We start from the raw sequence: 57,671 nt of genomic DNA on the forward strand, positions 1-57,671 counted from the left end.
GCGCGGCGACGACGTGCCGGGGGACTTGAGCCTGGATGACTTCTGCGATCGGCCCCACGCGCTGGTGTCGTTCGCCGGAGGCACGGTAGGGTTTGTCGATGAGGCGCTGCGTCGGATCGGGCGCGAGCGCAGGGTGGTGCTGGCAGTGCCGCAATTCAACAGCCTTGGCGCGCTGCTCGAAGACACCGACCTGGTGGCTGCGGTGCCGGAGTATGCCGCTGACGTCCTGACCGCCAACGGTCGGTTGCGCAGCCAGCCGCTGCCGATTCATCTGGACCCGTTCCCTGTGCACATGGTCTGGACCACCGCCAAAGACCATGACTCGGGTGAGTGCTGGTTGCGCGCGCGGATCGGCGTCTTGCTCAGTGACGGATCGTCCCCCAGCGCTCGCAGCCCGTGTTCATGAAACGTCGCTGACGCCCGCGGCAGCGAGGTTTTGCCTGCCGTGGGGCGTTAGTATTACAAATATCATTTGAATTGATATCAGCATTGAACCCATTCAATTCGTGGACCGGTGTGGGCTCCCACACACTCCGCGGCAATGTTTATCACCCTCGGCGGATTTTTCCATGCAACCACCTCTGACACGTTTACGTTATCCACTCGGCGCACTGACTCTGGCGCTCAACCTGGCAGTGCTCAGCGCATGCGACAAAGGCCCCTCGGCCACCGCTCAAGCACCTGCTGCGCCCAAGGTCGATGTCGCCAGCGTGCTGCAACAGCCCGTCATCGAATGGGATGAAGTGACGGCCCGTCTCGAAGCCCCCGAAACGGTCGAAGTGCGGCCGCGTGTCTCAGGCCAGATCGATGCTGTGGCGTTCGTCGATGGCGCGTTAGTGAAGAAGGGTGATCTGCTGTTCCAGATCGACCCGCGTCCGTTCGAGGCGGAGGTCCACCGCCTCGAGGCGCAGTTGCAACAAGTCAAAGCCACGGTCGTGCGCACTGATGCCGAAGCCCAGCGTGGCGAGCGGTTGCGCACCAACAACGCGATTTCCGCCGAGATCGCCGAGTCGCGCAACACCACCGCGCAAGAAGCCCGGGCAGCCGTGGCGGCGACCCAGGCGCAGTTGGACCTGGCGCGCCTGAACCTGAGTTTTACCCACGTCGCTGCGCCCATCACCGGCCGCGTCAGCCGTGCCGAAATCACCGCTGGCAACCTGGTGACCGCCGATCAAAGCATCCTCACCCGTGTTGTCTCGACCGATAAGGTCTACGCCTATTTCGACGCCGACGAGCGGGTGTTCCTGAAGTACAACCAGCTGTCACGTGATGGCAAGCGGGGCGCAGCGACGCCGGTGTACATGGGCCTGTCCAACGAAGCGGACGACAAACACCTGGGCCAGATGAACTTCGTCGACAACCAGGTCAATCCGCGCACCGGCACCATCCGCGGGCGCGCCGTGTTCGACAACGCCGATGGGCGCTACACCCCCGGTCTGTATGCACGCCTGAAACTGGTGGGCAGCGGCACCTATGCCGCGATGCTGATCAAGGACGACGCCGTGGGGACCGACTTGGGCAAGAAATTCGTGCTGGTCGTCGATAAGGACAACAAGGCCGTTTATCGAAGCGTGGAGCTGGGGCCGAAGCTGGAAGGCTTGCGCATCGTGCGCAGCGGCCTGGACAAAGACGACCGCATCGTCATCAACGGCCTGCAACGGGTTCGCCCCGGTTCGCCGATCGATCCGCAAGTCCGTCCGATGGCCAGCGACGACACGCTGGCGGCCCTCGCGCAGCAACGGCAGGCCCTCGAAGCCAGCCTTCAGACGCCAGTCAAATCCGCAGCGCCGGCGAAAGTCGCCAGCGCGGCCGGTCCACGCGGATAAAGGCAGACAACGATGAAATTCTCACAATTCTTCATCCAGCGTCCGATCTTCGCCGCAGTGCTTTCGCTGCTGATCCTGATCGCCGGTGCGATTTCGCTGTTCCAACTGCCGATCAGCGAATACCCCGAAGTCGTGCCACCGACCGTGGTAGTGAAAGCCAACTTTCCTGGCGCCAACCCCAAGGTCATCGGCGAAACCGTGGCCGCGCCGCTGGAACAAGCCATCACGGGCGTCGAGAACATGCTCTACATGTCCTCGCAATCCACGGCGGACGGCAAGCTGACCCTGACCATCACCTTCGCGTTGGGCACCGATCTGGACAACGCGCAGGTTCAGGTGCAAAACCGTGTGACCCGCACCGAGCCAAAGCTGCCGGAAGAAGTGACGCGCATCGGCATCACGGTGGACAAGGCCTCGCCTGAACTCACACTGCTGGTGCACCTGACCTCGCCGGACAAACGCTACGACATGCTCTACCTCTCCAACTACGCGACGCTGAACGTCAAGGACGAGCTGGCACGTTTGAACGGGGTAGGGGACGCGCAGGTCTGGGGCTTGGGCGAGTATTCCCTGCGGGTCTGGCTGGACCCGAACAAGACCGCTTCGCGCAACCTGACTGCCACCGACGTGGTCAACGCCATTCGCGAGCAAAACCGCCAGGTCGCGGCTGGCCAGTTGGGCGCGCCGCCGTCGCCGAGCGCGACCAGCTTCCAGATGTCGATCAACACCCAAGGACGGCTGATCACCGAGGAAGAGTTTGAAAACGTGGTGATTCGCGCCGGTGCCAACGGCGAAATCACCCGCCTGAAAGACATCGCTCGGGTCGAGTTGGGCTCCAGCGCTTACGCCCTGCGTGCACGTCTGAACAATGAGCCCGCCGTGGCAATGCCGATCTTCCAGCGCCCCGGCTCCAATGCCATCGACGTATCGAACCAAGTGCGGGCGAAGATGGCGGAGTTGAAGAAGAACTTCCCCGAAGGCATGGACTACAGCATCGTCTATGACCCGACGATCTTCGTGCGCAGCTCTATCGAAGCGGTGGTGCACACGCTGTTCGAAGCGCTGATTCTGGTCGTGCTGGTGGTGATTCTGTTTCTGCAAACCTGGCGTGCTTCGATCATTCCGCTGGTGGCTGTGCCGGTGTCTCTGATCGGCACGTTTGCGGTGATGCACACCTTCGGATTTTCCCTCAACGCGTTGTCGCTGTTCGGCCTTGTGCTGGCGATCGGCATCGTGGTGGATGACGCCATCGTGGTGGTGGAAAACGTCGAGCGGAACATCGAACTGGGTCTGGACCCGGTGTCCGCGACCAAAAAAGCCATGGGCGAAGTCACCGGGCCGATCATCGCCACGGCACTGGTGTTGTGTGCGGTATTCGTGCCGGCGGCGTTCATTTCAGGCCTTACCGGACAGTTCTATAAACAGTTCGCGTTGACCATCGCCATTTCGACGGTGATCTCGGCCTTCAACTCCCTGACCTTGTCGCCTGCACTGGCGGCGGTGTTGCTCAAGGGGCACGACGCGCCGAAAGACCGTTTCTCGCGGGTGCTGGATTCGCTGTTCGGTTGGCTGTTCCGACCGTTCAACCGAGCCTTCGACAAAGCCAGCCACGGCTACGTCGGCACTGTGAAACGAGTGGTGCGTTTGAGCGGCGTGGCGCTGGTGGTGTACGCGGGCCTGATCGCGCTGACCTACTTCGGTTTCTCCACCACCCCTACCGGCTTCGTGCCGACCCAGGACAAAAAATACCTGGTCACCTTCGCCCAGCTGCCGGACGCCGCGAGCCTTGATCGCACCGAAGACGTGATCAAGCGCATGGGCGACATCGCCATGAAGGAGCCAGGCTTCGACAGCGCGGTGGCGTTCCCTGGCCTGTCGATCAACGGCTTCACCAACAGCCCGAACAACGGCGTGGTGTTCATCGGCCTGAGTTCGTTTGACGAGCGCACAGACGCGAGCCTGTCTGCCGGCGCCATTGCCGGTTCGCTCAACCACAAGTTCGCCGGGATTCAGGAAGCCTACACCGCCGTGTTCCCACCGCCGCCGGTCATGGGGCTGGGCACCATTGGCGGGTTCCGCTTGCAAATCGAAGACCGGGGCAACCTCGGCTACGACGAACTGTACAAGGAGACGATGAACATCATCGGCAAGAGCCGCAGCATCCCCGAACTGGCCAATTTGTTCACCAGCTACACGGTAAACGTGCCGCAAGTGGACGCTGCCATCGACCGGGAAAAGGCCAAGACCCACGGGGTCGCGATCAGCGACATCTTCGACACCCTGCAGGTCTATCTCGGCTCGCTCTACGCCAACGACTTCAACCGGTTCGGGCGCACTTACCAGGTCAACGTTCAGGGCGAACAGCAGTTCCGTCAGGACCCCGAGCAGATCGGTCAGTTGAAAGTACGCAACGACAAGGGCGAGATGATTCCGCTGGCGACCTTCGTCAAGGTCAGCGACGTGTCGGGGCCGGACCGCGTCATGCACTACAACGGCTTCATCACTGCGGAAATCAACGGCGGCCCGGCACCGGGCTACAGCTCAGGGCAAGCCCAGGCCGCGATGGAAAAACTGCTCGCCGAAGAACTGCCTCGCGGCATGACCTATGAATGGACCGACCTGACGTACCAGCAGATCCTGTCGGGCAACACCGCGCTGTTTGTCTTCCCGCTATGCGTACTGCTGGCGTTCCTGGTGCTGGCGGCCCAGTACGAAAGCTGGAGCTTGCCGCTGGCGGTGATCCTGATCGTGCCGATGACCCTGCTGTCGGCCATTGCCGGGGTGATCATCGCGGGCAGCGACAACAACATCTTCACCCAGATCGGCTTGATCGTCCTGGTCGGCCTGGCGTGTAAAAACGCCATCCTCATCGTCGAATTCGCCAAGGACAAACAGGAAGAAGGCCTGTCGCCGCTGGACGCCGTCCTCGAAGCCTGTCGCATGCGCCTGCGCCCGATCCTGATGACGTCCTTCGCCTTCATCATGGGCGTGATTCCGTTGGTGACTTCCACCGGTGCCGGCTCCGAAATGCGCCACGCCATGGGGGTGGCGGTGTTCTCCGGGATGCTCGGCGTGACCTTTTTCGGTCTGCTGCTGACCCCGGTGTTCTTCGTCCTGATTCGTAACTTCGTCGAGCGCGGCAAAGCGCGCAAGGCGGCCCGGTCTCATGCCGTGCGCTCGCTGAAACCGGAGGCCCATTGATGAAAACCCTAAAACTGTTCATGCCAAGCCTGTTGGTCCTGGCGCTGGCGGCCTGCGCCGTCGGCCCGGATTACAAGACGCCGGAGACGGCGGCCGCCAACGTGACGTCGGCGCAAGTCGGCCAGTACGACCGCAGCCATTTTGAAAGGGTCTGGTGGCAGCAATTCGACGACCCGACCCTCAATCAGTTGGTCAGCCGTTCTCTGCAAGGCAACCGGGATCTGCGTGTGGCCTTTGCCCGCTGGAAAGCTGCCCGGGCGATTCGCGACGACATCAGCAACGACGCGTTGCCGGTGGTGACCAGCCATGCCAGCAGTGACCTTGGGCGGGCGCAGGTGCCTGGCCAGACCGAGCACCGGGTCAACATCGAACGCTACGACCTGGGCCTGGACATGGCCTGGGAGATCGACCTGTTCGGTCGTATCCAACGCGAACTGGAAGCCAGCACGGCGCAACAGGACGCAGCCCTGGCTGACCTTGAACAGCTGAAAGTCAGCCTGATCGCCGAACTGGCGGATGCCTACGGGCAACTCCGAGGGGCGCAATTGCGGGAGCGGATCGCGCGGGACAATCTGAAGAATCAACAGGATTCCCGCGGGGTCACCACGCAGCTGCGGGACGAAGGCCTTGGCAACGAAATTGACGTGGTCCGCGCCGATGCACGACTGGCGGCGGTGGAAGCAACGATTCCCGCATTGCAGGCCGAGCAGGTGCATCAGCGCAACCGCATCGCCACGTTGCTCGGCGAGCGTCCTGACCAGTTGAGCGTGGACTTGCGAGCGAAAGACCTGCCGGCCATTTCGAAAAACCTGCCGATCGGTGACCCCGCTCAATTGCTGCAACGGCGCAGCGACGTGCGCAGCGCCGAGCGGCAACTGGCAGCGGCCACGGCCAATGTCGGTGTCGCCACCGCCGACCTGTTTCCACGGGTCAGCCTGAGCGGCTTCCTCGGTTTCACCGCCGCGCGCGGTTCGCAAATCGGCGCTTCTGCGGCGCAAGCCTGGGGGCTTGGGCCGCAGATCAGCTGGGCAGCGTTCGACCTGGGCAGTGTCCGGGCCCGATTGCGCGGGGCCAAGGCCAACGCTGAAGGGGCGATGGCCACTTACGAACAGACCGTTTTGCTCGCGCTCGAAGAGTCGGACAACGCGTTCAGTGACTACAGCAAACGCCAGCAACGGCTGCTGTCGCTCGTCCGCCAAAGCGACTCCAGCCGCAAGGCCGCCGACCTTGCCGCGATCCAGTACCGCGAGGGCACCGCCGACTACCTGGTGCTGCTCGACGCCCAACGCGAACGCCTGGCGGCCGAAGACGCGCAGGCGCAAGGCGAGACCGAGCAATACCGGGGGATCGTCGCCATCTACAAAGCGCTCGGCGGCGGATGGGATGCCACGGCAGAAAACCCAGTGGCGCAGCAATAGCGCTTCGGCAACGAGCGACAGGCCTGCCCATCACCTCGCGCAAGAGGAGGGCGGCGACGGCGGTGGTTCAGTCATGGATGAGTGACCGGGCAGGCCGCCGTCGCCAGCCATGCGGTTCCCACCCTTATGTTGCGGGCCTTTGTGACTGCACCCCGATTATCGCTTCTGCAGCCACCCCAAAAAGTGGCTTTTCTTGATCGCCACCGGTTTGCGCAACAACACATGCTGACTGTTCTGCTGACGCACCGCCTGCAGCTTGTTCAGCGCCGTCGTGATTTCCGCCCGCTGCGCCATCGCCTGGCGCGTCGCGGCTTTTTCAATGCGATAAATCACACACGATGTCAACGCCACGAACAACGCTTCGGACGGGGAATCGTCCAGCACGTTCTGCACGCCCATCACTTCCCCCGGCCCCATGCGCCCGGCCTCAACCATTTCATTGCCATCGGCGATCCGCACCGACACCACTCCGGTGGCAATCACCCAAAGGCCGTCCGCTTCGTCGCCTGTGTCCATGATCGTCTGCCCGGCCGCGTATTCTCGCGCGACCATGGTCCGCGCCAAGGCATCCTTTTCGTCCGAGGTGCTGGCCCTGAACACCTTCACCTCATCGAGCAACGCCCGGGGCCGTGACATCGCCTCGGCGGTGATTTCCGATTGCCAGGCAATGCCCGCTGCCTCCAGGTGCCGGTAGGCCAGATCGAACAGCAGATTGCGCACCTCGTTTTTGTGATTGAGGTCGCTGATGAATCCTGTCATCGAGTATTCGATGGTGGTCGGGCTCGTTTCCTTGACCACTGCCCGCGCCTTCGGCGTATGCAGCAACGCGCTGCACCCCTGCAACGCCCGCTCCAATGCATCCAGCACGCGGCGAGGGCGAATATGCGGCGACATCATCACCGTGATCGACACCCCGTGGATATTCACCGGGCGGCTCAAGTTGACGATCTTCGCCTTGGCCGCCACCGAATTGGGGATGACCACCATGGAGCCGGCGCCCGTCATCAGGTGCGTGGCCCGCCAGTCGATGTCCATGACTTTGCCTTCCATGCCATCGATGGCGATCGAATCGTCCACCTGATACGGCTTGGTAGTGTTGAGGATGATCCCGGAAAACACGTCGCTCAACGTACTCTGCAGCGCCAGCCCGACGATGATCGCCATTGCCCCCGAGGTCGCCAGCAAACCCTTGACCGGCAGTTGCAACACATAACCGGCCGCCGCGACGATGGCGATGAGGAAGATCACCGCGCCGATCACCTCCTGCACCAGACGACCGCTGTGACCGACGCGACCGGTCAACAACAGCCCCAACAGCACCGTGAGGGTGCGCGCGGCGTACATCCACCAGACGATGGCCAGCGCCGTGGTCGCGAATTGCAGGGCGCTGTCGTCGGGCCAGTTGGGTGCCTCCAGCGGGCTGACCCCGGCGTTGACAATCACCAGGCTGTACGCCACGAAGGCCATCAGGCGTATGGCGATGCGGATCAGCCGGTTGCGATCGGCCAGCAGGTGCCAGGCGAGGACGTCGGCCAGGAGCAGGAGCAGACTCCACACCAGCGAATAATGAGGAACGGCTGAGGGCATGAATGGAATTCCATGGCAGAGGGGCGAGGTGCCGCGACAGGCGTGGATGTTAGGGAGCGTCGCGGCCAGCTGTCTATAACGGATAGCGCCGGCGCAACCGCCGAACAATGGCGCCCGACTGTTTAATACCGTGACCCACTAATCGTCATCTAGATAGGCTCTAACGGGCATGTATTGAGCCGTTCGTTAGAGCGCATAAAGTGCGCTTACTACCCCTATGGATAATATCGGCGATTGTTTTTTGCTGATTAGATATTCACCGGCTAAAAATGGATCGGCGACGTTGTTCGAGTGCGTGAGCCCGATGGCTGCGTACGCGTTCGACGCATTCAGGGCGTACGAATCCACTCTAAGGACTGCGTGAATAAGATGATAAGTCTCGGTCAGGCTACAGTGTCCCTGGACCTCAGGGACGTGTTCAAAGACGGCGTCGCCCTGCGCATCGGCACGCGCGCGTTCGACATCCTCGAATTGCTCATTCGTCATCAGGGGCAACTGGTGAGCAAGGAGCAGATCCTTCAGTGCGTCTGGCCCGACACGGTCGTCGAAGAGAACAACCTGCAGGTGCACATCTCTGCGCTGCGCAAGGCCCTGGGCAATGACCGTGACCTGATTCGCACCATCCCTGGTCGCGGTTACCTGTTATTGGGTGGGGAGGGTGCCTGGCCCGATCCCTGTTTGCACGACACTGTGCCGAAAACCCGGGACGCGATCCAGGGTTGGCCCGGGTCCGCCGGCCACCCTCGGTTGCCTGCCAGCGTCGAGCTGGTAGGACGCGCGGCGCTGTTGGATGAAATCAATACCGTGTTGGACGACCGCCACGCGTTGGTCACGCTGGTCGGGCCGGGTGGCGTGGGCAAGACCAGCCTGGCGGTGGTTCTCGGGCAGCAGCGCCTGGACCGCTGCGCGATGCCCGTGTGGTTCGTGCCGCTGGCCGAGGTGCAACGCGGGGACCGGCTGTGCGAAGCGCTGGCCAGCGCGCTGGGGGTCGTGGCGTCAGAAGGCGAGTCCCTGCCGACCTGCCTCTGCGAACACCTGGCCCGTCACCCCGGCCTGATCATCCTCGATAACGGCGAACACCTCATCGATGAAGTCGCTGGGCTGGTTGAAGCGTTGCTGGTCGGCGCCCCGGGCGCGCGGCTGCTGGCCACCAGTCGCGAGCCGTTGCGCATTGCCGGTGAACGCAGCGTTCAGGTGCCGCCGTTGACCTTGCCCGACGCGGACGCCAACCGCGAGGGCGTGTTGCAGAGCAGCGCCGCGCAGCTGTTCTTGCGGCACTGGCGGGCACTCGACTGCCACTTGGGTGGCAGTGTCGATGCCGAGCTGGACGATTACAGCGTGGAACTGGTGGGTGAGGTTTGCCGCCGTCTGGACGGCATGCCCCTGGCCCTGGAAATGGCCGCCGCCCGGGCAACGGCGTTGGGCCTTTATCAATTGGTCGCCAGCCTCGACGAGAGCGTCCATCTGCTGACCGCAAGCCTGCGCACTGCGCCGCCCCGGCAGCAAACGCTCCATGCATCCCTGGCCTGGAGTTATCGTCTGTTGAGTCGCGATGAACGCCAGGTGCTCAGGCTGCTCGCGGATCTGCAGGGGCCATTTACCCTGGAACAGGCGTGTCATGCCCTGGAATGCGCAACCCTCGCCCGGTCATGCATCACGGATTGCATGGTCAGACTGGCGACCAAATCGCTGTTGATGGTGACGGCCCAGGGACCGTTCCGCTTCTATCGAATGCTGGCGGCAACACGTGCGTGTCTGCGGGTAGTTCAGACACAGGACTTCGCCAGCCAAACCCTGCGTCTCGACCCACGTTACAGTGTCCCGATGCCCGCTCCCCTCGGGGTGCCATTCGGGGCTGTCGCGCTTGGCCCCGACAGCTATCATCCCCAGTCACATAGAGCGCTGGCCCTAAGCCGCTGAACGGAAGAGTTTATGAACGCAACACCCAGGGTCTACGTGGTCGACGATGACGCTGCCATTCGCACTGCGCTGCAACGGTTGCTGAATTCAGCGGACATCGCCTGCAGCGTCTTCGACAGCGCCGAAGCCTTCCTGGCCTACCCGCTCGATGAAGCGCCGACCTGCCTGTTGCTCGACGTCAATCTGGCCCAGGGGACCGGCTTTGACCTGCAAGACGAGCTGCGTGCCCGCGGGCTGCATTTTCCGATCATCTTCATGACCGGCTACGGCACGATCGCGATGTCAGTTAAGGCGATCAAGGCCGGAGCTCACGAGTTTCTGACCAAGCCGTTCGAGCCCGAACACCTGCTGGACCAGGTGCGCGACGCCTTGGCCGCCGACGCGCTGAACCTGGCGGAGCGCTGCGTGACCTGCAACGTGCGTGATCGCTTCAACCACCTGACGCCCCGGGAGCGGCAAGTCATGGGCTTATTGATCACCGGCAAAATGAATAAGCAGATCGCCGTTGAATTGGGCACTAGCGAAGTCACTGCCAAAGTTCATAAAAAGCATGTGATGGCGAAAATGAATGCGCGCAATATCATCGAATTGTTAAAGATGCACGAACGGCTTGGCGTCATAAGGCCGTGACGAAGTGCGCCAATATTCGCTGTGAGTCCGTTGGGAAAAAGTATGAATCGCCGGAGCGGTCAATCAAGTCAACGAGCGATGTGAAACGGTGCGCCGGCCGTTGGCAGCATCGATCATTCACGTCATCTTCCATGTCTGTTGCACCTCGTTACGGCCCGAGAAGGGGCTGTCCGGTGTTTCACGTTGAACCTCGCCAAGGGCATTCATGAGCAGCGATTTCGATGGGCCATCGAGCTCGAACACGGGGGAGACGCTTTTTGGGCGGGCGTGGCTCGGGCAACTCGACTGGGAATGGCTGTTCGCCGAGGGTGAGCTGATCCACTATCGGGTGAGGGCAACGACCGGTGCGGATCTGCACTGGCGCGTGGTGAGAGCGGCAGGGCCCACCAGCGAAAGCGTGGCGCGACGACTCGTGCACGAGTTCTCCCTGAGGGACCGGTTGTCACCGCGCTGGGCGTTGCAACCGCTCGCCCTGCTGCCCGCCAGTGCAGTGCCGGACGGTGAGAGTCCGCTGCTGGTGCTGAGCGACCCTGGTGGGCAGCCGCTGCACGCGTTGCCCGATCAGCCCTACACGATCGATCGTTTCCTGCACCTTGCCTCGGGGGCGACCAGCGCGTTGGCTGAGGTGCATGCGCACGGCTTGGTGCATCGCGACGTCAAGCCGTGCCACCTCGTCGAGGGCACGGATGGCGGGGTGCGCCTGAGCGGTTTTGGTCTGAGCATCGATGCACGCGCGTCAGGAGGCGTGACGGTGTCGGATTCGATTTGCGGCACCCTGGCGTACATGTCGCCGGAGCAATCGCGCCGGGTCGAGCGTCACGCCGATCACCGCAGCGACCTGTATTCCCTCGGCATGACGTTCTACGAGTGGCTGGCAGGTCGTTTGCCATTCGAGGCCCGCGATGCTGTCGAGTGGGTGTATTGCCACGTGGCGCGCCAGCCTCCGGCCCTCAGCGTCTACCGGGGCGATATTCCCCCTGCGCTGTCACAGCTGGTGCTCAAACTGCTGGCCAAGAACCCGGACGACCGCTACCAGACGGCCATGGACTTGCTCGCTGACCTGCGTTCCTGTACCTGCCAGTGGCGACGCCTGCAGGATATTCCCGAACTGGGCCACGCTCAGCGGGCACAGCGTGGCGATCCCCACCGGCATGCCGTGATCAGCCAGGCGCGGGAGCGGGAGGCAGTGCTGGCTCCCGGGGGCTGCGTCACGCTCTTGGGCAGTCAGGACACCCTGGACCTCGCATCGGTGATGAAAGCCGCCCAAGCGTTGAGTGAAGAAACCGAGCAGGACCGGTTGATCGAAATCCTCATGACCACCACGCTGCTTCATGCCGGGGCCCAGCGGGCCTTGTTGATGCTGGTGAAGGATGACGCGCCGTTGATCTGCGCCATGGGTCGCGATGACGAAGACGGCGTGCGGATCGACCTGGCCGATCTCACACCGACTAAAGCCGAGCTGCCGCTGTCGATCCTCTATCGAGTGATGCGGACCCAGCAACGGTTAGTGATCGAGGACGTGGTCACCCACCCGTATTTCGGCGACGACGAATACCTTGAAGGCCATCTCGTGCGCTCGGTGTTATGCCTGCCGCTGCTGAAACAGCGCAGGCTGATCGGCGTGCTGTACCTGGAAAACAACCTGGCGACAGGCGTGTTCACGGCCAACCGCACCGGGGTGCTGGAACTGTTGGCCGGGCAGGCGGCGATTTCGCTGGAAACCGCGCGCCTGCGTCATGAACTCATGGCGGAAAACGCCCGCCGACAGGACATCGAAACCGCGCTGCGCAATGCCAGGGCCAAGCTTGCACGGGTCTCGCAGATGACGGTGATGGGTGAACTGGCAGCCTCCATCGCGCATGAAATCAACCAGCCCCTCGCGTCCATGGTGTCCAACGCCGCCGCCAGCCTGCGCTGGCTGAGCCGCGAAACGCCGCAGGTCGACGAAGCGCTGTCCGGCCTGCGGGACATCGTCAAGGAGGGGCGACGCGCCGGGGAGATCGTCAATGCCTTGCAGTCATTGGCGCGGCAGGGCGCGCAACAGCGGCGGCTGCTGTTGATCAACGATGTGATTCGGCACGTGGTGGCGCTGACCCTGGTCGACGTCGAACAGCACAAAGTGCTGATGACCAGCCACCTGACCCGGTCGCCGTTGCGGGTCTACGGCTGCGAAGTGCAATTGCAGCAGGTGGTGTTGAACCTGATCCTCAACGCGCTGGACGCCCTGAGCGCAGGCGATCAGGTGCTGCGGCGGCTGTCGATCACCAGTGAAGCGGTGCACGACGATTACCTGGTGGTGAGCGTGGAAGACACCGGCCCGGGCATTGCGCTCGAAGATCTGGGCAAGGTGTTCAATGCGTTCTACACCACCAAGGACAAAGGCATGGGCATGGGGCTGGCGATCTGTCGCTCGATCGTCAACGCCCACGGCGGTCAGCTGTACGGGATGCCAGCGCGGTACGGCGGTGCGACGTTCGTATTTACCCTGCCGGTGGCGAGGTAATAGGCAGGGCATTCCGCGACCCGTTGCAGACCTGAGCCTCCTGCCTCACCCTGCAAAATTAAAGGCTTGCAGCTCTTTTCTGATCGAGACCTTTCGGCTAATGTGGCGCCCCCGATCCGGAGCCCCCCGATGCGCCGCCCTGCCTGGTCCCTGTTTGCCTATCAACTGATCGAGCCTGACGAACAACTCGACCTGTTCGCGTGTCAGGAAGTGCGTGTGCACCTGGTTGCCCGGCAACTGGAATTGGCCGGCTCTGCCGACCGTACCCTCTGCGGTACCTTGCTGCCGGCGCAGCCGCGCTGGTCCGACGTTCAGCCGGCCATCTACCAGGATGAACGCCTTTGCCCGCTGTGCCGCGCGATCATCGATGCTCAGCGTCGAGGCTGGCACCCTATCTGGCCTGAACTCGACCAGACGCTTTAAATAACCCTTCATGTTGCTCACCGTCGCGGATACTGCCGCAGGCCTCGGGCTGGGTGTACAATCGCGGCCATTCATGCCCTCCGTTTATCCAAGGACTTTCCGGATGTTGTCGCGCATTCCAGCTGTCGCCCGCTGTCTGTCGTTCGCTGCACTGTGTGCGGCCGGCCCTGTCTCTGCATTGGAGTTCCCGTTGCCGCCGCCTGGTGAAGACATCATTGGCCAGGTTCAGACCGTCACCGCTCGATATGAAGACACCTTCGCCGATCTGGCCACGAAGTACGATTTGGGCTATCTGGAAATGATCGCCGCCAACCCTGGCGTGGATGCCTGGTTGCCGGGCGCGGGCACTCAGGTGATCCTGCCGACGCGGTTCATCCTGCCGCCGGGCCCCCGTGAAGGCATCGTCATCAACCTCGCCGAGTACCGGCTGTACTACTACCCCAAGGGCCGGAACGTGGTGTACACCTTCCCGCTGGGCATTGGCCGGGAAGGGTGGGGCTCACCGGTCTCGACCACCAAAGTCACTGCCAAAACGCCGAATCCGACCTGGACCCCGCCTGCCTCGGTCAAAGCCGAGCACGCCGCCGATGGCGACATCTTGCCTAACGTGGTGCCGGCCGGGCCGGACAACCCGCTGGGCCCGTTCAAATTCGGTCTCGGTCTGCCGGGCTACCTGATCCACGGGTCGAACAAGAAGTTCGGCATTGGCATGCGCACCAGCCATGGCTGCTTCCGCATGTACAACAACAATGTGCTGGAAATGGCGGACATGGTGCCGGTGGGCACCACCGTGCGGATCATGAACGAGCCTTACAAGTTCGGCATCAGCGGTGGCAAGGTCTATCTCGAGGCGCACACGCCGCTGGATGAAAGCGGCAACCCGTCGGTGGTCGACAAGCACACGGCCGTGATCAATGCCTTGCTCAAGCGCGAAGATTTGGCTAACAACCTGCGTATTCAATGGGATGAGGTGCGTGATGTGGTCGCTGCCGAGGATGGCATGCCCGTCGAGATCGCGGTGCCGGGCGTCGCCGCCCCTGCGATCAACACTGCGCCATTGACCTTGCAGTAAGCGCTTGCTGGCACCTGAACCCGTTCACCGGGCGCTGGAAACAGGCCGGGTGAACGGGTTTTTTATTGCCTGCTCCGTCGATTCGATTGACGATCCGACGGATCGCAGGCAACAAAAAAGCCGATCCGAAACCGGACCGGCTTATCAATAACCCCGAGGGGTTATTACTTGCGGCTTGCCTTGTCGAGCATGCGCAGAGCGCGCTCGTTGGCTTCGTCAGCAGTTTGCTGAGCTTTTTGAGCAGCAGCCAGCGCTTCATCAGCCTTGCGATAGGCTTCATCAGCACGAGCTTGCGAACGAGCGGCTGCGTCTTCAGTAGCAGTCAGACGAGCTTCAGTTTCTTTGGATGCGCTGCTGCAACCGGTAGCCAGAACTGCGGCCAGGGCCAGAGCAGAGAATTTCAGAACGTTGTTCATCGTGTTCCCCTTAAAGGACTTTCTATCAAAATTAGTCATCTCTCGAAAATGAGAAAATGACCGGCGTACATACTACTCATTGTTTGTAGTAAGTAAACGGACTGTGCGCAAGAAGCGCACAAAATTCTTTGGTTTGAACGTGTTCCGTGCAACTCCTCACGCTTTTTATACGCAAGAAAACCCTTCACGTTCAGACCATTACAGTGACCGGTGAATTCGGTTAAAACCCGCGAGTCGGCGTACGTTCATGCACATGAGGGTCGCGTGCGGAGCGGTGACTCGTAATGCCTGTCTGGAACTCCACGCCCTGCAACCTTTTTGTATAGACGATGCCAGGCGCCGGTGCTTGCTTCGACGTGCTTACGTGACTCGAGCGGGCCTTCTGCGTCTCAATGGACATTCGCCGGTGACGACAGGTTCCACGCAAATGGTGTCAGATGTGCGGCAGTGCATATTCTCCCCATTCCCTTGAGCAGTTTCAGTAATGGGGCCTACTATCTGGGGGTGCTCATTTGTCGGAGAGGCCAATGCCCTCCCGGTGTCCAAATCAGGCACGGGGTGGCGTAGAGGTGTTCCTTCGCCGGACAAACATGGGTAAGGTAGGGGTCAAATTTTAAGACCCGCGAGGAGCAGTGATGAGCGAGGCGTTGTCCATCCACCATGACGAGACCGGTCACCAGTTCGAAATCAACATCGACGGTCATCGTGCCTATCTGACGTACATGGATCTGGGGAAGCAAACCCTGGATATCTACCGTACGTTCGTTCCCAACGCATTGCGGGGCAGGGGCATTGCCGCGGCCCTGACCGAGGTCGCGCTCGATTATGCCGAGAGCAATGGCTACACCGTGATTCCGTCGTGCTCCTATGTGGAGCGTTACATGGAACGCAATCATCGCCAGGCTGCGAAGATCTGATCGGTCATACCTGAAGCAACTGAATGAAAAACGCCGAGCATGTGCTCGGCGTTGTCGTTTTCTATGTCCGGATCAGCCGCGCTTGCGCTTTGGCAACACGTCCTTGAGCTTGGCGTGCATGCTGCGCAGGGTTTTCTCGGTGGTTTCCCAGTCGATGCACGCATCGGTGATCGACACGCCGTATTCCAGGTCCGCAAGGTCCTTGGGAATGGACTGTGCGCCCCATTTCAGATGGCTTTCGACCATCAGGCCAATGATTGACTCGTTGCCTTCCAGAATCTGGTTGGCGACGTTTTCCATGACCAGCGGCTGCAGGGCCGGGTCTTTGTTGGAGTTGGCGTGGCTGGCGTCGACCATGATGTTCGGCTTGATCTTGGCTTTGTTCAGCGCCTGTTCGCACAAGGCGACGCTGACCGAGTCATAGTTCGGCTTGCCGTTGCCACCGCGCAGTACCACATGACCGTAGGCGTTGCCTTTGGTGGTCACGATGGACACGCCACCTTCCTGGTTGATGCCCAGGAAGCGGTGAGGACTGGAGACCGACTGCAACGCATTGATCGCCACGGTCAGGCCGCCATCGGTGCCGTTCTTGAAGCCCACCGCCGAGGACAGGCCGGAGGCCATTTCGCGGTGGGTCTGGGATTCGGTGGTGCGTGCGCCGATGGCCGACCAGCTGATCAGGTCCTGCAGGTATTGCGGGGAGATCGGGTCCAGCGCTTCGGTGGCGGTCGGCAGGCCTTTTTCAGCCAGGTCCAGCAATAACTGGCGACCGATGTGCAGACCGTCCTGAATCTTGAAAGAGTCGTCCAGGTACGGGTCGTTGATCAGGCCTTTCCAGCCGACCGTGGTGCGCGGTTTTTCGAAATACACGCGCATCACCAGGTAAAGCGTGTCGGACAGCTCGGCCGACAGGGCCTTCAGGCGCTCGGCGTATTCGTGAGCCGCCTTGAGGTCATGGATCGAGCACGGCCCGATCACGATGAACAGGCGGTGGTCCTTGCCATCGAGAATGTTGCGGATAACTTCGCGGCCCTTGCTCACGGTCGCCTGCGCAGCAGGGGTGAGGGGAATTTCGCGCTTGAGCTGATCCGGCGTGATCAGCGTCTCGTTGGACGCAACGTTGAGGTCGTCAATCGGTAAATCAGCCATCGTATTACTCATCAGGGTCACAGGTGCTGGCCGCCAGGGGAGGCAGTGCCAGTCATATTGGGGGCAGCGGGGAGCGGAACCTTAGCGCGTTAACCCGTACTTCGACAATGGGTAAACGCCGCTTTTGTCCAACCATGCGGGCGTTGAGCCTTGAAGTTTGGAACCGCTGCCATCTGTGCGGATATAGTGTGCGGCGCACCCAGGAGACCTTGACGTGGATCAACTGCACCTGACGGATTTCGACATCGACCGACAACTGCTGACGCTGCCCGGCGTCTCGCTGCTTATCTTTACCAGCGTGGGATGTTCCAGCTGCCGGTGGGCACGACAGCATTTGCCGGAATTGCCGCTGCCGGTCGAACGCCTTTGCTGGATCGATGCCGAGGAAAACGGCGGCGCCGTCCAGCGTTACGGCGTTTTTCATCTACCGACGCTGTTCGTCATCCGCGATGGTGCGTTTCATGGCGCATTGCGTTGCGCGCTCTCAACCGATGCACTTAGCGCCGGTCTGGCGCAGGCGCTGGCACAGGCGTCAGATGACCTGCCATGAGTCCAACAGCCTTGAGGAGCCAAGCCTTCAGCGAGGACCACATGAGCGAATCAGACAAACACCCCGCATCGGCATCATCGGCACAGGGGCTATTAGTGGCTTTTATGGCGTCATGCCCAGGCGGTCTTCAACGGCCGCATTCGATTACGTTCAGGGGAACACAATGACCACCGATCTGACGCTGAAAACCAAGGGCAACAAACTGGTGCTGGCCATCTCTTCGCGAGCGTTGTTCGACCTGCGGGACAGTCACGCGATCTATATGAGCGATGGTGTCGCGGCCTACCGCAAGTACCAGATCGATCACGAAGACGAGGTGCTGGAGCCCGGTGATGCCTTCCGGTTGGTGGAAAAGCTCTTGAGCCTCAATACCCGCCTTACTCAGTCTCGGGTCGAGGTGGTGCTGGTGTCGCGAAATAGCGCCGACACCGGTTTGCGCGTGTTCAACTCCATTCAGCACTATGGACTCGACATTTCACGGGCGGCATTCGTAGGCGGTCGCAGCCCGTTTCCCTATCTCGCGGCTTTTGGCAGCCATCTGTTCCTTTCCACCCATGCCGAAGACGTGCGCAGTGCGCTGGACGCAGGGTTTGCGGCCGCGACCATTCTGTCTGGCGGGGCCCGGCGTGCCGCCAGCGCCGAACTGCGCATTGCGTTTGACGGCGATGCCGTGCTGTTCTCTGACGAATCCGAGCGCATTTACCAGTCCGGCGGCCTGCAAGCTTTTCAGGCCAGCGAGCGTGAAGCCGCGCGACTGCCGCTGCCCGGCGGGCCTTTCAAACCCTTTCTGGCCGCGCTGAACCTGCTGCAACGGGAATTTCCCGAGGAGTCGTGCCCCATCCGCACCGCGCTGGTCACCGCCCGTTCGGCGCCGGCTCACGAGCGGGTGATTCGCACCCTGCGCGAGTGGGACATTCGTCTGGACGAGTCGCTGTTTCTCGGCGGTCTGGAAAAAGCGGCCTTTCTGGAAGCGTTTGCCGCAGATGTATTTTTCGACGATCAGCCGGGTCATTGCGAGAAAGCCAGGGACGTGGTGGCCACCGGTCACGTCCCCCATGGCATCAGCAATGAGCTAAAACCGTGAACCTTTAGACCGCAAAGGTGTATAGGTCGCGTTGAATTCTCCGCGCGCTGCTACGCTGAAACATGTCTCCGCCTGTCATGGTTGCCTGGAGGTCACATGATTCGCTCGATGTTGTATGCCACGGATCTCGGTCTTTATGCACCTTACGTCCTGCAACACGCCTTATCACTGGCTCGCACGTTCGAGGCCGAGTTGCATGTGATCCACGTCGTCGAACCCATGGGGCTGTTCGCCGAGTCCGTCCTGCAGAGTTATCTGGCTGAGGATGTGCTCCGGAAATTGCACAGCGAAGGTGTCAACAATGTGATCGAAAGCATTGAGCATCGGGTGCTCGCAGGCTTTCGCGATGAATTGGGGGATGACAATCAGGACCTTGCGCTGATCGCCAGCCTGCAGGTGTTACAGGGCGATCCCTCCAATGTGATACTTGAGCAGGCCCAGCGGCTTGAGGTCGATTTGCTCGTGGTGGGCAGCCACAGCCACGGAGCCGAGGGGGATACGCCGATCGGGCGTACGGCGGCGCGGGTTCTGCAACTGTCTGAAGTGCCGGTGTACATGGTGCCCATGCTGCAAAATCGTTCGGAAAGATGAGCGCGGCGTGAAATTCGTCGTGCCGATGAAAAAGCAGCGTGTCATTACCGAATAAAAGTGATAAAAAGTTCTAGCTTTGCCTTTGAGACCATTAATCCAGTTATATACCGTCGCTGATGCCCGTGGCGTCTTCCGGCTTTGAGGGATACATATGAAGCTTCAACAATTGCGCTACATCTGGGAAGTGGCGCACCACGACCTCAACGTCTCAGCGACGGCGCAGAGCCTGTACACCTCGCAACCGGGTATCAGCAAGCAGATCCGCTTGCTGGAAGATGAATTGGGGGTCGAGGTTTTCGCCCGCAGCGGCAAGCATCTGACCCGCGTGACCCCGGCCGGGGAGCGGATCATCACCACGGCAGGCGAGATTCTGCGCAAAGTCGAGAGCATCAAGCAGATCGCCCAGGAGTTCTCGAACGAGAAAAAGGGCACACTGTCCATCGCCACCACCCACACCCAGGCACGCTATGCCTTGCCGCCGGTGATCAGCAATTTCATCAAGCAATACCCGGACGTGGCGCTGCACATGCATCAAGGTTCGCCGATGCAGATCGCCGAGATGGCCGCTGACGGCACTGTCGATTTCGCCATTGCCACCGAAGCGCTGGAGCTGTTCGGCGATTTGGTGATGATGCCGTGCTACACCTGGAACCGCTGCGTCGTCGTGCCCCAGGGCCACCCGTTGACCAAGCTGCCGAAGCTGACCCTGGAAATCCTCGCCGAATACCCGATCGTGACCTACGTGTTCGGTTTCACCGGCCGTTCCAAGCTCGACGAAGCCTTCAGCCATCGCGGCCTGACACCGAAAGTGGTGTTCACCGCCGCTGACGCTGACGTGATCAAAACCTACGTTCGCCTGGGCTTGGGTGTCGGGATTGTCGCCAAAATGGCCGTCGACCCGAAACTGGACAGCGACCTGGTCGTGCTGGATGCCAGTGAACTGTTCGAAGCCAGCATCACCAAGATCGGCTTCCGTCGCGGCACGTTCCTGCGCGGGTTCATGTGCGACTTCATCGAAAAATTCGCCCCGCACCTGACCCGCGACGTCATGGCCAAGGCCATCCAGTGCCACAACAAGCAGGAACTGGAAGAACTGTTCGACGGGGTCGTGCTGCCTGAGCACTAATCAGGCCTATCCAACCCTGTAGGAGTGAGCTTGCTCGCGATAGCGTCGGATCTGACGCTGCAATGGTGGCTGAACGGCCGCTATCGCGAGCAAGCTCGCTCCTACAGGTATTGCTTCAGGCTTTGGTAATCAGATTTCCGGAATGCAACCCGCATTCCTTCTGCGTCGCTTCTTCCCACCACCAACGACCTTCGCGTTCGTGCTGATTCGGCAGGACAGGGCGTGTGCAGGGTTCGCAGCCGATGCTGATGAAGCCGCGCTCGTGCAGGCTGTTGTAGGGAAGTTCCAGCATGCGGATGTAGTTCCACACGTCGGCGCTGCTCATTTGCGCCAGCGGGTTGAATTTGTACAACGGGCGCTCGGGGGTGGAGAACGCGCTGTCGATCTCGACCACGGCCACGTTATTGCGGGTACTCGGGCTTTGATCGCGGCGTTGGCCGGTGGCCCAGGCCTTGACGTCGGTCAGCTTGCGCCGCAGCGGCTCGATCTTGCGCACGCCACAGCATTCGCCGTGGCCATCTCTGTAGAAACTGAACAGGCCCTTTTCTTTGACGAACGGCTCCAGCTTTTCCCGATCGGGCGACACGATGTCGATCGCGATGTTGTATTGCTCGCGCACCTGATCGATGAACCGGTAGGTCTCGGGGTGCAGGCGGCCGGTGTCGAGGCTGAACACCTTGACGTTCTTGTTGATCTTCCACGCCATGTCCACCAGCACTACGTCTTCGGCCCCGCTGAAGGAAATCCACAGCTCGTCGCCGAAGTGCTGGAAAGCGAATTTGAGAATGTCCTGGGCGGACTTTTGGGCGTAGGTCGCGGCAATTTCAGCGACGTCGAACGGGTGGCTCATCGGGCGGCTTCCTGATCAGGTCTTGGCGCTAGAGCGCTCTTGATGGCGCGGATGTTAACAAAAAGCGTCAGCGAATGGCCTGAAACCTGCGTCGGCAAGCGGCCCGCTTGGCGTCCTGCCGCTCAGCTTCCCGCCTGGGTCTGCTGCTACAGGTCTTGAAGGGCTTCAAGGGTCTGCAGCAGCACCCGGACCTTGGTCATGGACTCTTGATATTCGGCTTCCCAGTCTGAATCGGCGACGATGCCGCCACCGCCCCAGCAGGCGATCTGGCCGTCGAGTGCCAGCAGGCTGCGAATGGCGATCGAGCTGTCCATTTCGCCCCGGACGTCGAGGTACAGCAGCGATCCGCAATACAGCGCCCGGCGGGTGGGCTCCAGCTCATCGATGATCTGCATCGAGCGAATCTTCGGCGCACCGGTGATCGAGCCACCAGGAAAGCTGCCGCCGATCAGGTCCAGCGCATCCCGGCCATCGGCCAACTCACCCGTGACCGCGCTCACCAGATGGTGCACGTTCGGGTAGCTCTCCAGGCTGAACAGCTCCGGAACCCGCACTGAACCGATCCGGCAGGTGCGGCCCAGGTCATTGCGCAGCAGGTCGACGATCATCAGGTTTTCGGCGCGATCCTTCGGACTGGCCAGCAGTTCATCGGCGTAGGCCTTGTCTTGGGCCGCGTCCGTGCCCCGAGGCCTTGTACCTTTGATCGGTCGGGTTTCGACCTGACGCTGGCTGACTTTGACGAAACGCTCCGGCGACAGGCTCAGCACGGCGCCGTTGTCGGGAAGGCTCAAGTACCCAGCGAAGGGCGTGGGACAGGCGACACGTAGCGCCTGATACGCAGCCCACGAATCGCCGCGGTACTGCGCGCGAAAACGCTGGGCGTAGTTCACTTGATAGCAGTCGCCAGCCTGAATAAACGCATGAATTTTCGTGATGGCCTGACGGTATTGCTCGGCGCTGGTGTCGGCGCTGAAGGGGGTTGTCAGGCGGAAGACGGCGTCGTTATCAATTGGTGGCTGTTCGAACAGACCGATCAGCCGCGCACGTTGGTCAAGGCTGAGGGAAGGGTGAAACACCAGTTGGCTGGTCCGTTGCTGATGATCGCTGATCAGCGCCCATGCATAGAGGCCCAGGCGCGCAGACGGCAAGTGCAGGTCGTCGATGGCCCTGCTCGGCAGCGGCTCCAGCAAACGGCCGAAGTCATAGGCCAGATAGCCAATCAGTCCACCGGCGAACGGCAATGTGCTGCTGTCCGGCAGATCCGCGTTGCCGAGTTTCTTCAGGCTGTCTCGCAGCCGTTGCAGAAAGGCCGCTCCGCTTTCAGCCACCTCGGGCGAGAGGGTATCGACTGGCCAGGCGCTGAGTATGTCGAAACGACCCCTATCCGCCTCGGGGCGTCCACTGTCCAGCAGCACGGCGCCGGGAGCATGGCGAATCAGCGAGAAATACCCGGTCGGGTCAACGTGGTAGGCGAGCGGGTGTACGGAACAGATTGGCATGGGAGCAGAAAACAGTCGTGGCGCGCGGACGGCGATTGTAGTCCTCCGGCGATCTGGCTCCTAGAGGTGTGTCGGAATTGGATGAGTGCACGCCGTTCTCCTGTCCCTGTAGGAGTGAGCTTGCTCGCGATGGCGGTAGTCCCAGTCGCTGGGTGTTCATCAGATACACCGCAATCGCGAGCAAGCTCACTGCTACAAATGGGGGAAGCGTTCAGACGTGGCCAAACAATTCCTGAACGAACTTCACTCGCTCTTCCGGGCTGTCATGTCGGCCTTCGGCGGCCAGTGCATCGAGTCGTTGTTCCACGGCCAGGGTGCGATGGGTCAGCCCGCAGTCATTGGCGATCTGGATGTTCAGGCCGGGGCGCGCGTTGAGTTCGAGGATCAGCGGGCCACGGTCCTGATCCAGCACCATGTCCACGCCGATATAACCCAGCCCGCACAACTCGTAGCATTCTGCCGCCAAGTGCATGAAACCGTCCCAGTTCGGCAACTGAACGCCGTCCACCGCGTTGGTGGTGTCCGGGTGTTTGCTGATGATGGTGTTCAGCCAGGTGCCGCGTAGGGTCATGCCGGTCGCGAGGTCGACGCCCACGCCGATCGCGCCCTGGTGCAGGTTGGCTTTGCCGCCGGACTGGCGTGTCGGCAGGCGTAGCATGGCCATCACCGGGTAACCCATCAGGACAATGACCCGAATGTCGGGGACGCCTTCGTAGCTGATGCTTTTGAAAATCGGGTCGGGTGTCACCCGGTATTCGATCAGTGCCCGGTCGCGATGGCCGCCAAGGGAGTACAGGCCGGTGAGGATGCTGGAAATCTGGTGCTCGATCTCCTCACGGCTGATCATGCGCCCGGAGATCGTCCGGAAACGGCCTTCGAAGCGATCGGCGATGACCAGAATGCCGTCGCCCCCCGCGCCTTGCGCCGGTTTGATCACGAAGTCGTTGCGCCCGCCGATGATGTCGTCGAGGCGGCTGATTTCCTTTTCGGTGGAGATGATTCCGTACATCTCCGGCACGTGAATGCCGGCCGCGATAGCCCGCTCCTTGGTGATGATCTTGTCATCGACGATGGGGTACAGGCTGCGTTTGTTGTATTTGAGCACGTAGTCGGCGTTGCGCCGGTTGATGCCCATGATTCCCTTGGCTTCGAGCGCCTTCCAGGTCTTCCACCAGCCGATCATTTGGCGTTTTCCCGTTCGGCGTCTTCCTTGATGAACGCCTTGAAGCGGATCAGTTCAGTCAGGCGGTACCCGCGATAACGCCCCATCGCCAGCATGAACCCCACCAGAATCAACAGGATTGCCGGGAAGGTGAACACGAAGTAGATGAACTCCGGCACGCTCATGATGATGTGCGCCAATGACGCGGCGAACAGGGTACCGATGGCGACTTTCATGGCGTGGCCGCCGCCGCGTTCTTCCCAGGTGATCGACAGCCGTTCGATGGTCATGGTCAGGATCACCATCGGGAACAGCGCCACGGACAGCCCGCGTTCCAGCCCGAGCTTGTGGCTGAGCAGGCTGATCGCCGCGATCAGCACCACCACGAAGGTCAGCACTACGGACAACCGTGGCAGCATTTGCAGCTTCAGGTGTTCGAGGTAGGAACGCAGCGAAAGGCCCAGTGCCGTGATGATGGTGAACAGCACGATGCCGAACCCAAGCTGAGTCTCGCGAAAGGCCAGCGCGATCAGCACCGGGGTGAAGGTCCCGAGCGTCTGCAGGCCAATCAGATTGCGCAGGATCAGGATCACCAAAACGCCGATCGGGATCATGACCATGATCATGAAGGTCTGCTGGGTTTGCAGCGGCAGGCCATACAGCGAGTATTCGAGGAAATCGGCGTCGGTGTTCTCGTCGGTCAGCTTGGCCAGACGGATGGCGTTCATCTCGCTGTTGTTCAGGCTGAAGTTGACGGTCGCTTTCTTGCCGCCCTCGACGGTGATCAGGTTGTCGTCACCCACCCACCACAACAGGCGGTCCTGGGGCAGCCCGGCTTCGCCGGTTTCCGGGTTGAAATACAGCCAGTCCTTGCCATTGAAGCTGCGCAGCCACAGCTCCGGCATCTGCGGTTGATCGGCCACCAGGCGAATGGTGTGCACTTTTTCCACCGGGACATGGGCCACGGACAGCAGGATTTCGGTGATCCGGGCCTTGTTCTGCACCGACGTGTCGCCGGCCAGCAGCAGCTTGACGTTGTCGTCGCTCAGATTGTTGACCCGCCGAATGGCTTCGCTGACGAAGGTTTCGACGTCAGCCGAATGCTGGCGAATGGGGGCGAGCAGAGCATCGGCGGCAATCTTCTCCGGGCCTTCCACAGCGATGCTGTCGCGGAATATCGGGCCCTTGACCTTGGCTTTGTCACCGCTGTAGCGCTTGGTCAGCACCAGTCGGTAGTACAGCGTCTGGTTGCCCGTGGCGCGTCGGGCGGACCAGGTGACCTTGCGGTTGCCGTCGGCGCGATTGACGTTCACGCCATAATTGTTGGAGATGAAGCTTTCGTTGAGGCTGATGTAGTCCCGCGACAACGGCGGCACGTACATCTGCACCTTGACCGAGTCCTTCGGGTTGGCGACGAATTCGACCTTGGCGTCGATGTTCCACAGGTCGTCGGTTTCGTCTTCGGTCACCGGGATGCCGAGTACCAATATCTGATAGGCCGTGATGGCGATGCCCAGGGTGACCAGGGTCGCGATCAGGATTTTCAGATGGAGGGTAAGAGAGCGCATGTCATTACTCTGCGGTTTGAGCATCGGTGATGCAGGCGGGTTTGCCCGCTGCATATTTAAGGCTTGGATCGACCAGCGCGTCGAAGTGCTTGAGGGCTTCAGAGCCAATCAAAAGCGGGTATTGGAATGCACTTCGGTCGGTCAAGTTCACTTCTATGGTTCGCGAAGCGCTGCCCATGCACACGTCGAGGCTGATGACGGGGCGTGAGGTGTATTTCTTTTCATCGTCAGGGTCGACGTCGCCCGCTCGGCGCTTGATCTTGCTGAGCCGTGCGAGGGGGCGTTCGATGGGGTGTTCGTGGGCATCGTCGATGGCCAGGTAGAAACGCACCCACGATTCGCCGTCGCGCTTGAAACGCTTGATGTCGCGGGCGCTGAGGGAAGCGGTTTTCGCACCCGTGTCCAGTTTCGCCGCCACTTGCAGATCGATGCCGCTGAGCTCGGCGTACTCGTTCAGGCCATAGACGGTCTTGCCTGCGGCCACACACAGGTCGCTCATCAAAAGACCCGGCAGGTACAGACACAGCAGGAAGAGGAGGGGGTGGCGGCTCATAGGTCCTGATGCGGTAAGGGGAACGAGAAGCGGCTTTGACGTCAGTTCAGGGTCTGGAAGTGTTGCAGGCCGCGGCTGGCGGGACATCCATGTGTTGCCCCGGATGTCGGGCGAGTGCGGGCGGCATTCTAGCATGTAGGTTTTGTGGCGCCAGCGAACAGCTGGCAGCAGTGAGCGTAGGACAAATCGTCATAGCGAGGGGTTATGAGCAGATTGTCGACAGTCCCGAAAATGTCTTTGACGTAATCATGCGTTTTCGCTAGCTTTAGCCTCATTACGCAATAAGGTGTCGACAATGCTGGATACTGCCGAGAGTAATGCTGCGGTTCCGGTCGATTCGGAAACGCTGTCCGAGAACGTGTTTCGCCGGATTCAGGCCGCGATCGTCAAAGGGGACATCGCCCCTGGCAGCAAGATATCCGAGCCGGAGCTGGCCCGGACATACGGCATCAGTCGTGGTCCGTTGCGCGAGGCCATTCATCGGCTGGAAGGGCAGCGCTTGTTGGTGCGCGTGCCCCACGTCGGCGCACGCGTCGTTTCCCTCAGTCATGCCGAACTGGTTGAACTCTATGAAATCCGCGAGTCGCTTGAAGGCATGGCCTGCCGTCTGGCGGCGGAGCGCATGACTGTCGAAGAGGTCAACGAGCTGCGCCATGTGCTGGAAACCCACGAGCGCGACCCGGCGTATCAGGCAGGTGTCGGCTACTACCAGCAGGAAGGCGACTTCGACTTCCACTACCGGATCATCCAGGGCGCGCGCAACAGCACCCTGACCCAAATGCTCTGCGGCGAGCTGTACCAGCTGGTGCGCATGTACCGCATTCAATTCTCAACGACGCCCAACCGTCCGCGTCACGCCTTTACCGAACACCACCGGATTCTCGATGCCATCGCCGATCGTGATGGCGAACTGGCCGAATTGCTGATGCGCCGTCACATCGGTGCGTCAAAACGCAACATCGAACAGCACTATCAAGCACAGGCTCATCAAGCTACCCCTGCCCGAGGTGAACAATGACTTCAAGAACGACTCCCGGCCAACGCTTCCGAGATGCCGTGGCGAACGAGCATCCATTGCAAGTGGTGGGCGCGATTAACGCCAACCACGCGCTGCTCGCGCAACGTGCCGGGTTCAAGGCGATTTACCTGTCCGGCGGCGGCGTGGCAGCGGGTTCTCTCGGCGTGCCGGACCTCGGCATCACCGGGCTGGACGACGTGTTGACAGACGTGCGCCGCATCACCGATGTCTGCGACCTGCCGCTGCTGGTGGACGTGGACACCGGGTTCGGCGCGTCAGCGTTCAACGTGGCGCGTACCGTGAAGTCGATGATCAAGTTCGGTGCTGCTGCTATGCACATCGAGGATCAGGTCGGCGCCAAGCGCTGCGGCCACCGCCCGGGCAAGGAAATTGTCTCGCAGCAGGAAATGGTCGACCGCATCAAGGCCGCCGTCGATGCGCGCACCGACGACAGCTTCGTGATCATGGCCCGTACCGACGCGCTGGCGGTCGAGGGGCTGGAATCGGCACTGGATCGCGCCGCCGCATGCATCGAAGCGGGCGCCGACATGGTGTTCCCGGAAGCCATTACCGAATTGCAGATGTACAAGCTGTTCGCCTCCCGCGTGAAGGTGCCGATTCTGGCCAACATCACCGAATTTGGCGCGACCCCGCTGTTCACCACCGACGAACTGGCCTCCGCCGACGTGGCGCTGGTGCTGTATCCGCTGTCGGCGTTCCGCGCCATGAACAAGGCGGCGGAAAACGTCTACAACGCGATCCGTCGCGATGGCACGCAGAAAAACGTGGTCGACACCATGCAGACCCGTATGGAGCTGTATGAACGCATCGATTACCACGCCTTCGAACAGAAACTGGACGCACTGTTTGCGCAGAAGAAAAGCTGAATGTATGTCCCATTTCTGTAGGAATGCTTGCTCGCGATGGCGGCTGTTCAGTTGGCATCCATGTCACTTGGCGAGACCCCATCGCGAGCAAGCTCACGCCTACAAGGGGCCGTGATCATCAACACCGAATTGCCGATTCCCTTAAAACGACAAGATTGGAGACAGCAATGGCTGAAGGAAAAGTATTGAGCGGTGCTGGCCTGCGTGGCCAGGTGGCTGGACAAACGGCCCTGTCGACCGTGGGCCAAGCCGGTGCCGGTTTGACCTACAGGGGTTATGACGTGCGTGAGCTGGCGGCTGACGCGCGTTTTGAAGAAGTCGCCTACCTGCTGCTGTATGGCGAGCTGCCGACCCAGACTCAGCTCGACGGCTACCTGAGCAAACTCAAAGGCCTGCGCGATCTGCCCAAGGCGTTGAAAGAAGTGCTGGAGCGCATCCCTGCCGATGCGCACCCCATGGACGTGATGCGCACCGGGTGCTCGATGCTCGGTAACCTGGAGCCGGAAACCAGCTTCGATCAGCAGCGCGATGCCACCGACCGACTGTTGGCCGCATTCCCGGCGATCATGTGCTACTGGTACCGCTTCAGCCACGAGGGCAAATGCATCGACTGCGTGACCGACGAGCCTTCCATTGGCGGCCATTTCCTCAAGCTGCTGCTGGACAAGACCCCAAGCGAATTGCATCGCAAGGTCATGGACGTTTCGCTGATCCTCTACGCCGAGCATGAATTCAACGCCTCGACTTTCACTGCCCGGGTCTGCGCCTCGACCCTGTCGGACCTGTTCTCATGCATCACCGCTGCCATCGGCACCCTGCGCGGTCCGTTGCACGGCGGCGCCAACGAAGCGGCGATGGACATGATCGAGAAGTTCTCGTCTGCCGAAGACGCGGTTCAGGGCACGCTGGGCATGCTGGCGCGCAAGGACAAGATCATGGGCTTCGGTCACGCGATCTATAAGGACAACGACCCGCGCAACGAGGTGATCAAGGGCTGGTCGAAAAAGCTGGCCGATGAAGTGGGAGACACCGTCCTGTTTCCGGTTTCCGAAGCCATCGACAAGACCATGTGGGAACAGAAAAAGCTGTTCCCCAACGCCGACTTCTACCACGCCTCGGCGTATCACTTCATGGGCATCCCGACCAAGCTGTTCACGCCGATTTTCGTTTGCTCGCGCCTGACCGGCTGGGCTGCTCACGTGTTCGAACAGCGTGGCAACAACCGCATCATCCGTCCGAGCGCCGAATACATCGGCGTCGAACAGCGCACGTTCGTGCCCATCGAACAACGCTGAATTGTGGGAGGTCCGTACCGGATCGGGATACACCGCAGGCCCTGTAGGAGTGAGCTTGCTCGCGAAGGCGATCATCAGATGACATCTCAGTCGGCTGGGAAATCGCCATCGCGAGCAAGCTCACTCGTACAAGAAGGGTGGTGTGTGTACAGATTCAGCGGCGGGCCTGCCCCTTTAACCACCGTGACCGAGTCCCGATGATGAACACTGAATTCCGCAAACCGCTGCCCGGCACTTCGCTGGATTACTTCGACGCCCAGGCGGCTGTCGACGGAATCAAGCCGGGTGCCTACGCCACATTGCCCTACACCTCCCGCGTGCTCGCCGAAAACCTGGTGCGCCGCTGCGACCCGACGACCCTGACCGCGTCGCTGACGCAACTCATCGAACGCAAGCGCGACCTCGACTTCCCCTGGTTTCCGGCGCGCGTGGTCTGCCACGACATCCTCGGCCAGACCGCGCTGGTGGACCTTGCCGGTCTGCGCGACGCCATCGCCGACATGGGCGGCGACCCGGCGCAGGTCAACCCGGTGGTGCCCGTGCAGTTGATCGTTGACCATTCGCTGGCGGTCGAATGCGGCGGTTATGACCCGGATGCCTTCAACAAAAACCGCGCCATCGAAGACCGCCGCAACGAAGACCGTTTTCACTTCATCAACTGGACCAAGCAAGCGTTCCAGAACGTCGAAGTGATCCCGCCGGGCAACGGCATCATGCACCAGATCAACCTGGAGCGAATGTCGCCGGTGATCCAGACGCTGAATGGTGTAGCGTTCCCGGACACCCTGGTCGGCACCGACAGCCACACGCCGCACGTCGATGCACTGGGGGTGATTGCCATTGGTGTCGGCGGCCTGGAGGCGGAAAACGTGATGCTCGGTCGGGCTTCGTGGATGCGCTTGCCGGACATCATCGGGGTCGAGCTCACGGGCCGTCCGCAGCCCGGCATCACCGCCACCGACGTGGTTTTGGCGCTGACCGAATACCTGCGCAAACAGAAAGTCGTCGGCGCGTACCTCGAGTTCTACGGCGAAGGCGCCCGTGCCCTGACCTTGGGTGACCGGGCGACCATTTCCAACATGGCCCCGGAGTACGGCGCGACGGCGGCAATGTTTGCCATCGACCAGCAGACCATCGATTACCTCACGCTCACCGGCCGCGACGATCAGCAGGTCAAGCTGGTCGAAACCTTCGCCCGACACACGGGCCTGTGGGCAGACAGCCTGACGAGCGCCGAATACGAGCGCGTGCTGAGCTTCGATCTGTCGAGCGTCGTGCGCAACATGGCCGGGCCATCGAACCCCCACGCACGGGTCGCCACATCTGATTTGGCCGCCAAGGGCATCGCCAGCGCCTGGCAAGAAACCCCCGGCCTGATGCCGGATGGCGCGGTGATCATCGCGGCCATCACCAGTTGCACCAACACCAGCAACCCGCGCAACGTCATCGCGGCGGGGCTGCTGGCACGCAACGCCAACAGGCTCGGCCTGACCCGCAAACCATGGGTCAAGTCCTCGTTGGCACCCGGTTCGAAAACCGTGGCGCTGTACCTGGACGAAGCAGGCCTGACGGCCGAACTCGAACAACTGGGGTTCGGCGTTGTGGCGTTCGCCTGCACCACCTGCAACGGCATGTCCGGCGCGCTGGATCCGGTGATTCAGCAGGAAATCATCGACCGCGACCTGTACGCCACCGCAGTGTTGTCGGGCAACCGCAACTTCGACGGGCGCATTCATCCTTACGCCAAGCAGGCCTTTCTCGCTTCGCCGCCGCTGGTGGTGGCCTACGCCATTGCGGGCACCATCCGCTTCGACATTGAGAAAGATGTGTTGGGCATCGGCGCCAACGGTGACGAGATCCGCCTGAAAGACATCTGGCCGAGCGACGAGGAAATCGACGCAGTGGTCAAGGCGTCGGTCAAGCCGGAACAGTTCCGTCAGGTCTACATCCCGATGTTTGCCATCCACGAGGACACTGGCCCGAAAGTCGAGCCGCTGTACAACTGGCGTCCGGCGAGCACCTACATCCGGCGTCCGCCGTATTGGGAAGGCGCACTGGCCGGGCAGCGCACGCTCAAGGGCATGCGCCCGCTGGCCGTGTTGCCGGACAACATCACCACCGATCACCTGTCGCCGTCCAATGCGATCATGCTCGACAGCGCGGCGGGTGAGTATCTGGCGCGCATGGGCCTGCCGGAGGAGGATTTCAACTCCTATGCCACCCACCGCGGTGACCACCTGACGGCGCAACGCGCCACCTTCGCCAACCCAAAACTGTTCAACGAAATGGTCCAGGAAAACGGCAAGGTCAAGCAGGGTTCGCTGGCGCGGATCGAGCCGGAAGGCCAGGTGACCCGCATGTGGGAGGCCATCGAAACCTACATGGACCGCAAGCAACCGCTGATCATCATCGCCGGGGCCGACTATGGCCAGGGTTCGTCCCGCGATTGGGCGGCGAAAGGCGTGCGTCTGGCGGGTGTAGAAGCCATCGTCGCCGAAGGCTTCGAGCGCATTCATCGCACCAATCTGGTGGGCATGGGCGTGTTGCCGCTGGAGTTCAAACCGGGCACCAACCGCACCACGCTGGGCATCGACGGCACCGAAACCTTCGACGTGATCGGCGCGCGTACGCCGCGGGCCACGCTGACGCTGGTCATCCAGCGCAAGAATGGCGAGCGCGTGGAAGTCCCAGTTACCTGTCGTCTGGACACGGGTGAGGAGCTCTCGATCTACGAAGCGGGCGGCGTGTTGCAGCGCTTTGCTCAGGACTTCCTCGAATCGTCCGCAGTGGCGTGACGAACTCTGGGCGCGACTTTTGGGGCGCGCCCAGGCTTCTATAAAGGAAAACGATTTCATGGCTCATACAGCGCAAATCAAAATCCCCGCGACCTACATGCGCGGCGGCACCAGCAAAGGCGTGTTCTTCCGCCTGCAGGACCTGCCTGAAGCAGCACAGATCCCAGGCTCGGCCCGCGACGCGCTGCTGCTGCGGGTCATCGGCAGCCCCGACCCCTATGCCAAACAGATCGACGGCATGGGCGGCGCGACGTCGAGCACCAGCAAGACTGTGATTCTGTCGAAGAGCATCAAGGCTGACCACGACGTCGATTACCTGTTCGGTCAGGTGTCCATCGACACGCCATTCGTAGACTGGAGCGGCAACTGCGGCAACCTTTCGGCAGCAGTCGGGCCGTTCGCCATCAGCAGCGGGCTGATAGATCCCCGTCGCGTGCCGCAAAACGGCGTGGCCGTGGTGCGCATCTGGCAGGCCAACATCGGCAAGACCATCATTGCCCATGTGCCGATCACCGATGGCGCGGTGCAGGAAACCGGCGACTTCGAACTCGACGGCGTGACCTTTCCCGCCGCTGAAGTGCAGCTGGAATTCATGGACCCGGCCGCGGAAGAAGAGGGCGCAGGGGGCTCGATGTTCCCCACGGGCAATCTGGTGGACGATCTGGAAGTGCCGGGTGTTGGCACCTTCAAGGCAACCTTGATCAATGCCGGCATCCCGACGATCTTCGTCAACGCCAGCGACATCGGCTACACCGGTACCGAGCTGCAGGACGCGATCAACGGCGATCCCCAGGCCCTTGATCGCTTCGAAACGATCCGTGCCTACGGCGCAGTGCGCATGGGTCTGATTGCTCAAGTCGAAGACGCCGCCAAGCGTCAGCACACCCCCAAGGTCGCTTTTGTCGCAAAACCACGTGACTACGTATCGTCCAGCGGCAAGCGCGTGTCTGCGCACGACACCGATTTGCTGGTCCGGGCGATGTCCATGGGCAAGCTGCACCACGCGATGATGGGGACCGCCGCGGTGGCCATCGGCACAGCCGCGGCCATCCCGGGAACGCTAGTGAACCTGGCTGCCGGTGGTGGCGAGCGCAGTGCCGTACGCTTCGGGCATCCGTCTGGAACACTCCGGGTGGGCGCCGAGGCAGAAATCGTTGACGGCGAATGGTCGGTGAAAAAAGCCATCATGAGTCGCAGCGCGCGGGTATTGATGGAGGGGTTCGTCAGGGTGCCACAGGATAGCTTTTAACGTGCCCCGAAACCTGTAGGAGTGAGCTTGCTCGCGATGCGGTTGCACAGTCGCTATGAGTGCGTCTGATGCGCCGCCATCGCGAGCAAGCTCACTCCTACAGAAATCTCGGCTATATCAATCCAATCCCATACGCGCCAGCGCGCGGCGTACAGGTTGAAATGGGTCAATGAGTCTTCATTTGAACCGCCGCTCCACCCCTTTCTCCACCAGCACCTTTGCCGAAATTTCCTCGACCGAAAAATGCGTGGAGTTGATGTTTGGGATGTTCTCTTTGCGGAACAGATTCTCGACTTCACGCACTTCGAATTCGCACTGGGCGAAGCTCGAATAGCGGCTGTTCGGCTTACGCTCATGGCGAATGGCGGTCAGCCGGTCCGGGTCGATGGTCAAGCCGAACAGCTTGGAGCGATGCTGTTTCAGCGCTGCGGGCAGGGTCAAGCGCTCCATGTCGTCTTCGGTCAGCGGATAATTCGCCGCGCGAATGCCGAATTGCATGGCCATGTATAGACAGGTAGGTGTCTTCCCGCAGCGCGAAACACCCACCAGAATGATGTCGGCCTTGTCGTAGTAATGGGTGCGGGCGCCGTCGTCGTTGTCCAGCGCGAAGTTCACTGCCTCGATCCGCTCCATATAGTTGGAGTTGTGGCCGATGGAGTGCGATTTGCCCACCGAGTAGGAAGAGTGTGAACTAAGCTCCTGCTCCAGCGGGGCGAGAAACGTCGAAAAAATGTCGATCATGAAGCCGTCGGACGTCGCCAGGATCTCGCGAATGTCCTGATTGACGATGGTGTCGAAGATGATCGGACGGACTTCGTCCTTCTCGGCCGCCTTGTTGATTTGCGCGACCATGGCCCGGGCTTTCTCGACGCTGTCGATGTAGGGCCTCGTGAACTTGTTGAACGTAATGTTTTCAAACTGCGCGAGCAGGCTCTGGCCAAGGGTTTCGGCAGTGATGCCGGTGCCGTCGGAGATAAAGAAAGCGGATCGTTTCATTTGCGCCTAGGGCCTTAAGCTGGTGACGATTCTTGGATATCATAGGCGTGCTTGCGAGCCATGACTGGCCGCATTCTACCTTTTTCAAGATGCAGATTTTCAGATCCAGACCACACGCGTGCAGAATTCCGGTTTCCCTATGATTTCAGCACCCATGCTTTTCCCAACAACAAATCGGTTAGTGGAGAGATCACCTTGGTAGAGTACGTAGTTTCCCTCGATAAGCTCGGCAAGCATGATGTTGAGCATGTGGGGGGCAAGAACGCATCCCTCGGCGAGATGATCAGCAACCTGGCGGGCGCAGGCGTTTCCGTCCCCGGAGGCTTCGCCACTACAGCTCAGGCCTATCGTGATTTTCTTGAGCAGAGTGGTCTGAACGATCAGATTCACAAGGCACTCGATGCCCTGGATGTCGACGACGTCAACGCACTGGCGAAAACCGGCGCGCAGATTCGTCAGTGGATCATGGAGGCCGAATTCCCCGAGCAGCTCAACGCTGAAATCCGCACTGCCTTCGCCGCGCTGTCGGCAGGCAATCCGGACATCGCCGTTGCCGTGCGTTCTTCCGCCACCGCAGAAGACTTGCCTGACGCGTCCTTCGCCGGTCAGCAGGAAACTTTCCTCAACATTCGCGGCGTCGACAACGTGATCCGCGCCGCGAAGGAAGTCTTCGCGTCGCTGTTCAACGACCGCGCCATTTCCTACCGCGTACACCAGGGCTTCGACCATAAACTGGTCGCGTTGTCCGCTGGCGTCCAGCGCATGGTCCGTTCCGAAACCGGCACCGCTGGCGTGATGTTCACCCTCGACACCGAATCCGGTTTCCGTGATGTCGTGTTCATCACCGGCGCCTATGGCCTGGGCGAAACCGTCGTACAGGGCGCCGTCAACCCGGACGAGTTTTACGTTCACAAGGGCACGCTCGAAGCCGGGCGTCCAGCGATCCTGCGCCGCAACCTGGGCAGCAAGGCGATCAAAATGATTTACGGCGACGAAGCCAAGGCCGGTAAATCGGTCAAGGTCATCGACGTCGAGCCCGCCGATCGCGCGCGTTTCTGCCTGACGGACGAAGAGGTCAGCAATCTGGCACGCCAGGCGATGATCATCGAGAAGCACTACGGGTGCCCGATGGACATCGAATGGGCCAAAGACGGTGACGACGGCAAGCTCTACATCGTTCAGGCTCGCCCTGAAACCGTGAAGAGCCGCACCTCGGCCAATGTCATGGAACGCTACCTCCTCAAAGAGAAGGGCACTGTGCTTGCCGAAGGCCGCGCCATCGGTCAGCGCATTGGCGCGGGCAAGGTACGAATCATCAAGGACGTGTCCGAAATGGACAAGGTTCAGCCCGGCGACGTGCTGGTCTCCGACATGACCGACCCGGACTGGGAACCGGTGATGAAACGTGCCAGCGCTATCGTCACCAACCGTGGTGGCCGTACCTGTCACGCGGCGATCATCGCCCGTGAACTGGGTATCCCGGCCGTCGTCGGTTGCGGCAACGCCACCGAGCTGCTGAAAGACGGCCAGGGCGTGACCGTTTCCTGCGCCGAGGGCGACACCGGCTACATCTTCGAAGGCGAGCTGGGCTTCGACATCAAGCAGAACTCCGTCGATGCCATGCCGGAGCTGCCGTTCAAGATCATGATGAACGTCGGCAACCCCGACCGTGCGTTCGATTTCGCCCAACTGCCCAACGCCGGTATCGGCCTGGCGCGTCTGGAATTCATCATCAACCGCATGATCGGCGTGCACCCTAAGGCGCTGCTGAACTACCCGAACCTGCCGCTGGACATCAAGGAAAGCGTCGACAAGCGCATCGCCGGTTACGCCAATCCGGTGGATTTCTACGTCGACAAACTGGTGGAAGGCATCAGCACGCTGGCCGCGGCGTTCACGCCGAAGAAAGTCATCGTGCGGCTGTCGGACTTCAAGTCCAACGAATACGCCAACCTGATCGGCGGCAAGCTGTACGAGCCTGAAGAAGAAAACCCGATGCTGGGCTTCCGTGGCGCGTCGCGTTACATCAGCGAAAACTTCCGCGATTGCTTTGAGCTGGAATGCCGTGCCCTCAAGCGCGTGCGCAACGAGATGGGCCTGACTAATGTCGAGATCATGGTGCCGTTCGTGCGTACCTTGGGCGAGGCGAGCCAGGTGGTTGATCTGCTGGCCGAAAACGGCCTGGCCCGTGGCGAGAACGGCCTGCGCGTGATCATGATGTGCGAATTGCCGTCCAACGCCATTCTGGCGGAAGAATTCCTCGAATTCTTCGACGGATTCTCCATCGGCTCCAACGACCTGACCCAGCTGACGCTCGGTCTGGACCGTGACTCGGGGATTATCGCGCACCTGTTCGACGAGCGTAACCCGGCGGTCAAGAAGCTGCTGTCCAATGCCATTCAGGCCTGTAACAAGGCTGGCAAGTACATCGGCATCTGTGGCCAAGGACCTTCCGATCACCCGGATCTGGCGCGCTGGCTGATGGAGCAGGGCATCGAAAGCGTGTCGCTGAACCCGGACTCGGTGCTAGAAACCTGGTTCTTCCTGTCGGAAGAAGACGCTCCAAAATGATGTAACATGCCGGCCCGTTTCGGCGGGCCGGGCCATATGAAAAGGGCGGTCTCAGTGATCCGCCCTTTTTTGTGATTTTTTTTAACCCGGGTTTCATCCTGGAACGTCAGCGCCGGGACAGCTCTAGCAGGCGATTTCCGATCCGGCGCCATTTTTTGAGTCAAGCACACGCACTATGCAAAGCAGCAGTTTTCTCTTCCCTGTGGCCCTGATCAGTGCCGAGCGACGTGGCGATCTGATTGAGGACGTCTACCGCCTCAAACCCGGCAACAGCCCGGACTTCACGGTCGAGCTGGCTGTGACGCGTCTGGGTTTGGTGGCAACGCCCGACGTGCGTGGCGTGCCGGTCATCCTCTTGCACGGCAGCTTTTCCAACCGGCGTTTCTGGTATTCCCCTAAAGGTATTGGTCTGGGCGCCTATCTGGCGCGGGCCGGGTTTGACGTGTGGATTCCCGAGATGCGCGGCCACGGCCTGTCGGCCCGCAATGAAGCCTATCGCCATAACCGGGTGGCGGATTACGCCCGCTACGATCTTCCGGCCATCGCTGCATTCGTCACCGAGCAGAGCGGGCAGGTGCCGCACTGGATTGGCCATTCCCTCGGCGGCACCACTCTGGCCGCAGCCCTCGGCGGCCACTATCTGGACGCCCGTCACGCCGCGTCGGTCGCGTTGTTCGGCAGTCAGGTGACCCGCAGCCTCTGGCCGCTCAAGGTTCCGCCGCTGACGTGGGGCGCGCGCCTGGTGCTCAAGCGCTTCGAACATGTTTCTGGCCCACGATTCAAACGGGGTCCCGAAGACGAACCGATGGGTGTGATCCTTGAAAGCCTTGGTTGGCATAGTCTGTTCGGTCGGTTTGGCGACAAGAAGGACGACTGGTGGTCAGGTCTTCGTCATGTCGAGGTGCCCGTCCTGTGCGTGGCAGCCGTTGGCGATCATCAGGATCCCGAGTGGGCGTGCCGCGCGTTGTTCGAGCAGTTCGGATCTGAAGACAAGGCATTCCTTCTTCTGGGGCGCGAACAGGGTTTCACCGAGGATTTCGGCCACGTTCAAATGTTGGTTAGCAAAGCGGCTCAAGCCCAGGTCTGGCCGCGAGTCGCAGAGTGGCTGAATCGTCGAAGCGCAGCCGTACAGCCTGAATCAACGCTGAACATGTCGGCAACTTGTTGAGCCCGAGGCGAGCAGGCATTCCTATGTCAGTCAGCAGCCGCTAAGCTACACGCGGTTGGGTGGGTAACGGTGGCGAAGTCGTACACAGCACTCGTCGGTCAGGTTTTTGTTCTATATAAGGAAGCATTGTGATGGAGGACGCGGTCAGAGCTGCGAGCCATCCATGGCTGCACACGCGGATTCATCCTTGTACACGATGCCTTCACTGACAGGAGCTTCTCATGCACTACATCACGCCGGATTTGTGCGACGCCTACCCTGACCAGATTCAGGTAGTCGAACCGATGTTCAGCAACTTCGGTGGTCGTGACTCCTTCGGGGGGCAGATCGTGACTCTCAAATGTTTCGAAGACAATTCTCTGGTGCGTGAGCAATCCGAGCAGCAGGGTAAAGGCAAGGTGCTGGTGGTCGATGGCGGTGGTTCGCTGCGACGCGCATTGCTGGGGGACGTGCTGGCAGAAAAGGCCGCGAAAAACGGTTGGGAAGGCATGATCATCTACGGGTGTGTGCGTGATGTGGACGTTCTGGCGCAAACCGACCTCGGTGTGCAGGCATTGGCCAGCCATCCGCTGAAAACTGACAAGCGCGGTCTGGGTGATTTGAATGTGGTAGTGAGCTTTGGCGGCGTGACTTTCCGCCCCGGCGAGTACGTGTACGCCGACAACAACGGCATCATTGTGTCGCCGAGCGCGCTGAGCATGCCGGACTGATCGAATTTTGATGCAGTCCACCAACGCAAGGATTGGAATGTTCGACGAAGAAAACGCGCAATGGGGGCTGGTACACGCCCTGGTGCTGGACGGCAAGGGCGGGGCGCGATCTATCGCCCGGACCGAGCTGGATGGCCTCCAATTGGCGCCTCACGAAAGCGTGTGGCTGCACTGGGATCGCAGTCATCCTCAGACGCAGACCTGGTTGCGCACCGCCAGCGGCCTCACGCCGTTCGTGTGTGACTTGATGCTTGAAGAGAATACACGACCCCGTCTGCTGCCCTTGCCGGACAACGAATTGCTGCTGTTTCTGCGCGGCGTGAATCTGAATCCGGGCGCAGAGCCCGAGGACATGGTGTCAGTCCGCATCTTCGCCGCGGCGCAACGGGTGATTTCCTTGAGGCTGCGCTCACTGCGCGCCACGGATGAATTGATTGACCTGCTTAAAGAAGGAAAGGGACCGAAAACCGCGTCCGAGCTGCTGGTGTATCTCGCGCAATTGCTCACGGACAAGGTGCAGGCGGTGGTCAGCGAGCTGACTGAATTGGTCGACGACATGGAAGAACGCATCGACGCCGACGAGCGGTACATGCCGGAGCACGGCAACATGGTGCACATCCGCCGAAGGGCGGCAGGCATGCGCCGGTTTCTGGCGCCGCAGCGGGATATTTATGCGCAATTGACGCGTAGCAAGATGCCTTGGTTTGTCGAGGACGATGCTGATTACTGGAACGAATTGAACAACAGCCTGACCCGCTACCTCGAAGAACTGGAATTGACCCGTGAGCGCGTGGGACTGGTGCTTGAGGCTGAGGACCGGCGGCTCAATGAACGCATGAACCGGACGATGTATCGCTTCGGGATCGTGACCGGGATCTTTCTGCCAATGAGTTTTCTTACGGGGTTGCTGGGCATCAACGTCGGCGGTATTCCCGGTTCGGAAAACCCTCACGGTTTTCTCATGGCCTGCGGCTTGATGGTGGTGGTGGCAGTGGCACAAATGTGGCTGTTCAAGCGTCTGCGATGGGTATGATCGGGAAAAAAAACCTGTTGATGCGTATGCGTGGTGTGACTCATACAACATTGCCTACGTCTTCCAGTGACATCACGTGAGGTGCCCATGCACGACCCGTTTGAAGAATCACTGAGAGACATGCTCAATTCTTCGTCCTCCAGCCGGGACGACGATGCGGTGCTGGGGCGAGTCCTGAAAACGGCGAACCGTCAGGTGGGTGCGGGCGACCTCTTCAGCCTTCTTGGCCGTTGTACGCAGGCCCTGATGATTGCCGTGAATAACGGCTCGGCTCACGTTTCACCTGTTTCCCGTCGCAAGACGACGATTGCCGACACCGCGTTTGGCGGTGCTCAAGACAAGGCTGATTGAATATGGAATTGGATCTCTGGACACAGAGCCTGGTCACCGCAATGACTGCGTTGTGGACCAAAGTTGCGAACTTCATCCCGAACCTGTTCGGGGCGCTGGTGGTGGTTCTGCTGGGTTTCGTGGTTGCCAAACTGCTCGACACCCTGCTCTCCAAACTGCTGGCAAAACTGGGACTGGATCGCCTGATGGGCGGCACCGGCCTGACCAAACTGATCAGCCGCGCAGGGATCCAGGTCCCGATTTCCACGCTGATCGGAAAGATCGTGTATTGGTTCGTGCTATTGATTTTTCTGGTGTCAGCGGCAGAATCCCTCGGCCTTGAGCGGGTGTCGGCGACACTGGATATGCTGGCGCTGTATCTGCCGAAAGTGTTCGGCGCTGCGTTGGTGCTGCTGGTGGGCGTGCTGTTGGCGCAGTTGGTCAATGGTATCGTGCGCGGCGCCGCCGAAGGCGTCGGGCTGGATTACGCCGCAGGCCTCGGGCGAGTTGCCCAGTGGCTGGTCATTATCATCAGCATTTCGGTGGCAATCAGTCAGCTGGAGGTCAAAACCGACCTGCTGAACCACGTCATCGTGATTGGATTGATTACCGTTGGTCTGGCCGTTGCGCTGGCCATGGGGCTGGGAAGCCGCGAAATTGCGAGTCAGATTCTGGCCGGCATTTATGTGAGAGAGCTGTACCAAGTGGGGCAACACCTGCGGGTTGGAGAGGTCGAAGGGCAGATCGAAGAGATTGGCACGGTGAAAACTACGCTGCTGACCGATGAAGGGGAGTTGGTGTCATTGTCGAACCGAATCCTTCTCGAGCAGCGAGTGAGCAGCCGCTGAACCGGCAAATCTGCTAATGTATGCCGCCGCAAAATTCCGGAGAACCCGAGACGCGGCGGACATTTACCTGACTGTCGGCACGACCTGTTTTGAATAAACCCCAACCGCTCTCACAGCGTTACGACCCCCGCGAGCTCTCCGATGAGGAGCTGGTAGCGCGCTCGCACGCCGAGTTGTTTCATGTGATGCGAGCGTACGAAGAGCTGATGCGGCGCTACCAACGGACACTTTTTAACGTCTGTGCGCGGTATTTGGGGAACGATCGCGATGCTGACGATGTCTGTCAGGAGGTGATGCTTAAGGTGTTGTATGGATTGAAAAATTTCGAGGGTAAATCGAAATTCAAAACCTGGCTCTACAGCATCACGTACAACGAATGCATTACGCAGTACAGAAAGGAGCGTCGGAAGCGTCGGTTGATGGACGCTTTGAGTCTCGACCCACTCGAGGAAGCGTCTGAAGACAAGACGCCAAAACCAGAAGAAAAGGGCGGACTCGATCGATGGCTGGTGCACGTGAACCCGATTGACAGGGAAATCCTGGTGCTGCGATTTGTCGCAGAACTGGAATTCCAGGAGATCGCAGACATAATGCATATGGGCCTGAGTGCGACGAAAATGCGCTACAAACGAGCACTTGATAAATTACGTGAGAAATTTGCAGGCGTGACCGAAACTTAACTCGGAGCAAATATCTCTAACGGGCAGGCAAGTTCTGATAGACTTGCCGATGAGTTGTCTCCCGATAAGGGGGACCGCTTTACAATCACCAGATGGGGATTTAACGGATGAAACTGAAAAACACCTTGGGCTTGGCCATTGGTACTATTGTTGCCGCAACTTCGTTCGGCGCGCTGGCACAAGGCCAAGGCGCAGTCGAAATCGAAGGCTTCGCCAAGAAAGAACAGTTCGACAGCGCTCGTAATTTCAAAAATAACGGCAACCTGTTCGGCGGTTCTGTTGGCTACTTCCTGACCGACGACGTTGAATTGCGTCTGGGCTACGACGAAGTGCACAACGTTCGCAGCGATGATGGCAAGAACATCAAGGGCGCTAACACCGCTCTGGACGCTCTGTACCACTTCAACAACCCGGGCGACATGCTGCGTCCATACGTCTCGGCTGGTTTCTCCGATCAGAGCATCGGTCAGAACGGCAGCGGCGGTCGTAACCGTTCCACCTTCGCCAACATCGGCGGCGGTGCCAAGCTGTACTTCACTGACAACTTCTATGCCCGTGCTGGCGTTGAAGCTCAGTACAACATCGACCAAGGTGACACCGAGTGGGCGCCTAGCGTCGGTATCGGCGTAAACTTCGGCGGCGGCTCGAAGAAAGTTGAAGCAGCACCGGCTCCAGTAGCTGAAGTGTGCTCCGACAGCGACAACGACGGCGTGTGCGACAACGTCGACAAGTGCCCAGACACCCCGGCCAACGTTACCGTTGACGCCAACGGTTGCCCGGCAGTTGCTGAAGTCGTACGTGTTGAGCTGGACGTTAAATTCGACTTCGACAAGTCGGTCGTCAAGCCAAACAGCTACGGTGACATCAAAAACCTGGCTGACTTCATGAAGCAATACCCACAAACCACCACCACTGTTGAAGGTCACACTGACTCCGTCGGTCCTGACGCTTACAACCAGAAACTGTCCGAGCGTCGTGCAAACGCCGTTAAGCAAGTTCTGGTTAACCAGTACGGTGTTGGCGCCAACCGCGTGAACTCGGTAGGCTACGGCGAATCCCGTCCAGTTGCTGACAACGCAACCGAGGCTGGCCGCGCTGTTAACCGTCGCGTAGAAGCACAAGTCGAAGCTCAAGCTAAGTAATTAGCCCTCAGCTTTGCAGAAAAACCCGGCTTCGGCCGGGTTTTTCTTTTTCTGATTTCCGAAATATCTCTGCGCAAAGTTCTCGCGGCTTCCTGGAACACGCGCTTGTAGCTGTATCCCTGGTATCAATCGAAAGCTGCGTTTCAAACAGACGTTGACTAGCGACGTCGATGCCTGATGCTCAGCGCTTGATCAGCCAGACCCACAGCAGCAGGTTCAACAGCAGCGAGAGAAGTGCGACACCACGCCAGACTTTCAGCGGCTCCCGCTCAATCAGCGGTCTGGGCCGGACTTCCAGCAGCGTCAACTCTCCCCGTTGCAACTCAAACAGCCACTGTTCGGCGGTTTCGAAGCGTTTGCCAGGGTCGGGTTGCAAGGCTTTGTCGAGATGCCGGTCGAGCCATTCGGGAGTGTCGGGGCGATAGCGGCTGGCAGAGACTGGCTGTCCAAAGCGGCGGTGCTGGAAGGCTTCAATCTCGCCGTGTGGGTAATGCCCGGTCAGCAGCACATAGAGGGTGACGCTGGCGGCGTACAGGTCCAGCGCTGGCGCCGGAACTGCGCCGTCAAACGCCTCTGGGGCAATGTAACTTGGCGTGCCAGGCACGTCACCCAACGCATCACTCGACAGGCCGGGGCAGAACGCCAAGCCGAAGTCGAGCACCCGCAACTCACCCTGCTCATCGATCAGCAGGTTCTCAGGTTTGATGTCGCGATGAAGGATGTTGCGCCGATGCAACAGGCCCACGGCACTGATCAGATCCCGCGCCAGAGAATGCCAACGCGCCCAGTCCATCGGGCCGTGTCGGGCGAATGTCTGCGCCAGTGTCTGTCCTGAGTATTCACGCATCACGTAATACAGATGCTGGCGGTCGGGCAGGGGATGCACCTCGGGAAAGAAACGGCCGGCCACGCGTCGCAGAAACCATTCTTCAAGCAGCAGCGCCTGCGCGGTGCCTTGTTCGTCATGACGGGAAAGGGGCACGGTTTTCAGCAGCCAAGGGCGACCCTGAGCGTCCCGCACCCGATACACCTGTGACTGGCGTGAATCACTGACTGCCGCTTCAACTCGCCAACCTTCGAAGGCTTGCCCGGCGCGTAGCAGTGGCGGTATGGGCCATTGCTGCAGCTGAACCAGCGTATCGCCAAGGGAATCCGCCCCGGTCTCATCCACATGGATCAGCAGGGCGCTGGCGTTGTCCTGACTGCCCGCCAGATGCGCCGCGTCGACCAGCGCTCGCACGGCGGCACCGAGGTCAGCCTGATCGTTCAGGATGGAGCGGATCGCGCTGTCGCTCAACGCAGCCCAGACACCGTCACTGACCAGCAACAGCCGTTCGCCCTGACGCAGCTCGCCGTCGAGGTAATCCACAACCACGTACTGATCCAGACCCAGTGCCCGCTTCAACACATGCTGCATGTCTGCCTGTTCCCAGACGTGGTCGTCGCTGATCCGTTGCAGCGTACCGTCCAGCCAGCGATAGACCCGACAATCGCCAACGTGGGCAAGCGTAAAGCGACGTCCGCGGAGCACCAGCGCGCTAAGGGTGGTCAGCAGGCCGTTGGCGTGCAACCAGCGATTATGCGCGGTCAGCAGTCGGTCCAAGGCTTGCGCCACGCCCCAGGTTTCTGGCGTGGCGTAGTAATCCAGCGCCAGTGCCTGAAGTGTCGCGCGCGACGCCAGGCCCCCATCGGCGCATTGACTGACACCGTCGGCGAGGGCAAACAGATAACCCTTACTGGCCGCCAGCGCAGGGGCTGGGGTAACCAGCCGGATCGCATCCTGATTTTCGACCCGCGGACCGCAGGCGCTGAATTCTGCAAAGCGCAGTGTCAGGCCGGTGGGGTGGGCGGGTCGCATTGCGGGCTGATTCATCCGTGTTTCCTGTCGGCCGATTAAACGCGTGCGGCGGTGACAGCGGCTGAGCCCCATGTGGTTCTCCAACGACGTTTGACGTTCATCAGGCCAAACCAGGCAAGCACGCCCAATAACGCAAACAGCCATAGACCCAGTTGATAATCGCCGGTGCTCTGTTTGATTGCCCCCAGACCGGCGGCCAGCAGAAAGCCGCCAATGCCGCCGGCCATGCCGATCAGGCCGGTCATCACGCCGATTTCCTTGCGGAAACGTTGCGGCACCAGTTGAAACACCGCGCCGTTACCTGCGCCCAGCCCTAACATGGCGGCGACGAACAGGCCCAGCGCTGCCCATGAATTGGGCAGATTGAAGCCTACGGCAGCGATACAGATGGCCGCGACCGCGTACATGCCCGATAAGGTACGGATGCCGCCAAAGCGGTCGGCCAGCGCGCCGCCCAAGGGGCGCATCAGGCTGCCGCCGAACACGCACGCTGCTGTGTAATAACCGGCCGTCACCGGGTTCAGGCCGTATTGGTCGTTGAAATAGCCGGGCAAGGCGCTGGCCAGGCCGATGAAGCCGCCAAAGGTGACGCTGTAGAAAAACATGAACCACCAACTGTCACGGTCGCCCAGCGCCTTGAAATAGTCAGCCATGGCTTTGCGTGGCGGACGCTCGGGCGCATTGCGGGCCATGAGCGAGAACGCCACGAGCGTCAGAACCAAGGGCAGCGCTGCGAAGCCGAACACATTGCTCCAGCCGAAGCTTGCGGCCAGCACCGGTGCAATCAGCGCCGCGAACACCGTGCCGGAATTGCCAGCGCCGGCGATGCCCATGGCCTTGCCTTGATGCTGCGGCGGATACCATTGCGACGCCAACGGCAGGGCCACCGCGAAGGAGGCACCTGCCATCCCCAAGGCCATCCCGAGCAGGAGCGCTTGTTCATAGCTGTGAATGCCCAATTGCCAGGCGCAGAGCAGGGCGAGAATGACGATGATCTGGCCAATGATGCCAGCGGTCTTGGGAGACAGTTGATCGGCCAGCATGCCCATCAAAAACCGCAGAATGGCGCCGGCGAGAATGGGCGTCGCAACCATGAGTCCGCGTTGCTGTGTGGTCAGGTGCAAGTCGGCGGCGATCTGTACGGCCAAGGGGCCGAGCAGGTACCAGACCATGAAACTGAGGTCGAAATAAAGAAACGCGGCGAACAGCGTAGGCTTGTGGCCGGCTTTCCAGAAACTTGTAGTCATCTCTCACCTCATCTGCGGAATTCGTCGCCGGTGCGCCTGGGTTTGCACCGTTGCGAGTGGAGTTGCGGACGAAGCGCACTGGCGCTTCACCCGCATTTTTTCAGGCCCAAACGAAAAAACGCCGCCACCCTGTCCGCGATACGCGAAGGGGTGTGCGACGTCTTTGTCGAGTGTGTGGGCAGCCGCCTTTGGTTGCCTGTGAGTTGATAAGCAAAAGGTGGGCCATCGCAGGTTTTTAGCGGCATTCAGCGCAAATCGGTGCCTATGAAACCTCTTGCTGTCCCGCTTTGGTGCAGTCAGCCGAGGGGGATGCCTCAGGTGTGATCATTGGGCGCACCTTCGTGACGGCGGTTGGTAAAGTTCGCGCCATGCCTCGCGCTGTCCCCCCGCGGACGTCTATAATCCGCCGCTGACTTCAGCCTCGAACGAGCCGCCCCCGCCCATGTATAACCTGGCCCGCCAGTTACTCTTCAAACTCTCCCCGGAAACTTCCCACGATCTGTCCATCGACTTGATCGGTGCGGGAGGGCGTCTGGGACTCAACGGCCTGTTCAACAAGGCACCGGCGCGTTTGCCGGTAACGGTCATGGGCTTGCAGTTCCCCAATCCGGTCGGGCTGGCGGCCGGTCTGGACAAGAATGGCGCGGCCATCGACGGTTTTGCGCAACTGGGCTTCGGGTTCGTCGAAATCGGCACCGTGACCCCGCGCCCGCAACCGGGTAATCCCAAACCCCGAATTTTCCGTCTGCCCCACGCCGAGGGCATCATCAACCGCATGGGCTTCAACAATCTCGGTGTCGATCACCTCGTCAGTCGCGTGCAGGCCGCCAACTACAATGGCGTGCTGGGCATCAACATCGGCAAGAACGTCGACACGCCGGTCGAGCGCGCGGTGGATGATTACCTGATCTGTCTGGACAAGGTGTACGCCCACGCGAGTTACATCACCGTCAACGTCAGTTCGCCAAACACGCCGGGCCTGCGCAGTCTGCAGTTCGGCGATTCGCTCAAGCAGTTGCTCGAAGCCCTGCGCATGCGTCAGGAAGCGCTGACCCAGACCCACGGCAGACGCGTACCGCTGGCGATCAAGATCGCGCCGGACATGAGCGATGAGGAAACCGTGCTGGTGGCCAGCGCGTTGCTGGAGTCGGGCATGGACGCGGTGATCGCGACCAATACCACGCTAAGCCGCGAAGGGGTTGAAGGGCTGCCGCATGCCGACGAGACGGGCGGTCTGTCTGGCGCGCCAGTGCGTGAAAAAAGTACCCACATCGTCAAGGTGCTGGCCGGTGAACTGGGCGGAAAGCTGCCGATCATCGCAGCGGGAGGCGTCACGGAAGGCAAACACGCTGCTGAAAAAATCGCCGCAGGCGCGAGTCTGGTGCAAATCTATTCGGGCTTCATTTATAAGGGGCCGGCGCTGATTCGCGAATCCGTGGACGCGATTGCCGCGATGTCCCGCTGAGATCCGGCTTGGGCGCGTGCCAATGAAAAGGGGTTCCTTGAAGGAACCCCCTTGGGCGTTAGCCCGCCGCCCGGATGGGGCGTGCATGTTTAGAGTGCTACAGCGCAAATTGTCGATGCTTTCAAAAAAGTGACGATGAGTCGAAATGTACCTTTGGTAATTAGAGTGTCAGCCGACCGCGTGAAGTTCGTTGAGTCTGTGTATACCCGCAGTGCCGGTCATACCGTCCCAGTTGTCGCCGCGTCCTTCCCGCCAGCCATTGATCCAGGCTTGGCGCACCGACGGTAGAGTAAAAGGGCAAAGCTCACGGGATTTACCAGTTACGCCGTATTGATATCCGCGCGAAAAAGCTCTTTCCAACGGATCACGCTTAAGTCTTCTCATAGGGTGTTGCCCTCGTTTGTTGACTGTTATGTCCCTGGAGACCTCATGTCGAGGTCGGGCAGAAATCTTCTGCCTGTGAATGCCCGCTGCCGGCGTCGCGGGCGGTGTGCCATCGTCATTGCGACGACGGCCTGAGGTGAGTTCTAACCAATGGCTTGGACGCTGTGAATGACCGTTTTGTCATAAGAACGTCACGGTTGAGGCATTAAGACCATAAGTGCACGCGGGTTTTGCGGGTGCCTTCGGGACGAAACGCCCTGATTCGAGGGTTTTGATGGAAATTGCGAGTCATTCTCATGGAGGATTGATGGCCGTTTGACGTCAGATTTAAATCGACGAAGGGTCAGCGATGTGACTTTTAATGACTACAGTCGTCGGGCTGAATAGCGGTTTTTTAAGATCGAACATGCCTGTCGGATGCTCCGACAGGCATATCTGCCGGATTCGAATGCGTCGGACCGGTGGAGCGGCACAACTCTGTGCCACCCAGGCGTTCTCCATGAAAGACGCCTGTTTGAATCGGGCCGGACGACGCGTTGTCCCGCCATATAGCCGAAGGCTCTGGAATCATCATGTCGGACCGTTACGAACTTTTCCTTACCTGCCCCAAAGGCCTTGAGGGCCTGCTTGCCGAAGAAGCCATCGCGCTAGGCCTTCAGGAAACCCGTGAGCACACCTCGACGATTCGGGGCAGCGCCGACATGGAAACCGCTTACCGGTTGTGTCTGTGGTCGCGGCTGGCGAACCGCGTGCTGCTGGTGCTCAAACGCTTTCCGATGAAAAACGCCGAAGACCTGTACCACGGCGTGCATGACATCGAGTGGGCCGATCATCTGGAACCTGATGGCACCCTGGCTGTGGAGTTCAGCGGCCATGGTTCGGGCATCGACAACACCCATTTCGGCGCCTTGAAGGTCAAGGACGCCATTGTCGACCGTCTGCGCACCGCCGATGGCTCGCGTCCCTCCATTGACAAACTCAACCCCGATTTGCGTGTGCACCTGCGCCTGGACCGTGGCGAGGCGATTCTGTCACTGGACCTTTCCGGTCACAGCCTGCACCAGCGGGGTTACCGGCTGCAGCAGGGCGCGGCGCCGTTGAAGGAAAACCTGGCAGCGGCCATTCTGATCCGTTCCGGTTGGCCCCGGATCGCGGCTGATGGCGGCGCGCTGGCGGACCCGATGTGCGGTGTCGGCACATTCCTTGTCGAAGCCGCGATGATCGCCGCTGATATCGCGCCGAACCTCAAGCGCGAGCGCTGGGGCTTTTCGGCGTGGCTGGGCCACGTCCCGGCGCTATGGCGCAAGCTCCACGATGAAGCCCTGGCCCGGGCCGAAGCCGGTTTGTCCAGGCCGCCGTTGTGGATTCGCGGTTACGAAGCCGATCCTCGGTTGATTCAACCCGGTCGCAACAACGTCGAGCGCGCCGGTCTCTCTGACTGGATCAAGATCTACCAGGGGGAAGTGGCCACTTTCGAACCGCGTCCTGACCAGAACCAGAAAGGTCTGGTGATCTGCAACCCGCCCTACGGCGAGCGTTTGGGCGATGAAGCGAGTCTGTTGTACCTCTACCAGAATCTCGGTGAGCGTCTGCGTCAGGCCTGCCTGAACTGGGAAGCGGCGGTGTTCACCGGTGCCCCCGACCTGGGCAAGCGCATGGGCATTCGCAGTCACAAGCAATACGCGTTCTGGAACGGCGCTTTGCCGTGCAAGCTGCTGCTGATCAAGGTCCTGCCGGATCAGTTCGTCACCGGCGAGCGCCGCACCCCCGAGCAGCGCCAGGCCGAGCGCGAGCAAGCGGCTTATGACCAGACGCCGGATGAGCCGCAGGAACACAAGTTCAACAAGAACGGCAACCCGATCAAACCCGCGCCACTCCCGGCACCGGTGATCGAGCAGCCGCGCCTGAGCGAAGGCGGGCAGATGTTCGCCAACCGCCTGCAGAAAAACCTCAAGGCATTGGGCAAATGGGTCAAGCGCGAGGGCATCGATTGCTACCGCGTGTACGACGCCGACATGCCGGAATACGCGATGGCCATCGACCTGTATCACGACTGGGTGCACGTTCAGGAATACGCCGCGCCGAAGTCCATCGACCCGGAAAAAGCCTCGATCCGCATGTTCGACGCGCTGGCCGCCATTCCTCAGGCGCTGAACATCGACAAGAGCCGCGTCGTCGTCAAACGCCGTGAGCGTCAAAGCGGGACAAAGCAATACGAGCGCCACAGCGCCCAGGGCAAATTCAATGAGGTCAACGAAGGCGGCATTAAGCTGCTGGTCAACCTGACCGACTACCTGGACACCGGCCTGTTTCTCGATCACCGGCCGATGCGTATGCGCATTCAGCGTGAGGCGGCAGGCAAGCGTTTCCTCAACCTGTTCTGCTACACCGCGACCGCCAGTGTGCACGCCGCCAAGGGTGGTGCGCGCAGCACCACCAGCGTCGACCTGTCGAAAACCTACCTGGACTGGGCGCGCCGCAATTTGTCACTCAACGGGTTTTCCGACAAAAACCGTCTGGAGCAGGGCGATGTGATGGCCTGGCTCGAGGCCAGTCGCGATGAATACGATCTGATCTTCATCGATCCGCCGACCTTCTCAAATTCCAAACGCATGGAGGGGGTGTTTGACGTGCAGCGCGATCAGGTGCAATTGATTGACCTCGCCATGGCGCGTCTGGCCAGCGGCGGCGTGCTGTATTTCTCCAACAACTTCCGCAAGTTTCAGCTGGAAGACAATCTCGCCGAGCGTTATGCGGTCGAGGAAATCACCCAGCAGACCATCGACCCAGATTTCATCCGCAACGGCAAAATCCACCGCGCCTGGAAGATCACTGCCCGCTGACCGGGCAGCGTGGGCTGGGAGCGTCCGCCGCACTGGCGGGCGCACTCCGCCTGCCAGATATGCAGCACTATGCAAACTAATGGCGAATAGCTATAAGTGAAGCCTGGTCACGTGCCGCGGCAGCATGGTGGCGCCCTGAGTTCAGCCTATGTCGTCAAACCGTTCTTCCAGCAAGATCCTGGGCTTCATCAACGAAGACACGTCGTCGTGGGTGGTCGCTTTGCTGGTGTTCTCAGCGGGTGCCGTGTTGACGGCCTTGCTGGCAGCAACCAATGCCAACCTGTATCAACGCCAACTGCGTCAGCGCTTCGAGCTGTTGGCCGAAGAGCGCGTCAGCCGTATTCAAGACCGGCTCGAAGGGCAAATTCGCCAATTGGACAGCCTGCGTCGGTTCTTCGTGTATTCCGACGAAGTGTCTGAAGAGGAATACAACGGTTTCGCCCGGCCCCTGCTGACGTTCACTCAAGCTTATTCATGGGCACCCAAGGTCTTGGACAGCGATCGTCAGGCGTTCGAACAGCGCGCCCGCGATGCCGGGCTGCGTGACTTTGCCGTGCGTGATCTCGGTGGTGAGCAGGGTCTTTCAGTCGCGTCCAGACGTGCGGTCTATTACCCGGTGCGCTTCACTCAAAGTCGCAGCACGCTCAAGCTGCCGCTGGGCCTGGATGTGAATGCCGAGCCTAACCGCCAGGAAGTCCTGGAAAAAGCCATCTGGTCCGGTGACATGACGGCGTCGCCGCATATAAACCTGCTGGGGGTGGAACCCGAAAACAGCAGAGGCGTCCTGCTGGTAGCGCCCGTGCAATCGCGTTCCCATTCCGATGCCTCCGCACAAGGGGCCTTGGAGGGGTTTCTGATCGCCGTCATCAGCCTGCGCAAAATGATGACTGATGGCTTGCCCGCCAGTGCCGAGGACAACCTCACGCTGACGCTTGAAGACGTCACTGATGCCTCTTCTGCGGACGTGCTATACCAGTCGCCCGCGGGCGCGATGCCCGGCGAGCTGTTGATGTCGACCACCCTGAACTTCGCCGGTCGGATTTACCAGTTGCGCATACGTCCGACGTCCGTGTTCATGGGCGCCAACCCTTCGTCCAACGACAGCGTCGTGGTGCTGGGCGCCTTGCTCAGCTTCATGCTCAGCGCGTTGCTCTACGTCCTCATCAGCCAGCGTCAGCGGGCGTTACGCCTGGTGGCGCAAAGCACCTTGCAATTGCGGCGGCGCGAACAGCAGCTGCGCACGGCCCACAGTCAGTTGCGGAATGTGCTGGACGCCGCGACCCAAGTGGCCATTGTCGCCACCGACATGAACGGCTTGATCACAACGTTCAACATCGGCGCCGAGAAGATGCTCGGCTATCGCAGCGCTCAGGTGTGCGGCGCCTGGACCTTATGCCAGCTGCACTTGCCCTCTGAACTCGCTGCCCACGCTGGCGAATTGAGTCAGCGCTACGGGCGTTCGATCGACCCCTGCGAAGCGATGCTGATCGAAACGGTGCAGGAGCAGGGGCATCAGGCCAGTGACTGGACCCTCGTGCGCGACGATGGCAGTCATGTACGGGTAAGCATGCAGGTCAGCCCGGTGCTCGACGAGCAGGGGCAATGGATCGGCTACCTGGCGGTGTGCCTGGACATCACCGAGCGCAAGCGAGTGGAGGAAGAGCTGCGCACGATGTCGGTCACCGATGCCCTGACCGGTGTCTACAACCGCCGCTACTTTCAGGAGCGTCTGCAAACCGAGGTGTTGCGGGTGGAGCGGCACGGTGGCGTGTTTTCGGTGGTGATGCTCGACATCGATCACTTCAAGGCCATCAACGACCATCTGGGCCATGCGATGGGGGATCACGTACTGCAAGCGATCTGCGAGCGACTGTGCCTTCGCCTGCGCCGCAGCGACGTGTTCTGCCGACTGGGCGGCGAAGAATTCATGGTCCTGTGCCCCGACACCGATGGCGAGCAGGCTCACGAACTGGCCGTGGATCTGTGGGCCGCCTTACGCGCCGAGCCGGTGGACGGCGTGGGGCGGGTCACTGCCAGCTTCGGCATCGCCAGTTGGCGTGAAGGCGAGGGCGCCGATGCCCTGTTGCTGAGGGCGGATTCCGGGGTGTATGCCGCCAAGCTGGGAGGGCGTGACCGGATACAGGCGGAGTTGGACTGAGACAGCGGGCGTTGCCTGCCGCACTGTGCAGATGAAGAATGCTGCAGCGTCTGGTTCGGGACAGGCCGTTGAGGGGTAATTGGCGGCATGCTGCCACGAGGGAGGGAGGAGCGACGTGTCAGCGGACTGACACATCGCTGGCGCCGGCAACGCCGGCTCAGACTTACAGGGCAGTGCAGCGCCCCGGGTCAATGCACCCGTGCGCTGCTGGGGTCACGCACTCAACGTCGGCGGTAGCTCCATCAGCTTGTCGAGGGTGATCGGCAGGTCCCGAATGCGCTTGCCGGTGGCATGGGACACGGCGTTCGCCACGGCAGCCGCCAATCCGGTGATCCCGATTTCGCCGATGCCCCGAGCGCCGAATTCATTGAGCGCGTAGTCGGGGTAATCGAGAAGGATGACGTCGATTTCCGGCTGGTCTGCATGCACCGGCACTACATACTCTGCGTAATTGTTGTTCACCGGCATGCCGTTGCGCTCATCGAAGTCCGTGCCTTCGAACAGCGCCATGCCGACCCCCATCACTATCGCCCCTTCGACCTGATTCAGCGCGGTCTTGTGGTTGATGACCTTGCCCACGTCGATGGCGCTAACCACACGGGCGACCCGCAGGCGGGAAATGCCCGGGTCCCATCGCACCTCGACGAAATGCACCCCGAACGAGCGGAACGAATGCTTGCTCGTGTCATTCATCCCGGTCTTCGCTTCGCCAAATGCGCTGGACTGCTTCTGCGCCTTGAGCACATCGGCGATGGCATAGGTTTTGTCACCGCTTTTCAACCGGCCTTGCTCAAAGCTGATCTGGTCGGCCTTGACCCCTGCGAACACCCCTTTGGGCGCCGTGGACAGGGCCTTTAGCTGCTCGATGGCCTGGCGTGTCGCCTCGGCAATGGCCGGCAGCACGCTGGCCGTGGCCCAAGAGCCACCCGACACTGGCGCAGGCGGGAACGACGAGTTGCCCAGTTCCACTTCGATGTTGTCCAGCGGCAGGCCGGTGATGCTGCTGACCACCTGCGCGACGATGGTGTAGGTGCCGGTGCCGATGTCCTGCACGCCGCAAATCGCATAGGCCGTGCCGTCGGCGCGTAATGACACCTGCGCCTCGGCCGGGGTGCGATAGGCGTCCCAGTTACAGGCTGCCATGCCGTAGCCGATGATCTCATGACCGTCTTTCATCGAGCCCGGCTGCGGATTGCGTTTGCTCCAGCCGAAGCGCTCGGCGGCCTGATCGATGCATTCCTGCAAGTGATTGCTCGACCACGGCAAATTCTGGCTTTCATCGCGCTCGGAGACATTGAGCTTGCGGAAGGCCAGCGGGTCCATGCCGATCTTGTCGGCCATTTCGTCCATCGCCGATTCCAGCGCGAACAGGCCTGGCGCGGCACCCGGCGCGCGCATCGAGGTTGGCGTGCCGCGATTGACTTCGATGATCTGGTGGCTGGTCAGTACGTTGGCACAGCTGTAGAGACTTTTCGTCGACGTGCCGCAGTTCTCTTTGTACGGGTCCGTGAACGAGGTGGTGTTGATCGACTCGTGACGCACTGAGACCAGCTTGCCCTTGTCATCCGTCGCCAAGCGTAACCGCTGCCGGGTTTCCGGACGGTGGCCGGTGGTGGTGAACATCTGTTGGCGAGGCACGACCACCTGTACCGGGCGGTTGAGCACCTTCGCTGCGCCACAGGCGGCGACCGAATGCGGCCAGATCCACAGTTTGCTGCCGAATCCGGAACCGATGAATGGCGCGCGCACTTCGACTTTCTCCGGGAGCATGCCGAAGATTTTCGCCAGCGAATTGCGGTGTGCAACCACGCCCTGACTGGCCTCGTAGACAATCAGCCTGCCGTCTTCCCAACTGGCGACGGTGGCGTGCATTTCCATCGGGTTGTGGGTTTCAACCGGCGTGGTGTAGGTCGCATCGATGCTGTGGGCGGCACCATCGAAAGCAGCCCCCGCGTCGCCACGGCTGTGCCCCGGGCTTCCATCCTGCAGCTTGCCGGCCTTCAGGCCCTGTTCGAGATTGGCTACCGCGTTGCTTTTGCTGTAGCTGACCTTGATCTTGTACGCCGCGGCCCGAGCGTGCTCGAAGGTGTCGGCCACCACCAGCGCCACGAATTGCCCGGCGTAGTAAACGGTGTCGTCCTCGAACGGCAGGCGGCTTTCGTCGGACTTGGCCGCCTTGAGGATTTGCGCGAAGGACATCGGCAGCGTCGAGTTGTGGTACAGCGCGGGAAAGTTGCCGTGGTGGAAAATCTCCAGAACGCCTGGTGATTTCCGTGCCGCGTCCAGTTCCAGACCGGTGACTTTGCCACTGGCGACGGTACTGAACACGCCATAGCCGTAAGCCATGTTTTTCAGGTGATGGTCGGAGGCGTACATCGCGTCCCCGGTGACTTTGCGTCGGCCGTCTATTCGGCGTGGCGCCGAGCCGATCATGCTTGAATCCGTCATGTCGCGTTCCTCCCGGTCAGGCCGTCAGCGTGCTGAGGTTGCGCACAATGGCCTGCTGCCCGAGGGCGATCTTGTAGGCGTTGTGGCGGTAAGGTTTGGCCCCGTTCAAGGCGAGGGCTGCGGCTTTTTCCATGTTCTGCGGGGTCAACGTCGCGCCTTTCAATGCGTGCTCCGCTTCCAGGGCGCGCCAAGGCTTGGTGCCGACGCCCCCCATCGCAATGCGCGCGTCGCGCACGGTGTTGCCGTCCATCACCAGAATCACTGCGCTGGAGGCCAGAGCGAACTGGTATGAGGCGCGATCGCGCAGCTTGAGGTAGCCAGACTTGCTGTTGGCCAGCGGCGCATCGAGCACCACGTGGGTGATCAGCTCATCGTCCTGCAAGGCGTGTTCTTTCCACGGCGTCGAGCCGGGCAACAAATGGAAGTCGAGGAAATCGATGCTGCGCGGGCCTTTCGCTCCCTGCACCAGGACCTTGGCGCCAATGGCGGCCATGGCCACGCACATGTCCGAGGGATGGGTTGCGATGCATTGATCGCTGGTGCCCAGCACGGCATGCACGCTGCGATTGTGGCCGTCGATGGCGGCGCACCCTGAACCGGGCTCGCGTTTGTTGCAGGGTGAATAGCCGTCGCGGAAGTAGTTGCAGCGGACCCGCTGCATGACATTGCCCGCGGTGGTGGCTTTGTTGCGTAACTGGGTGGTCGCGCCCGACAGCAACGCCTGGGACAGCACCGGGTAATGCTCGACGATGTGCGGATGGTGGGCGAGGGCGGTGTTGGTCACCAACGCGCCGATGCGCACGCTGCCGTCCTTTTGTACCTCGATCTGCTTGAGAGCGAGGTGATTGACATCGATGACCTGATCGGCGGGCATCACGTCCAGTTTCACCAGATCGAGCAGGGTAGTGCCCCCTGCCAGAAAGAACGCCGTCTGGCTTTTCGAATGGCTGGCGACGGCTTGTTCGACACTGCCAGCGCGCACGTAATCGAAGGCTCTCATCAGGTCACCTCCTGCAACTTGATCCGCGCGCTCTGGATGGCGGCGAGGATGTTTTTGTAGGCGCCACAGCGGCAGATGTTGCCGCTCATGGCTTCGCGGACGCTGTGGTCGTCGCTGCCAATGTTCTTGTCCTGCAATATCGCGACGGCGCTCATGATCTGGCCGCTGGTGCAATAGCCGCACTGATAGGCATCGTGTTCCCAGAAGGCTTCTTGCACGGGGTGCAATTTGCCATTCTTCGCCAGGCCTTCGACAGTGGTGATGTCATCGCCTTCGTGCATGGCCGCCAGCGACAGGCACGAATTGATGGCCGTGCCATTGGCGTGAACGGTGCAGGCGCCGCACTGGCCGTGGTCACAGCCCTTTTTGGTGCCGGTCAGGTGCAGGCGATCACGCAGTACGTCCAGCAGCGCGGCGTTGGCCGGCAGATTAAGGGTATGGGTCTGGCCATTGACCTTGAGGGTCATGCGCCGTTCGTCCTTGGCGGGCGGGTCGCTGTCGTCCTGCACCGCGGCCTGCGCTTCCAGCGCTTGGGTCCAGATCGGCGCGGTGGCGGCCGCAAGACTCGACACGCCGATGGATTTGAGAAAGTTTCGTCGCGAGGGCACGGTAAACGCCGTGAGATCGGAGGGTTCGGTTTTATCAGGCTGATCGGTCATGAAAAGGGTTCCTCGTCAGCATGGAAGCGAGCCAGGCGCCGACGGTGGGCGGTGCGCAGGCGTTTGCGGCAGGGGTGTCAAGCCACCCACGATAATCAAACTCGAGCGTGTGCATTCACTTGAAAAGGTACCTGCACTGTTGAGCTTTTTTCTTCAATCCCGTCACGTGCTCATGGCCCAAGGGGCGTTGACGTTATTGAGGGAAGGGTGACGCAGGCAAACCACGTCAGCGCAGCTCCAGAAGCAGTGACCATGCGCTCGACAATTGGTTGCGAAGAACTGAGCGAGTCAGGCCCAAGGGTTGTCGATAGGCTCGTTGCCGGACCCTGGATCGTGGCGCTCGACGTGCAGGGAATCGTTTGTCGGTAGGGGCATTGGCGGCACCGCGGGACGCGTGGGTCATGTCGGGTCTTGGCCGTCGAAGGATCCGACCCGCGAGTGCGAAAAATCCTTCATTTCACGGAAGACCTGCCGATACAGCATCAAGAGTCAGGCAGCTGTCACGTGAAATGTCGTGAAATCCTCATTTTTTCGTCGTTTATAGACAGTTGGAACGAATATGGCGCTTGCATCCCTCCGTCCGACGCCATGAAGATAGCCCAGTCCCACGCTGGCAATGGAGCGCCTATGAATTCCCACGTCTCGAATCCTGCTCAGTGCTTCATGGCGACCCGGGATATGGCGTATCAGGCCGATGAAGGTCCGGAACATGCCGCCTCGATGATCGACGACACCTCCCTTGAATCACTGCTCAAATCCGCAACCGCCGCTGTGCCGACACTCAGTTGGGCGGCCTACCGCGCGAACCGTCATATGCACCTGCTGGGACAGGGCGACCCGGC

General features: G+C 60.8%; 46 protein-coding genes (2 of these 46 running past the window's edge). 31 read left to right on the forward strand and 15 right to left on the reverse strand.

Annotation, left to right across the window (positions count from 1 at the left end; translation table 11 throughout):
- From B3N48_RS15400 to B3N48_RS15415, 4 genes are all read left to right on the forward strand, one after another.
- Positions 1 to 406, forward strand: partial view of a LysR family transcriptional regulator gene (locus tag B3N48_RS15400; RefSeq protein WP_296185124.1) — the 3' end only. Its footprint begins 530 nt before the window's first position; only the last 406 of its 936 coding nucleotides appear in the window; its start codon lies beyond the left edge, outside the window; it ends in the stop codon at positions 404 to 406.
- A gap of 163 nt (positions 407 to 569) precedes the next feature.
- Positions 570 to 1,826 carry an efflux RND transporter periplasmic adaptor subunit gene (locus B3N48_RS15405; RefSeq protein WP_296185126.1) on the forward strand — a complete coding sequence of 419 codons (1,257 nt, stop codon included), beginning with the start codon at positions 570 to 572 and terminating at the stop codon, positions 1,824 to 1,826.
- A 12-nt stretch (positions 1,827 to 1,838) separates the two neighbouring features.
- Positions 1,839 to 5,027 (forward strand): efflux RND transporter permease subunit, encoded by a 3,189-nt coding sequence (locus tag B3N48_RS15410; RefSeq protein ID WP_296185127.1) that lies wholly within the window; start codon positions 1,839 to 1,841, stop codon positions 5,025 to 5,027.
- A complete protein-coding gene (locus tag B3N48_RS15415; RefSeq protein WP_296185128.1) occupies positions 5,027 to 6,445 on the forward strand; it encodes an efflux transporter outer membrane subunit in 1,419 nt (472 codons plus the stop codon). Before B3N48_RS15410 ends, B3N48_RS15415 begins: the two co-directional genes overlap by 1 nt.
- Before the next feature lie 156 nt (positions 6,446 to 6,601).
- Here the strand turns inward: B3N48_RS15415 and B3N48_RS15420 are convergent, their stop codons facing one another.
- Positions 6,602 to 8,032: a mechanosensitive ion channel family protein gene (locus B3N48_RS15420; protein WP_296185129.1), complete on the reverse strand. Its 1,431-nt coding sequence runs from the start codon at positions 8,030 to 8,032 to the stop codon at positions 6,602 to 6,604.
- A gap of 369 nt (positions 8,033 to 8,401) precedes the next feature.
- Between B3N48_RS15420 and B3N48_RS15425 the strand changes: the two genes are divergently transcribed.
- From B3N48_RS15425 to B3N48_RS15445, 5 genes are all read left to right on the forward strand, one after another.
- On the forward strand, positions 8,402 to 9,952 hold the full coding sequence (locus B3N48_RS15425) for a winged helix-turn-helix domain-containing protein (protein ID WP_296186146.1): 1,551 nt from the start codon (positions 8,402 to 8,404) through the stop codon (positions 9,950 to 9,952).
- A 12-nt stretch (positions 9,953 to 9,964) separates the two neighbouring features.
- The gene (locus B3N48_RS15430) at positions 9,965 to 10,582 is read left to right on the forward strand and encodes a response regulator transcription factor (protein ID WP_296185131.1); all 618 of its coding nucleotides are present in this window, start codon (positions 9,965 to 9,967) and stop codon (positions 10,580 to 10,582) included.
- A 205-nt stretch (positions 10,583 to 10,787) separates the two neighbouring features.
- Positions 10,788 to 13,085, forward strand: coding sequence for an ATP-binding protein (locus B3N48_RS15435; RefSeq protein WP_296185134.1), 2,298 nt, complete (start codon positions 10,788 to 10,790; stop codon positions 13,083 to 13,085).
- Positions 13,086 to 13,214: 129 nt separating this feature from the next.
- Positions 13,215 to 13,508, forward strand: coding sequence for a hypothetical protein (locus B3N48_RS15440; protein ID WP_296185136.1), 294 nt, complete (start codon positions 13,215 to 13,217; stop codon positions 13,506 to 13,508).
- 103 nt (positions 13,509 to 13,611) lie between these two features.
- Positions 13,612 to 14,580, forward strand: a complete 969-nt coding sequence (locus B3N48_RS15445) for a L,D-transpeptidase family protein (RefSeq protein ID WP_296185138.1) — start codon at positions 13,612 to 13,614, stop codon at positions 14,578 to 14,580.
- Between the two features lie 164 nt (positions 14,581 to 14,744).
- Here the strand turns inward: B3N48_RS15445 and oprI are convergent, their stop codons facing one another.
- The gene (oprI, locus tag B3N48_RS15450; protein WP_003199355.1) at positions 14,745 to 14,996 is read right to left on the reverse strand and encodes an outer membrane lipoprotei OprI; all 252 of its coding nucleotides are present in this window, start codon (positions 14,994 to 14,996) and stop codon (positions 14,745 to 14,747) included.
- 635 nt (positions 14,997 to 15,631) lie between these two features.
- Between oprI and B3N48_RS15455 the strand changes: the two genes are divergently transcribed.
- On the forward strand, positions 15,632 to 15,913 hold the full coding sequence (locus B3N48_RS15455) for a GNAT family N-acetyltransferase (protein ID WP_296185168.1): 282 nt from the start codon (positions 15,632 to 15,634) through the stop codon (positions 15,911 to 15,913).
- A 72-nt stretch (positions 15,914 to 15,985) separates the two neighbouring features.
- Here the strand turns inward: B3N48_RS15455 and B3N48_RS15460 are convergent, their stop codons facing one another.
- Positions 15,986 to 17,062, reverse strand: a complete 1,077-nt coding sequence (locus tag B3N48_RS15460; protein ID WP_296185170.1) for a 3-deoxy-7-phosphoheptulonate synthase — start codon at positions 17,060 to 17,062, stop codon at positions 15,986 to 15,988.
- A 214-nt stretch (positions 17,063 to 17,276) separates the two neighbouring features.
- Between B3N48_RS15460 and B3N48_RS15465 the strand changes: the two genes are divergently transcribed.
- From B3N48_RS15465 to cysB, 4 genes are all read left to right on the forward strand, one after another.
- Positions 17,277 to 17,612, forward strand: coding sequence for a thioredoxin family protein (locus tag B3N48_RS15465; protein ID WP_296185171.1), 336 nt, complete (start codon positions 17,277 to 17,279; stop codon positions 17,610 to 17,612).
- Between the two features lie 163 nt (positions 17,613 to 17,775).
- Positions 17,776 to 18,696, forward strand: coding sequence for a 5'-nucleotidase (locus B3N48_RS15470; protein WP_296185173.1), 921 nt, complete (start codon positions 17,776 to 17,778; stop codon positions 18,694 to 18,696).
- Positions 18,697 to 18,792: 96 nt separating this feature from the next.
- Positions 18,793 to 19,287 carry a universal stress protein gene (locus B3N48_RS15475; RefSeq protein WP_296185174.1) on the forward strand — a complete coding sequence of 165 codons (495 nt, stop codon included), beginning with the start codon at positions 18,793 to 18,795 and terminating at the stop codon, positions 19,285 to 19,287.
- Between the two features lie 151 nt (positions 19,288 to 19,438).
- Positions 19,439 to 20,413 carry an HTH-type transcriptional regulator CysB gene (cysB, locus tag B3N48_RS15480; protein ID WP_062382408.1) on the forward strand — a complete coding sequence of 325 codons (975 nt, stop codon included), beginning with the start codon at positions 19,439 to 19,441 and terminating at the stop codon, positions 20,411 to 20,413.
- 115 nt (positions 20,414 to 20,528) lie between these two features.
- On the opposite strand, the gene B3N48_RS15485 is transcribed toward cysB, so the two are convergent.
- The 5 genes from B3N48_RS15485 to B3N48_RS15505 form a co-directional block, all read right to left on the reverse strand.
- A complete protein-coding gene (locus B3N48_RS15485; protein WP_296185178.1) occupies positions 20,529 to 21,263 on the reverse strand; it encodes a phosphoadenylyl-sulfate reductase in 735 nt (244 codons plus the stop codon).
- A 146-nt stretch (positions 21,264 to 21,409) separates the two neighbouring features.
- Entirely contained in the window at positions 21,410 to 22,762 is a 1,353-nt protein-coding gene (gene pabB, locus B3N48_RS15490) for an aminodeoxychorismate synthase component I (protein WP_296185179.1), read from the reverse strand.
- A 211-nt stretch (positions 22,763 to 22,973) separates the two neighbouring features.
- On the reverse strand, positions 22,974 to 23,942 hold the full coding sequence (locus tag B3N48_RS15495) for an alpha-L-glutamate ligase-like protein (RefSeq protein ID WP_296186148.1): 969 nt from the start codon (positions 23,940 to 23,942) through the stop codon (positions 22,974 to 22,976).
- Positions 23,942 to 25,492: an inactive transglutaminase family protein gene (locus B3N48_RS15500; RefSeq protein WP_296185181.1), complete on the reverse strand. Its 1,551-nt coding sequence runs from the start codon at positions 25,490 to 25,492 to the stop codon at positions 23,942 to 23,944. Before B3N48_RS15500 ends, B3N48_RS15495 begins: the two co-directional genes overlap by 1 nt.
- Positions 25,493 to 25,496: 4 nt before the next feature.
- Positions 25,497 to 26,045 (reverse strand): ATP-dependent zinc protease, encoded by a 549-nt coding sequence (locus B3N48_RS15505; RefSeq protein WP_414704247.1) that lies wholly within the window; start codon positions 26,043 to 26,045, stop codon positions 25,497 to 25,499.
- Positions 26,046 to 26,340: 295 nt separating this feature from the next.
- Between B3N48_RS15505 and B3N48_RS15510 the strand changes: the two genes are divergently transcribed.
- From B3N48_RS15510 to prpF, 5 genes are all read left to right on the forward strand, one after another.
- Entirely contained in the window at positions 26,341 to 27,063 is a 723-nt protein-coding gene (locus B3N48_RS15510) for a GntR family transcriptional regulator (protein ID WP_296185184.1), read from the forward strand.
- Positions 27,060 to 27,950, forward strand: coding sequence for a methylisocitrate lyase (gene prpB / locus B3N48_RS15515; protein ID WP_296185186.1), 891 nt, complete (start codon positions 27,060 to 27,062; stop codon positions 27,948 to 27,950). The genes B3N48_RS15510 and prpB overlap by 4 nt, the downstream gene beginning before the upstream one ends.
- 167 nt (positions 27,951 to 28,117) lie before the next feature.
- Entirely contained in the window at positions 28,118 to 29,245 is a 1,128-nt protein-coding gene (gene prpC / locus B3N48_RS15520) for a bifunctional 2-methylcitrate synthase/citrate synthase (RefSeq protein ID WP_296185189.1), read from the forward strand.
- A 200-nt stretch (positions 29,246 to 29,445) separates the two neighbouring features.
- Entirely contained in the window at positions 29,446 to 32,040 is a 2,595-nt protein-coding gene (gene acnD / locus B3N48_RS15525; protein ID WP_296186153.1) for a Fe/S-dependent 2-methylisocitrate dehydratase AcnD, read from the forward strand.
- A 58-nt stretch (positions 32,041 to 32,098) separates the two neighbouring features.
- Positions 32,099 to 33,289 (forward strand): 2-methylaconitate cis-trans isomerase PrpF, encoded by a 1,191-nt coding sequence (gene prpF / locus B3N48_RS15530; RefSeq protein ID WP_296185190.1) that lies wholly within the window; start codon positions 32,099 to 32,101, stop codon positions 33,287 to 33,289.
- Between the two features lie 177 nt (positions 33,290 to 33,466).
- Here the strand turns inward: prpF and ppsR are convergent, their stop codons facing one another.
- Positions 33,467 to 34,285 (reverse strand): posphoenolpyruvate synthetase regulatory kinase/phosphorylase PpsR, encoded by an 819-nt coding sequence (ppsR, locus tag B3N48_RS15535; protein ID WP_296185191.1) that lies wholly within the window; start codon positions 34,283 to 34,285, stop codon positions 33,467 to 33,469.
- A 195-nt stretch (positions 34,286 to 34,480) separates the two neighbouring features.
- Here ppsR and ppsA point away from each other — a divergent pair, with 195 nt between their 5' ends.
- The 8 genes from ppsA (at position 34,481) to B3N48_RS15575 (ending at position 42,767) form a co-directional block, all read left to right on the forward strand.
- Positions 34,481 to 36,856, forward strand: coding sequence for a phosphoenolpyruvate synthase (ppsA, locus tag B3N48_RS15540; RefSeq protein ID WP_296185193.1), 2,376 nt, complete (start codon positions 34,481 to 34,483; stop codon positions 36,854 to 36,856).
- 175 nt (positions 36,857 to 37,031) lie between these two features.
- On the forward strand, positions 37,032 to 38,024 hold the full coding sequence (locus tag B3N48_RS15545; RefSeq protein WP_296185195.1) for an alpha/beta fold hydrolase: 993 nt from the start codon (positions 37,032 to 37,034) through the stop codon (positions 38,022 to 38,024).
- Between the two features lie 221 nt (positions 38,025 to 38,245).
- Positions 38,246 to 38,734 (forward strand): ribonuclease E activity regulator RraA, encoded by a 489-nt coding sequence (gene rraA / locus B3N48_RS15550; protein ID WP_296185197.1) that lies wholly within the window; start codon positions 38,246 to 38,248, stop codon positions 38,732 to 38,734.
- Between the two features lie 37 nt (positions 38,735 to 38,771).
- A complete protein-coding gene (locus tag B3N48_RS15555) occupies positions 38,772 to 39,767 on the forward strand; it encodes a zinc transporter ZntB (RefSeq protein WP_296185199.1) in 996 nt (331 codons plus the stop codon).
- Between the two features lie 87 nt (positions 39,768 to 39,854).
- Entirely contained in the window at positions 39,855 to 40,118 is a 264-nt protein-coding gene (locus B3N48_RS15560) for a CrfX protein (RefSeq protein WP_296185201.1), read from the forward strand.
- Positions 40,119 to 40,120: 2 nt separating this feature from the next.
- Positions 40,121 to 40,945: a mechanosensitive ion channel family protein gene (locus B3N48_RS15565; protein ID WP_296185202.1), complete on the forward strand. Its 825-nt coding sequence runs from the start codon at positions 40,121 to 40,123 to the stop codon at positions 40,943 to 40,945.
- Positions 40,946 to 41,034: 89 nt separating this feature from the next.
- Positions 41,035 to 41,625, forward strand: coding sequence for an RNA polymerase sigma factor SigX (sigX, locus tag B3N48_RS15570; RefSeq protein ID WP_296185204.1), 591 nt, complete (start codon positions 41,035 to 41,037; stop codon positions 41,623 to 41,625).
- 107 nt (positions 41,626 to 41,732) lie between these two features.
- Positions 41,733 to 42,767 carry an OmpA family protein gene (locus B3N48_RS15575; protein WP_166595491.1) on the forward strand — a complete coding sequence of 345 codons (1,035 nt, stop codon included), beginning with the start codon at positions 41,733 to 41,735 and terminating at the stop codon, positions 42,765 to 42,767.
- Positions 42,768 to 42,948: 181 nt separating this feature from the next.
- On the opposite strand, the gene B3N48_RS15580 is transcribed toward B3N48_RS15575, so the two are convergent.
- The gene (locus B3N48_RS15580) at positions 42,949 to 44,640 is read right to left on the reverse strand and encodes a bifunctional protein-serine/threonine kinase/phosphatase (protein WP_296185210.1); all 1,692 of its coding nucleotides are present in this window, start codon (positions 44,638 to 44,640) and stop codon (positions 42,949 to 42,951) included.
- A gap of 20 nt (positions 44,641 to 44,660) precedes the next feature.
- The gene (locus tag B3N48_RS15585; protein WP_296185211.1) at positions 44,661 to 45,872 is read right to left on the reverse strand and encodes a nitrate/nitrite transporter; all 1,212 of its coding nucleotides are present in this window, start codon (positions 45,870 to 45,872) and stop codon (positions 44,661 to 44,663) included.
- A gap of 442 nt (positions 45,873 to 46,314) precedes the next feature.
- On the opposite strand from B3N48_RS15585, the gene B3N48_RS15590 reads away from it, so the two are divergent.
- Positions 46,315 to 47,337, forward strand: a complete 1,023-nt coding sequence (locus tag B3N48_RS15590) for a quinone-dependent dihydroorotate dehydrogenase (protein WP_296185213.1) — start codon at positions 46,315 to 46,317, stop codon at positions 47,335 to 47,337.
- A 168-nt stretch (positions 47,338 to 47,505) separates the two neighbouring features.
- Here B3N48_RS15590 and rmf read toward each other — a convergent pair whose 3' ends face one another.
- Positions 47,506 to 47,721 carry a ribosome modulation factor gene (gene rmf / locus B3N48_RS15595; RefSeq protein WP_010223328.1) on the reverse strand — a complete coding sequence of 72 codons (216 nt, stop codon included), beginning with the start codon at positions 47,719 to 47,721 and terminating at the stop codon, positions 47,506 to 47,508.
- 572 nt (positions 47,722 to 48,293) lie between these two features.
- On the opposite strand from rmf, the gene rlmKL reads away from it, so the two are divergent.
- Both rlmKL and B3N48_RS15605 read left to right on the forward strand, forming a co-directional pair.
- A complete protein-coding gene (rlmKL, locus tag B3N48_RS15600; RefSeq protein WP_296185229.1) occupies positions 48,294 to 50,564 on the forward strand; it encodes a bifunctional 23S rRNA (guanine(2069)-N(7))-methyltransferase RlmK/23S rRNA (guanine(2445)-N(2))-methyltransferase RlmL in 2,271 nt (756 codons plus the stop codon).
- Between the two features lie 148 nt (positions 50,565 to 50,712).
- Positions 50,713 to 52,722: a sensor domain-containing diguanylate cyclase gene (locus tag B3N48_RS15605; protein ID WP_296185231.1), complete on the forward strand. Its 2,010-nt coding sequence runs from the start codon at positions 50,713 to 50,715 to the stop codon at positions 52,720 to 52,722.
- Positions 52,723 to 52,935: 213 nt separating this feature from the next.
- Here B3N48_RS15605 and B3N48_RS15610 read toward each other — a convergent pair whose 3' ends face one another.
- From B3N48_RS15610 to B3N48_RS15620, 3 genes are read right to left on the reverse strand one after another with little or no spacing between them, the layout of a single operon-like run.
- Positions 52,936 to 55,170: a xanthine dehydrogenase family protein molybdopterin-binding subunit gene (locus B3N48_RS15610; protein ID WP_296185233.1), complete on the reverse strand. Its 2,235-nt coding sequence runs from the start codon at positions 55,168 to 55,170 to the stop codon at positions 52,936 to 52,938.
- 16 nt (positions 55,171 to 55,186) lie between these two features.
- Complete coding sequence (locus tag B3N48_RS15615) at positions 55,187 to 56,170, reverse strand: FAD binding domain-containing protein (RefSeq protein WP_296185234.1); 984 nt, start codon at positions 56,168 to 56,170, stop codon at positions 55,187 to 55,189.
- Entirely contained in the window at positions 56,170 to 56,829 is a 660-nt protein-coding gene (locus B3N48_RS15620; protein ID WP_296185236.1) for a (2Fe-2S)-binding protein, read from the reverse strand. The genes B3N48_RS15615 and B3N48_RS15620 overlap by 1 nt, the downstream gene beginning before the upstream one ends.
- A 678-nt stretch (positions 56,830 to 57,507) precedes the next feature.
- On the opposite strand from B3N48_RS15620, the gene B3N48_RS15625 reads away from it, so the two are divergent.
- A protein-coding gene (locus B3N48_RS15625; RefSeq protein ID WP_296186157.1) for a sensor domain-containing phosphodiesterase crosses the window boundary here: on the forward strand, positions 57,508 to 57,671 show its 5' portion. Its footprint extends 2,668 nt past the window's final position; 164 of the gene's 2,832 nt are visible here — the first part of the coding sequence; it begins with the start codon at positions 57,508 to 57,510; its stop codon lies beyond the right edge, outside the window.

It is taken from the genome of Pseudomonas sp. UBA1879, from assembly GCF_002338065.1.
In the GTDB taxonomy this organism is placed as follows: Bacteria; Pseudomonadota; Gammaproteobacteria; order Pseudomonadales; family Pseudomonadaceae; genus Aquipseudomonas.

Excerpts from the sequence above, each read along its gene's own strand:
- B3N48_RS15610 (WP_296185233.1), bottom strand. The coding sequence starts at position 55,170 with ATGACGGATTCAAGCATGATCGGCTCGGCGCCACGCCGAATAGACGGC.
- cysB (WP_062382408.1), top strand. The coding sequence starts at position 19,439 with ATGAAGCTTCAACAATTGCGCTACATCTGGGAAGTGGCGCACCACGAC.
- rraA (WP_296185197.1), top strand. The coding sequence starts at position 38,246 with ATGCACTACATCACGCCGGATTTGTGCGACGCCTACCCTGACCAGATT.
- B3N48_RS15580 (WP_296185210.1), bottom strand. The coding sequence starts at position 44,640 with ATGAATCAGCCCGCAATGCGACCCGCCCACCCCACCGGCCTGACACTG.
- B3N48_RS15485 (WP_296185178.1), bottom strand. The coding sequence starts at position 21,263 with ATGAGCCACCCGTTCGACGTCGCTGAAATTGCCGCGACCTACGCCCAA.
- ppsR (WP_296185191.1), bottom strand. The coding sequence starts at position 34,285 with ATGAAACGATCCGCTTTCTTTATCTCCGACGGCACCGGCATCACTGCC.
- prpC (WP_296185189.1), top strand. The coding sequence starts at position 28,118 with ATGGCTGAAGGAAAAGTATTGAGCGGTGCTGGCCTGCGTGGCCAGGTG.
- B3N48_RS15445 (WP_296185138.1), top strand. The coding sequence starts at position 13,612 with ATGTTGTCGCGCATTCCAGCTGTCGCCCGCTGTCTGTCGTTCGCTGCA.
- B3N48_RS15590 (WP_296185213.1), top strand. The coding sequence starts at position 46,315 with ATGTATAACCTGGCCCGCCAGTTACTCTTCAAACTCTCCCCGGAAACT.
- B3N48_RS15555 (WP_296185199.1), top strand. The coding sequence starts at position 38,772 with ATGTTCGACGAAGAAAACGCGCAATGGGGGCTGGTACACGCCCTGGTG.
- B3N48_RS15565 (WP_296185202.1), top strand. The coding sequence starts at position 40,121 with ATGGAATTGGATCTCTGGACACAGAGCCTGGTCACCGCAATGACTGCG.
- B3N48_RS15410 (WP_296185127.1), top strand. The coding sequence starts at position 1,839 with ATGAAATTCTCACAATTCTTCATCCAGCGTCCGATCTTCGCCGCAGTG.
- oprI (WP_003199355.1), bottom strand. The coding sequence starts at position 14,996 with ATGAACAACGTTCTGAAATTCTCTGCTCTGGCCCTGGCCGCAGTTCTG.
- B3N48_RS15605 (WP_296185231.1), top strand. The coding sequence starts at position 50,713 with ATGTCGTCAAACCGTTCTTCCAGCAAGATCCTGGGCTTCATCAACGAA.
- B3N48_RS15545 (WP_296185195.1), top strand. The coding sequence starts at position 37,032 with ATGCAAAGCAGCAGTTTTCTCTTCCCTGTGGCCCTGATCAGTGCCGAG.
- B3N48_RS15460 (WP_296185170.1), bottom strand. The coding sequence starts at position 17,062 with ATGGCTGATTTACCGATTGACGACCTCAACGTTGCGTCCAACGAGACG.
- B3N48_RS15615 (WP_296185234.1), bottom strand. The coding sequence starts at position 56,170 with ATGAGAGCCTTCGATTACGTGCGCGCTGGCAGTGTCGAACAAGCCGTC.
- rmf (WP_010223328.1), bottom strand. The coding sequence starts at position 47,721 with ATGAGAAGACTTAAGCGTGATCCGTTGGAAAGAGCTTTTTCGCGCGGA.
- B3N48_RS15440 (WP_296185136.1), top strand. The coding sequence starts at position 13,215 with ATGCGCCGCCCTGCCTGGTCCCTGTTTGCCTATCAACTGATCGAGCCT.
- B3N48_RS15405 (WP_296185126.1), top strand. The coding sequence starts at position 570 with ATGCAACCACCTCTGACACGTTTACGTTATCCACTCGGCGCACTGACT.
- B3N48_RS15430 (WP_296185131.1), top strand. The coding sequence starts at position 9,965 with ATGAACGCAACACCCAGGGTCTACGTGGTCGACGATGACGCTGCCATT.
- pabB (WP_296185179.1), bottom strand. The coding sequence starts at position 22,762 with ATGCCAATCTGTTCCGTACACCCGCTCGCCTACCACGTTGACCCGACC.
- B3N48_RS15470 (WP_296185173.1), top strand. The coding sequence starts at position 17,776 with ATGACCACCGATCTGACGCTGAAAACCAAGGGCAACAAACTGGTGCTG.
- B3N48_RS15455 (WP_296185168.1), top strand. The coding sequence starts at position 15,632 with ATGAGCGAGGCGTTGTCCATCCACCATGACGAGACCGGTCACCAGTTC.
- B3N48_RS15425 (WP_296186146.1), top strand. The coding sequence starts at position 8,402 with ATGATAAGTCTCGGTCAGGCTACAGTGTCCCTGGACCTCAGGGACGTG.
- B3N48_RS15505 (WP_414704247.1), bottom strand. The coding sequence starts at position 26,045 with ATGAGCCGCCACCCCCTCCTCTTCCTGCTGTGTCTGTACCTGCCGGGT.
- acnD (WP_296186153.1), top strand. The coding sequence starts at position 29,446 with ATGAACACTGAATTCCGCAAACCGCTGCCCGGCACTTCGCTGGATTAC.
- prpB (WP_296185186.1), top strand. The coding sequence starts at position 27,060 with ATGACTTCAAGAACGACTCCCGGCCAACGCTTCCGAGATGCCGTGGCG.
- B3N48_RS15560 (WP_296185201.1), top strand. The coding sequence starts at position 39,855 with ATGCACGACCCGTTTGAAGAATCACTGAGAGACATGCTCAATTCTTCG.
- prpF (WP_296185190.1), top strand. The coding sequence starts at position 32,099 with ATGGCTCATACAGCGCAAATCAAAATCCCCGCGACCTACATGCGCGGC.
- B3N48_RS15575 (WP_166595491.1), top strand. The coding sequence starts at position 41,733 with ATGAAACTGAAAAACACCTTGGGCTTGGCCATTGGTACTATTGTTGCC.
- B3N48_RS15435 (WP_296185134.1), top strand. The coding sequence starts at position 10,788 with ATGAGCAGCGATTTCGATGGGCCATCGAGCTCGAACACGGGGGAGACG.
- B3N48_RS15585 (WP_296185211.1), bottom strand. The coding sequence starts at position 45,872 with ATGACTACAAGTTTCTGGAAAGCCGGCCACAAGCCTACGCTGTTCGCC.
- B3N48_RS15620 (WP_296185236.1), bottom strand. The coding sequence starts at position 56,829 with ATGACCGATCAGCCTGATAAAACCGAACCCTCCGATCTCACGGCGTTT.
- B3N48_RS15510 (WP_296185184.1), top strand. The coding sequence starts at position 26,341 with ATGCTGGATACTGCCGAGAGTAATGCTGCGGTTCCGGTCGATTCGGAA.
- B3N48_RS15415 (WP_296185128.1), top strand. The coding sequence starts at position 5,027 with ATGAAAACCCTAAAACTGTTCATGCCAAGCCTGTTGGTCCTGGCGCTG.
- rlmKL (WP_296185229.1), top strand. The coding sequence starts at position 48,294 with ATGTCGGACCGTTACGAACTTTTCCTTACCTGCCCCAAAGGCCTTGAG.
- B3N48_RS15475 (WP_296185174.1), top strand. The coding sequence starts at position 18,793 with ATGATTCGCTCGATGTTGTATGCCACGGATCTCGGTCTTTATGCACCT.
- B3N48_RS15420 (WP_296185129.1), bottom strand. The coding sequence starts at position 8,032 with ATGCCCTCAGCCGTTCCTCATTATTCGCTGGTGTGGAGTCTGCTCCTG.
- B3N48_RS15500 (WP_296185181.1), bottom strand. The coding sequence starts at position 25,492 with ATGCGCTCTCTTACCCTCCATCTGAAAATCCTGATCGCGACCCTGGTC.